This is a genomic window from Streptomyces luteolus (assembly GCF_029968015.1).
GTDB lineage: Bacteria > Actinomycetota > Actinomycetes > Streptomycetales > Streptomycetaceae > Streptomyces > Streptomyces luteolus.
In genome coordinates this window covers 114,331-169,490 of sequence record NZ_JASCIS010000015.1, presented here as the reverse complement: position 1 = coordinate 169,490, position 55,160 = coordinate 114,331, and the positions used below count along the sequence as shown (strand labels likewise).

Below are 55,160 nucleotides of genomic sequence, written 5' to 3'. Positions count from 1 at the left end.
GCTGGTCGCCGCCGGCCTGTCCCCGAACGACGGCCTGGGCGGCATCCTCAAGGGCCTGGACTCCGTGCCGCACCTCGGCGCCGAGATCAAGGCGTCCTTCGAGGCCGAGCTCGCCGAGGGCCCCGAGCTCGCGATGGTCGACTCGGACAACGGCATCACCAACCTGCACGTCCCGTCGGACGTGATCGTGGACGCCTCCATGCCCGCGATGATCCGCACCTCCGGCCACATGTGGGGCAAGGACGGCGACGAGCACGACACCCTGGCGGTCCTGCCGGACTCCTCGTACGCCGGTGTCTACCAGGTCGTCATCGACGACTGCCGCGCCAACGGCGCCTACGACCCGTCGACCATGGGCTCGGTCCCGAACGTCGGCCTGATGGCGCAGAAGGCCGAGGAGTACGGCTCGCACGACAAGACCTTCGAGGTCCAGGCGGCCGGCACCGTCCGCCTGGTCGACACCGCGGGCACCGTCGTCCTGGAGCAGCCCGTCTCGGCCGGCGACATCTTCCGCGCCTGCCAGACCAAGGACGCGCCGATCAAGGACTGGGTCAAGCTCGCCGTGACCCGCGCCCGCGCCACCGGCGACCCGGCCGTGTTCTGGCTGGACGAGACCCGCGCCCACGACGCCCAGCTGATCGGGAAGGTCAACCAGTACCTCACGGAGCACGACACCGAGGGGCTGGAGATCAAGATCCTGGCGCCGGTCGACGCCACCCGCTTCTCCCTGGAGCGCATCCGCCGCGGCGAGAACACCATCTCCGTCACCGGCAACGTCCTGCGTGACTACCTCACCGACCTGTTCCCGATCCTGGAGCTGGGCACCAGCGCCAAGATGCTCTCCGTGGTCCCGCTGATGAACGGCGGCGGCCTCTTCGAGACGGGTGCCGGCGGCTCCGCCCCGAAGCACGTGCAGCAGCTGGTCCGGGAGAACTACCTGCGCTGGGACAGCCTCGGCGAGTTCCTCGCCCTCGCGGTCTCCTTCGAGCACCTCGCGCAGACCACGGGCAACGCCCGCGCGCAGATCCTGGCCGACACCCTGGACCGCGCCACGGCCACGTTCCTGAACGAGAACAGGTCCCCGGCCCGCAAGCTCGGCAGCATCGACAACCGCGGCAGCCACTTCTACCTGTCCCTGTACTGGGCGCAGGAGCTGGCCAAGCAGACCGAGGACGCCGCGCTCGCCGAGGCGTTCGCGGAGCTCGCCAAGAGCCTCACGGAGCAGGAGCAGACGATCGTCGACGAGCTCCTCGCCGTGCAGGGCTCCCCGGCGGACATCGGCGGGTACTTCCAGCCCGACGTGCAGAAGGCCTCGGCGGTCATGCGCCCCTCGGCCACCTTCAACCAGGCCCTGGACACCCTCGCCTGATCGAGGCCCGCTCCACCGCTGACGGGTACGCCCCGACCGGACACTTCCGGCCGGGGCGTACCCGTTTCCGCGTACGACATGGGCCGCGCGGCCGGGATTTCCTACGGTGGCGGCATGCCGTTCCCGATGAGCCGCACACCGTGGAGCTCATAGAGCACCGTGGAGCTCGTACAGGTATGAATGCGGACCCTCGCACCGGCAGGTGTCGTGCCGCCCTCGGTCGCCCCCCTCGGCCGTACCGCCGAGGCCGGGCCCGCACCACCGTCCTCGTTGCACCGCGTGTGTGCGTACGGGCCCGTGACCTCAGGGGGTGTGGTCGTCCGACTCGCTCAGAGTCCGAACTCCTGCGGCGACACGTTGAGGGCCGCGCACGCCTCCCGCAGCACCTGCTGCTCGGCCGGGGCGACAAAGCCGTCCGCGCCCGCCACGACGAAGCCGGTCTGCACGACAGCCCTGGCCTCCGTCGGCTTCTTCGCCGCCTTGGCGATCTCCTGCATGACCTCGGCCTTGCCCTGCTGGAAGTTGAACGACAGCTGGTCGACATGCTTGTTGAAGCGCTGCCGCAGCTGCTCCGGCGGGAAGTTCTGCAGCACGTCGTTCTGCAGGATCAGGGACTCGATCTGCTGCCGCTCGGCCGGGTCCACCGAGCCGTCGGCGGCCGCGACCAGGGCGCACATGGCCATGCTCGCGTCCCGGTACGCACCGCTCTTCAGCTCCGTCTTCAGGGACGTGAGCTGGGTCTTGAGCATGCCGACGAGCTGGGCTTTCGACCCTCCGCCGCTCGACCCGGAGCCCGGAACCGGCCCGGCCCCCGGCTGACCGTGCCCGTGTCCCTGTCCCTGTCCCTGTCCCTGTACGTGGCCGCCGGAGCCGCGTGCTCCCTGTGCCTGCTGCTGCAGACCCTTGGCCTGGTCCTTGATCCGGTCCCACATCGCCATCCGTGCCACCTCGGCTAGCCGTTCACTGGTACGTGCGCTCACACGACGCATCGCTTTGCCAACGCCTTACCTTTCCGTGAAGTTCCTTCCGGGGCAAACACGTTGGGTCCGGGCACACGTTGGGTCCGGGCAGGTGGGCGCGGGGTGCTGCGGCCCTGCTAGAGTCCCGTCGGCAGTTGAGCCTTCTCGGCGCGGATCCCGATCCGCCGAGGAGGCTTTTTTGCGTTCATCCACCGGAACTTCCCGGCAAGCCCCCGAGAGCGGAGAGCCCTGTCATGAGCCGACCGACGAACACCCTTACCGAGTCCAGCACTTGGCGCCTCGGCGGTGAGCTGCCCGTCCACCGCATCGGCCTCGGCGCGATGCGGCTCACCGGCACCGCACCCTTCGACGGCGGCGTGCCGCGCGACCGGGAGCAGTCGATCGCCGTGCTCCGGAGGGCCGTCGACCTCGGCGTGAACCACATCGACACGGCCGCCTTCTACTTCTCCGCGACGCGCTCCGCGAACGAACTGATCAACCGGGCCCTCGCGCCGTACTCGGACGATCTGGTCATCGCGACCAAGGTGTGGCCGGGCCGTGACCCCTCGGGCGCCTGGTGGTGGGCGACACCGGCACAGCTGCGCGGCCAGGTCGAGGAGAACCTGCGCCAGCTCGGCCGCGACCATCTGGACGTGGTGAACCTGCGGGTGCCTCCGAGCCGGCGGAACGGCTCGATCGCCGAGCACTTCGGCGCGCTGGCCGACCTCCGTGACGCCGGGCTGATCCGCCACCTCGGCGTCTCCAACGTGACGTCCGCGCAACTCGCCGAGGCCCTGGACATCGCACCCGTCGCCTGCGTCCAGAACCCCTTCGGGATCGGGGCGTCGAGCGAGGACCGGGCCCTCCTCGAACACTGCGGACAGCTCGGCATCGCCTTCGTTCCCTTCTACGCGATCGCGGGGTCAGCGGGCGACGCGGGGGCGGCCGCCGAGGAGAGCGCGGAGGTCCTGGCCGTCGCCCGCGCGCACGGCGCGTCCGCCGCGCAGGTCCGGCTGGCCTGGACCCTGCGCCAGGGCCCGCACGTCCTGGCGATTCCCGGCACCGGCGACCCGGACCACCTCGAGCAGAACACGGCAGCCGCCGAACTGCGCCTGTCGGACACGGAGTCGGCCCGCCTGACCGATGCGGCACGGCAGCGACCGGCCGGGGGCTAGGCCGCGTCCGTAAAGTTCCGCCTGCCGTAAAGTCCCGCCTGCCCGTAAGTTCCGCCTCCCCGTGGGGTCCCGCCTCCCCGCGACGGGCGGACGACGGGGCTCTACGGACACGACCTAGTCCATGATCCCTATGTCCCCCTCCACTACCGTCTGAATGATCTGCGGCCGGTCCCACAGGGCCAGGATCTCGTTGGCCAGGGCCACCGTGGACAGCACCTCCTGGTTCCCGTGCGCGGTGATCGCCGCCGCCGACAGGCCACGCGGGACCGCCCCCGCGTCGAGCAGTACGCGCCAGTCCTGCGGGGAGAGTTCCAGGTACTCCAGGCCCTTGAGCCCGGCTATCTCCAACGGGTCGGCGAGCGTGCCCGGGTACGCGACGAGCGTGCGAAGCCGGGGCAGGCCGAGCACCGGGGCGAGGCTCAGCGGCTCGGCCTCCCAGACGCCGATGGACAGCACCTCTAGCCCGGGGTGGGCGGCGGCCTCGACGCCGGGCAGGCTCCTTCGGTTGACGTGTGCCACGGCCGGCGGCCCGTCGGGGCCCGTGCCGCCGCTCGGCCCGCTCTCCCGGCCGAGGACCAGGTCGGTGAGCGAGTCGGCGATCAGCTCCGCACCGATGTTGAACTCGTGGCTGAGCATCACGATCTGCCCGACGTGCCCGCGCGGGCCGGGCGTGAGGTCCACCGCGAGCCGGTCCCCGCCGCCGTTGTCGCCGAAGACGATCCAGCCCGGCGAGCCGACCAGGCCCTGCACCGCGTCCTCGTCCCGGGTGATGACCGCCTCCTTCGCCGCGAACCGCCAACTGGTCGTCCGCGAGGCCGCGTTCGCGACGTACACCTCGTCCAGCGGGAAGAGCTCGCAGCCCACCGACCGGTACGCGCGCTCCGCCGCATCCTCGTCCTCGCCCCAGTCCTCCCACTGTCCACGCGTCACGCGATAGAGCGCCTTCAGCTCCTCCGGCAGAGGGGCGCCGAGCCGGGCCTCCGCCGCCGCGACCTCCGCGTCCGTGGCGCCGACGGCACCCGGCGGCATCCGGTCACGCAGGGTCCGTTCCAGGAGCGCCGGGTCGGCGGAAGGGGCGGGGCCCGACTCCCGCACCGGCTCAGGCAGTCGGCGCCAGGGCTCCGGAACCGCGCCCTCCACCAACAGCAGGGCCCCCGGATGCGCGCCGCCGATCCCGGACTCCACGGCCGGGCTCCGCCCGAGCAGGCGCAGCGTCACCGGTCCGGCCGCCGAGAACTCGGCCGTGAACGTGACGTCGTCGACCCCCGCGGCCGACAGCGCCCGCCGCACCGGCTCGACCGCCTCCGCCTGCTCGCGTATCCCCACGTCCCGCGCCGCCCGGTCCGAACGCGGGACGTCCTCGCGTGACGGCAGGCTCCAACCGGCCTGCCCGATACGGCCCGACGCGTACGAGGGTGTGCCGTCGCGCCCCGGTGCGCGCCAGACCCGCAGCAGGCGAAGCAGCGGCTCCCACGTCGAGAAGGCGTGCACCGAGGACGAGTTGACGTTCCGATCAGTCATGCCCCCGACCGTACGTGCCACCACTGACAACGAGCCCGCACCCGCCCCGCGACCGGGCTCAGGCCCCGGGCTTGCGCCCCCACGCCGAGATCATCGGCGATGTCGCCAGGTCGAGGTCGCCCGCCGCGACGTGGGCCAGGTGGGACTCGATCTCCGCCCGCGTCGCGAGCCCCTTGGCGACCAGCTGGTCCCGTACCTGCTCCACCGTGGCGCGTTCGAGCTCCGCGCAGGCCGGCCCGGTGACCGGGAAGTACGCGTCGGCCCGCACCTCGGTCAGCCCCGCCCCGCGCAACAGGCGCGGCAGCCGCCGCCCGTACGAGAGGTCCGCGCCGCGCTCGGTGAGGAGGGCGCGGAAGCCGTGCTTCAGCTTGTTGGCGAGGCGCTACTCCGGGCCCGACTCGTCGGGGCAGACGAGCGGCTGGAGCGCTGGATCGGCGTCCTCAAGCAGCAGCACTCCGCCGGGCCGCAGGGAGTCCACCAGGACGCGCAACGCCCGCTCGCGGTCGGCGACATGAACCAGGACGAGGCGGGCGTGGACGAGGTCGAAGGGGCCGGGCGGCGGCTCGTCGGCGACGACGTCGTGCCGGCGGACCTCGACCTGCGGGGCGCTGACCGCGCGCGTCCACGACGTGTCGATGTCGGTGGCCAGCACGTACCCGTAGGGCCCGACCCGCTCGGCGAGTCCGCGTACGACGGAAGGACCACCGGCCCCCACCTCCCAGCAGCGCCAGCCCGCCGTGACGCCGATGGTGTCGAAGTGGCGGAAGGTGGAGGCGTCGAAGAGGCTCGCAAGGGCGTCGAAGCGCTCGCCCGCCTCGGACTGCCGGTTGTCGAGGAGATAGCCGTCGCCGGGGTGCTGCGTCATGCCCCGATCATGCGCCAAGGACCGAAGGCTCGGCCGCAGCGGCTGCCTCAGTCGTCGGCGGCCACCAGGAGGGCGAGGGTGCCCAGGTGGCGGTCGATCAGCACCAGTTCATGGAACTCGATGTGGATCGGGCCGTAGTCGTGGTGGGCGTTCTCAGGGAGGGGGCCGAGTGCGTACCGGCTCGTCGCCTGGCGGATCGGGGTGTAGACCGCCTCGTGAAGCCTCGCGTCCAGATCTGGGGGAAGCGGGACGCCGCTGGTGGCCCACGTGTGAATCGTGCCGGTCGCGCTCGGCTCGTCGACGGCCGCGTACGTGCCGGGGGTGATCCGATCCACCCACCACTGGCCATGGCGGGGTTCGAGCGAGACGCCGGCTCCGTCGTAGGTGTCCCGGAACTCCGGGTGGGCGATCAAGGCGGTCAGCACGTCCTGATCGGTCGGTGAGCCGGGCGGCAGGTGGAATCGCTTGATGTGCACCCATCGGTATCCGTGGCCCCGCCCGTCCGGGAAGTCGAAGTCCTTGAAGTTGATGAAGGGGCTGTCCCAGTGGGTGAGCGCATGGTGCATACCGATCAGGATCACAGACGGCCCGGAATCGACCTCCCGTGGCCCCGCCCGCCGTATCGCTTTGCATAAAACTTCGAAGCTACGTATAGTCATGCCATCACCGAGGAGGATCCGATGGCAGTACGTGCGGCAGTCGCAGGGGCGAGTGGATACGCGGGTGGGGAGCTGTTGCGTCTGCTGATCGGGCACCCGGACGTGGAGATCGGCGCCCTGACCGGGCACTCCAACGCCGGGCAGCACCTCGGCGCGCTCCAGCCGCATCTGCTGCCGCTCGCCGACCGCGTCCTCGAACCGACCACCGCCGACGTGCTCTCCGGCCACGATGTCGTGTTTCTCGCGCTGCCGCACGGCCAGTCCGCCGCCGTCGCCGAGCAGCTCGGCCCCGACGTCCTGGTGATCGACATGGGCGCCGACTTCCGGCTGCAGAACTCCGCGGACTGGGAGACCTTCTACGGCTCCGAGCACGCCGGCACCTGGCCGTACGGACTGCCCGAGCTGCCCGGCGCCCGCGCCGCGCTCGGCGGTACGAAGCGGATCGCCGTGCCGGGCTGCTACCCGACGGCCGTCTCGCTCGCCCTTGCCCCCGCGTACGCCGCCGGACTCGTCGAGGACGAAGCGGTGATCGTCGCCGCGACCGGCACCTCCGGCGCGGGCAAGGCGCTCAAGCCGCATCTGCTCGGCTCCGAGGTCATGGGCTCCATGTCGCCGTACGGCGTGGGCGGCGGGCACCGGCACACCCCCGAGATGATCCAGAACCTCAGCGCGGCCGCCGGGCGGAGGGTCTCCGTGTCCTTCACGCCGACGCTCGCCCCGATGTCCCGCGGCATCCTCGCCACCTGCAGCGCCAAGGCCGCGCCCGGCGTGACTGCGGAGGCGGTGCGCGCCGCGTACGAGAAGGCGTACGCGGACGAGCCGTTCGTGCACCTGCTGCCCGAGGGGCAGTGGCCCGCGACCGCCTCCGTCTACGGCTCGAACGCCGTGCAGTTGCAGATCGCGTACGACGCGAGCGCGGGCCGCGTCATCGTGATCAGCGCCATCGACAACCTGACCAAGGGCACCGCGGGCGGCGCGGTGCAGAGCATGAACATCGCCCTGGGCCTGGACGAGGCCACTGGGCTCTCTTCGATCGGAGTCGCACCGTGAGTGTCACCGCCGCCAAGGGCTTCACCGCCTCCGGCATCGCAGCAGGCATCAAGGAGAACGGGAACCCCGACCTGGCCCTCGTGGTCAACAACGGACCCCGCCTCGCCGCCGCGGGCGTCTTCACCTCCAACCGCGTCAAGGCCGCCCCGGTCCTGTGGTCGGAGCAGGTGCTCAAGGGCGGCCAGGTGCAGGCCGTGGTCCTCAACTCCGGTGGTGCCAACGCCTGTACGGGCCCGAAGGGCTTCCAGGACACGCACGCCACCGCCGAGAAGGTCGCCGAGGTGCTCGACCTGAACGCGGGTGAGGTGGCCGTCGCGTCCACCGGTCTCATCGGGGTGACGCTGCCGATGGACAAGCTGCTCCCGGGCGTGGAGAGCGCCGCCGCGCAGCTGTCCGAGCACGGCGGCGAGAAGGCCGCCATCGCCATCAAGACCACCGACACCGTGCACAAGACCGCGGTCGCCACCAGCGAGGCCGGCTGGACCGTCGGCGGCATGGCGAAGGGCGCGGGCATGCTCGCCCCCGGCCTCGCCACCATGCTGGTCGTCCTCACCACGGACGCCGACGTGGACACCGCACACCTCGACAAGGCCCTGCGCTCCGCGACCCGTACGACCTTCGACCGGGTCGACTCCGACGGCTGCATGTCGACCAACGACACCGTGCTGCTTCTCGCCTCCGGCGCGTCCGAAGTCGCCCCGGACCAGGGCGAGTTCGCCGAGGCCGTCAGGTCCGTCTGCGCCGACCTGGCGCGGCAGCTGATCGGGGACGCCGAGGGCGCGAGCAAGGACATCCGGATCGAGGTCGTCAACGCGGCGAGCGAGGACGACGCCGTCGAGGTGGGCCGCTCCATCGCCCGCAACAACCTCCTCAAGTGCGCCATCCACGGCGAGGACCCCAACTGGGGCCGGGTGCTCTCCGCGATCGGCACCACCTCCGCCGCCTTCGACCCGAACCAGCTGAACGTCGCCATCAACGGCGTCTGGGTCTGCAAGGAAGGCTCGGTCGGCGAGGACCGCGACCTGGTCGACATGCGCTACCGCGAGGTCGCCATCACCGCCGACCTGGCCGCGGGCGGCGCCGAGCCGGTGGTGATCTGGGCCAACGACCTGACCGCCGAGTACGTGCACGAGAACAGCGCCTACTCCTCCTGACGCCCATTCCTCCTGACGCCCATTCCTCCTGAACACCCGGGGACCCCGAGCCGATGAGCACTCGTAAACACACCGCACTGCCCAAGGCGCAGATCCTCGTCGAGGCGCTGCCCTGGCTGACCCGGCACCGCGGCAAGACCGTCGTCATCAAGTTCGGCGGGAACGCCATGGTGGACGAGGAGTTGAAGGCCGCGTTCGCCCAGGACGTGGTGTTCCTGCACCACGCCGGACTCAGGCCGGTCGTGGTGCACGGCGGCGGCCCGCAGATCAGCAAGGCACTCGACCGGCACGGCATCGTCAGCGAGTTCAAGGCGGGCCTGCGCGTCACCACCGAGGACGCCATGGACGTCGTACGCATGGTGCTCGCCGGACAGGTGCAGCGCGAGCTCGTCGGGCTGCTCAACCAGCACGGCCCGCTCGCCGTGGGCCTCACCGGCGAGGACGCGCACACGATCACCGCGACCAAGCACCAGCCGCGGATCGAGGGCGAGTTGGTGGACATCGGAAGGGTCGGCGAGATCACCGAGATCGACACGGGCGCCATCGAGGCGCTCCTGGAGGACGGCCGCATCCCGGTCGTCTCCTCCATCGCCCGCTCCGAGGACGACCACCATGTCTACAACGTCAATGCCGATACGGCGGCCGCGGCACTCGCTGCCGCCCTTGGCGCCGAGACCCTCATGGTCCTCACCGACGTCGAGGGCCTCTACGAGGACTGGCCGCACAGCGACGAGGTGATCAGCCGCCTCTCCGCCGCCCAACTGGAGAAGCTTCTGCCGGAGTTGAGCTCCGGCATGGTGCCGAAGATGGAGGGCTGCCTGCACGCCGTCCGCAACGGCGTGCACACGGCCCGCGTGATCGACGGGAGGGTCCAGCACTCGATCCTCCTGGAGATCTTCACAGACGAAGGAATCGGCACGATGGTCGTGCCCGACGAGCCCGAAGGGGGAGCGCAGTGACCGGCGGCAGCAACCAGGAGTACGCCCAGCGCTGGCAGGACGCGCTGATGGACAACTACGGCACCCCGCGGATGCCGCTGGTGCGCGGCGAGGGCCTGAAGGTCTGGGACGCGGACGGCACCGAGTACGTCGACTTCGTCGGCGGCATCGCCGTCAACGCCCTCGGCCACGCCCATCCCGCGGTGGTCCGCGCGGTCAGCGACCAGGTGGCGACGCTCGGCCAGATCTCCAACTTCTTCATCGCGGAGCCGACCGTCGCCCTCGCCGAGAAGCTCCTCCACCACTTCGGCCGCACGGGCCGGGTGCTGTTCTGCAACTCGGGCGCGGAGGCGATCGAGGCGGCCTTCAAGATGGGCCGCCTGACCGGGCGTTCGCACATGGTCGCCACCGAGGGCGGCTTCCACGGCCGTACGATGGGTGCGCTCGCGCTCACCGGCCAGCCCGCCAAGCAGCAGCCCTTCGTGCCGCTGCCGGGCGACGTCACGCACGTCCCGTACGGGGATGCCGAGGCGCTGCGGGCGGCCGTCACCGAGGACACCGCGCTCGTCGTGATCGAGCCGATCCAGGGCGAGAACGGCGTGGTCGTGCCCCCGGCCGGCTACCTGAAGGCGGCCCGCGAGATCACCTCCGCGACCGGCACCCTGCTCGTCCTCGACGAGGTGCAGACCGGCATCGGGCGGACCGGCCACTGGTTCGAGTACCAGGCCCACGAGGGCGTCCAGCCCGACATCGTGACGCTCGCCAAGGGCCTCGGCGGGGGCCTGCCGATCGGCGCGACCGTCGCGTTCGGCGCCGCCGCCGACCTCCTCAAGCCCGGCCAGCACGGCACGACGTTCGGCGGCAACCCGGTGGCCTGCGCGGCCGGAGTCGCCGTACTCGACACGATCGCGGCGGACGGGCTGCTCGACAACGTCAAGCGGCAGGGGGAGCGGCTGCGGGACGGGATCGAGGGTCTCGGTCATGGACTTGTCAGCCATGTCCGGGGCGCGGGGCTGCTCCTGGGTATCGTGCTCACCGAGCCGCTCGCACCCCGGGTGCAGCAGGCCGCCCAGGACGCCGGTTACCTGGTGAACGCCCCCGCGCCCGACGTGGTCCGCCTGATGCCCGCGCTGACCCTCACGGACGCCGAGACGGAAGCGTTCCTCCAGGCTCTGCCCGGCATCCTCGACCGGGCGGCGGGCGCGGCCGACGGGGACGGACGATCCGGAGAATGAGACGACGATGAGCCTGCGCGACAACGAGCCCGGTGCGGAGGGCGGCCCCGCCGTCCCGCAGACCCGCACGGCCCGGCACCGCCGGATCGTGGACATCCTCAACCGTCAACCGGTGCGCTCCCAGAGCCAGTTGGCGAAACTGCTCGCGGACGACGGCCTGTCCGTCACGCAGGCCACGCTCTCCCGCGACCTGGACGAGCTCAACGCGGTCAAGATCCGCAACAACGAGGGCGACCTGATCTACGCGGTGCCCAGCGAGGGCGGCTTCCGCACCCCGCGCGCCCCGCTCGGGGAGTCCGCGAAGGAGGAGCGGATGCGCCGCCTCTCCGGCGAGCTGCTGATCTCCGCGGAGGCCTCGGCCAACCTGGTCGTCCTGCGCACCCCGCCGGGCGCCGCGCAGTTCCTCGCCTCGGCCATCGACCAGGCCGAACTGCACGACATCCTCGGCACGATCGCCGGTGACGACACGCTGATGCTGATCAGCCGCGAACCGGACGGCGGCCAGGCCCTCGCGGACCACCTGCTGTCCCTGGCCCAGAACGCGCGCTGAGCAGCCCTCCTTACGTACGACGAAGGCCCCCGCGGCAACTCGCCGCGGGGGCCTTCCTTTCCCCGCGTACCCTCACGCCTTGCGCGAGCGGCGGGCCATCCACGCGGCGACCACCGCGCCGGACACGTTGTGCCAGACCGAGAACACCGCGGCGGGCAGGGCCGCGAGCGGGCTGAAGTGGGCCGTGGCGAGGGAGGCGGCGAGACCGGAGTTCTGCAGGCCGACCTCGAAGGCGAGCGCCCGGCTCGCGGGCTGCCCGAGCCGGGCCAGCTTGCCGACCGCGTAACCGAGGGTCAGGCCGAGGCCGTTGTGCAGGACGACGGCGAGGAGGACCACGGCGGCGGCCGACTTGATGGCGGTGGCGCTGCCCGCCACGACGACGGCGACGATCACCGAGATGGTGAGCGCGGAGAGCCACGGCAGGGCGCCGAGGAAGCGGTCCACGTACCGGCCCGCGAGCAGGCGTACGGCGAGGCCCGCGAGGACGGGCAGCAGCACGGTCTTCAGGATGTCGGTGGTCATCGCGCCCGCGTCGATGGGCAGGAACGTGCCCGCGAGCAGCAGCGTCAGGGCGGGCGTCAGGAGTGGCGCGAGCAGGGTCGAGACGCTGGTGACCGAGACGGAGAGCGCGACATCGCCACGGGCCAGGTAGGTCACCACGTTGGACGCGGTGCCGCCCGGCGCGCAGCCCACGAGGATGACACCGGCGGCGAGTTGGGGAGGCAGCGAGAGCGCGTGCGCGATCAGCCAGCCGAGGCTCGGCATCACGAGGTACTGCGCGGCGAGCCCGAGCAGCACCACCCAGGGCCGCTTGGCGACGCCCTTGAAGTCGAGCGGCGTCATCGTCAGGCCCATGCAGAACATCACGATGCCGAGCAGATACGGCACGGACGCCTTCCAGTCCGTGAAGGCGCCGGGTATCAGCAGGCCGAGCGCGCCGGCGGCGAGCACGAGCACCGGGAAGACGGTGACGGCACGGCGGGCGGTCCGGTCCTCCGACGCGGTCGTGCTGGGGTTCGTCTGTTCGGTTTCCACGCGAGGATGCAACGCGCTGTCGGACGGGCACCGCAATGCCGTCTCGGTATGTGGTCGCTACAGCCAGTCGCTCAGGCGCGGCTCGGCGGCAGCGGAAGCGGCACCCCCGGCAGTCCGTCCATGCTCTGGGCGATCGTCCGCTTCTCGAAGTACGCGCTCAGCGTGGCGTCGTCCTCGCGGGCGAACCGCCTGGCGTGCAGATCGCGGTCCTCGTCGTACGTCATGAAGGGCACGCCGTAACCGCAGCTGTCGCGGATGTGCTCGGCGGTGACGACGACGATCGCGCGCAGCCCGTGCAGGGCCGGGTCGATGTCCGGGAAGCGGGCCAGGAGTTCGGGGAAGCGCGGGTCGTCGCGGAAGACGGGCTCGCCGCGGCCGTGCACGCGGACGATGTTCGGCGGGCCCTGGAAGGCGCACCACATGAGCGTGATACGGCCGTTCTCGCGCAGGTGCGCGACGGTCTCGGCGTGGCTCCCGGCGAAGTCCAGATACGCCACGCGCTGCTCGTCGAGGACCGCGAAGGAGCCGGAGAGGCCCTTGGGGGAGAGGTTGATCGTGCCGCTCTCGTCGAGCGGCGCGGTGGCCGTGAAGAACACCGGCTGCGCCTCGATGAAGGTACGCAGCCTGCCGTCTATGCGCTCGTAGGTCTTTCCCATGCCCTGGATTATCGACGAAAAGTTATTCGTTTGTCTAACAAATTCTGCCGACGGGCAGGCAGATTGACGAAACATACGGTCCACTGCATACTCATGCATACACGTCCTGTCGCAGAGCAGTAGCGTGAGCGTGTGCCGCCCATCACCCACCCCGAGGAGCAGAGCAGTGAGCAGCAACAGCGGTGACGTACGGCTGTGGGGCGGTCGTTTCGCCGACGGGCCCGCCGAGGCCCTGGCGAAACTCTCCGCGTCCGTGCACTTCGACTGGCGCCTCGCCCCGTACGACATCGCGGGCTCCCGGGCCCACGCGCGCGTGCTGCACAAGGCGGGCCTGCTGACGGCGGACGAGCTGGAGCGGATGATCGCCGGGCTCGACCTGCTCGAACAGGACGTCGCCAGTGGTGAGTTCACCGGCACCATCGCCGACGAGGACGTGCACACCGCCCTGGAGCGCGGCCTCCTGGAGCGGCTCGGCCCGGACCTCGGCGGCAAGCTGCGCGCCGGCCGGTCCCGAAACGACCAGGTCGCCACGCTCTTCCGGATGTACCTGCGCGACCACGCCCGGATCATCGGCGGACTGATCGCCGAGCTCCAGGAGGCCCTCGTCGGCCTGGCCGAGGCCCACCCGGACGTCGCCATGCCGGGGCGCACACACCTCCAGCACGCCCAGCCGGTGCTCTTCGCCCACCATGTCCTCGCGCACGTCCAGTCCCTGTCCCGGGACGCCGAGCGGCTGCGTCAGTGGGACGACCGGACGGCGGTCTCCCCCTACGGTTCGGGCGCGCTCGCCGGCTCCTCGCTCGGCCTCGACCCGGAGGCCGTCGCGCAGGACCTGGGCTTCGAGCACGGCAGCGCGGGCAACTCCATCGACGGCACGGCCTCGCGTGACTTCGTCGCCGAGTTCGCCTTCATCGCCGCGATGATCGGCGTGAACCTCTCCCGGATCGCCGAGGAGATCATCCTCTGGAACACGAAGGAGTTCTCCTTCGTCACGCTCCACGACGCCTTCTCCACCGGCTCGTCGATCATGCCGCAGAAGAAGAACCCGGACATCGCCGAGCTGGCGCGCGGCAAGTCCGGCCGCCTCATCGGCAACCTGACCGGCCTGCTCGCGACCCTCAAGGCGCTCCCGCTCGCGTACAACCGCGACCTCCAGGAGGACAAGGAGCCGGTCTTCGACTCCTGCGACCAACTGGAGGTCCTGCTCCCGGCGTTCACCGGCATGATGGCCACGCTCACGGTCAACCGGGAGCGGATGGAGGAGCTCGCCCCGGCCGGCTTCTCGCTCGCCACCGACATCGCCGAGTGGCTGGTCAAGCAGGGCGTGCCGTTCCGCGTCGCGCACGAGGTCGCGGGCGAGTGCGTCAAGGAGTGCGAGCAGCACGGCATCGAGCTCGACCAGCTCACCGACGAGCAGTTCGCGAAGATCTCCGAGCACCTCACGCCCGAGGTGCGCACGGTCCTGAACGTGCCGGGCGCCCTCGCCTCGCGCTCCGGCCGCGGCGGCACCGCGCCCTCGGCGGTCGCCGTCCAGCTCGCCGAGGTCAAGGCCGACCTCGCGGTCCAGCAGGCCTGGGCCACCGCCAAGCACTGATCGCGTTCCTACAGCGCCGCCGCCCAGTCAGCGAGCGCGTCGAAGTCCGCCCGGGCGAGCCCGCAGCGGGGATCGACGCGCAGCAACAGGGCGGCGGCGAGGTGGTTCCGCTCCACATACGCGTGGTCGTGCTCCGTGATGTCGTCGTCGACCCAGGCGAACGGCCGCCCGGCCGCGTACTCAAGCACGTAGCTCGTCTTCCAGAAGGTCCCGCGCGGGGATGCGCAGTGCAGCGCGGGCCAGTCGACGAACGGCAGCTCGGGCAGCCCGAGCCGGTGCCCGACCCGCGCGCTCCCCTCCCTCTCCCCGGCCGTCGCCCACACCAGCTCGTACTGCTCGGTCAGGATGAGCAGCTCGCCTCCCTGCTCGGGCCGCAGCGGAACGTCGACGTCGATGAGCAGTAAGGGTCTCGTCATGCGCACAGCCTTCCCCTTCTCCCACTCGTGAGGCGTGTTCTCCCACTCGTGAGGCGTGGAATGATCAGGTGAGACATTTGTGTCTCACTTGGGGTACGGTTGTCTCATGACAGTCGACCGCACCCAGGTGCTCCGCTCCGCCGCCGCCCTGCTCTCCCGGAAGTCGACGGCGACCATGGACGAGGTCGCCCGCGCCGCAGGCATCGGCCGCGCCACCCTGCACCGGCACTTCGCCGGGCGGGAAGCGCTGGTCAGGGCCTTGGAGGAGATGGGCATCCAGGAGCTGGAGGCCGCCATCGACGCGGCGGCGCTCGACGAGGGGCAGGCCGACGACGCCGTACGACGGCTCGTCGCCGAAGTGGAGCCCCTCGGCCCGCTCCTGTCCTTCCTCGTCGGCGAGAACCAGCTCTTCGAGGGCGACCAGCAGAACGAGGGCTGGGCCCGGCTCGACGCCCGCGTCTCCCGCCTCTTCCGGCGCGGACAGGAACAGGGCGTCTTCCGGATCGACCTGACCCCGGCCTGGCTCACCGAGGCGTTCTACGGACTCGTGGGCGCGGGCGCCTGGGCCGTCCAGGACGGACGGCTCGCGGCCAAGGAATTCCAGTACATGATCGTCGAGTTGCTGCTCGGCGGCGCCCGGCGGAGCGTGGAGAAATGACCAGCACAGCGCAGCGTGTGACGAAGGAGCAGGAGGGGCGTCACCCGGGCCGCTGGCTCGCCCTCGCCGTGCTCGTCCTGGCCGTCCTGCTCGTCGCGGTGGACGCGACCGTACTCGGCCTCGCCACCCCGTTCCTCAGCGAGGACCTCAAGCCGTCCGGCACCCAGCTGCTCTGGATCGGTGACGTCTACTCGTTCGTGATCGCCGGTCTGCTCGTCTCCATGGGCAGCCTCGGCGACCGCATCGGCCGCAAGAAGCTGCTGCTCACGGGCGCGGTCGCGTTCGGCGCGGTCTCGGTGCTCAACGCGTACGCCACCACGCCCGAGATGATGATCCTGGCCCGCGCGCTGCTCGGTGTCGCGGGTGCGACGCTGATGCCGTCGACCCTCGCGCTGATCCGGAACATCTTCCACGACCCCAAGGAGCGCAGCGTCGCCGTCGGCATCTGGGGCGCCGCCGCCTCGGCCGGCGCCGCGGTCGGTCCGCTCGTCGGCGGCACCCTGCTCAACCACTTCTGGTGGGGCTCGGTCTTCCTGATCAACCTGCCGGTGATGGCGGTCCTGGTGCTCGTCGGCATCAAGCTGCTGCCCGAGTCGCGCGACCCGCACCCGGGCCCGTGGGACCTGCTCAGCGTCGTGCTCTCCCTGGTGGGCATGGTCGCGGTGGTGTACGCCGTGAAGGAGGCGGCCGTGCACGGATTCCGCTGGGACATCGCGGTCGCCGCGGTGGTGGGCGTTGTCGGCCTGATCTGGTTCGCCCGGCGGCAGTTGACGCTCAAGTCGCCGCTGCTCGACATGCGGCTCTTCCAGCACCGCGGCTTCTCCGGGGCCGTCCTCGCCGACCTGCTGACCATCCTCGGCCTCGCCGGCCTGGTCTTCTTCCTCTCCCAGTTCCTGCAACTGGTGCAGATGCGCTCACCGTTGGGCGCCGGGCTCATCGAACTGCCCGCGGCCCTCGGCGCGGTGGGCACGGGGCTCGTCGCGGGCCTCGTCGCCCGGCGGACCTCGGTCCGGCTCACCGTGTCGGCCGGGCTCGCGGCGGTCGGCCTGGCGCTCGCCGCGTGCACGGCCCTCGACGCGCACACCCCCGTTGTCCTGATGTGCGTCGCGCTGTTCCTCGGCGGCGCGGGCGCCGGCCTCGCCTTCACGGTGACCGCCGACGTCATCCTCTCCAGCGTCCCCAAGGAGCAGGCGGGCGCGGCATCCGCGGTCTCCGAGACGGCGTACGAACTGGGCTCGGCCCTCGGCATCGCCCTGCTCGGCTCGGTCGTCACCGGTATCTACCGCGGCTTCACGGTCCCCGAGGGCGTACCGGCCCAGGCGGTCACCGCGGCCCAGGACTCGCTCGGCGGAGCGGTCGAGGTGGTGAACCAACTGCCCGCGGAACAGGGCGCGAAGCTGCTCGCGTCGGCACAGGCGTCGTTCACGACGGGCTTCGAGACGGCGGCGGGCGTCGCGGCGGCGGTGCTGTTCGCCACGGCGGTGGCGGCGTGGTTCATGCTCAAGGGGCAGCGGCTCGAAGACGGGCTGGAGCACTAGCAAGGTGAACGGGGCCGGGCTCACCCCCAGGGGCTCCGCCCCGGCCCCCGCTCCTCAAACGCCGGAGGGGCTGACAGGAAACGCCGGAGGGGCTGATTTTCAGGCGGCCTTCGCCTTGGTCGCGTACATGTCCACGTACTCCTGACCGGACAGCGCCATGACCTCGGCCATGACGGAGTCCGTCACGGCCCGCAGCACATAGCGGTCACGGTCCATGCCCTCGTACCGCGAGAACTCCATCGCCTCGCCGAAGCGGACCGTGACCCGGCCCGGGCGCGGCAGGCCCGCGCCGCCCGGCTGCAGCTTGTCCGTGCCGATCATCGCGAACGGCACCACCGGGGCGCCGGTCATCAGGGTCAGCCGGGCGATGCCGGTGCGGCCGCGGTACAGGCGGCCGTCGGGGGAGCGGGTGCCCTCCGGGTAGATGCCGAAGATACGGCCCTGCTCCAGGACACGGTGGCCGGTCATCAGCGCCGCGACACCGCCGCGGCCGCCGTCCCGGTCCACCGGGATCATGCCGACGCCGGTGAAGAACCACGCCATCAGGCGGCCCTTGAGGCTCTTGCCCGTGACGTACTCGTCCTTGCCGATGAAGAACACCTGCCGGTCGCAGACGAGCGGCAGGATCATCGAGTCGATGAACGTCAGGTGGTTGCCCGCGAGGATCACGGGGCCGTCGCCCGGAATGTTTACCGCGCCCTCCACCCGTGGACGGAACATCAGGCGCATGACCGGTCCGAGCACTGCCTTGATGAACGCGAAGCGGGACAACGGTTCCTCCGGTGTCAAGGGTCTGGCAAGGGGCGACTGTGCAGGTGAGGACGATACTCGCGGACACGTCCGGAATGCACACCGGGGTTCATCCACTGGATACGCACTGTTGATCCATGTTGGCTCTCCGTTGGCCGTTCCTTGGTGCCAGGGGCTCCCTTCCGCCATCTGACGGGCCCTAACATCGGCCAGTCAGCCGACAGGCGCGTGCACACCACGAGCGCGAGGAGCGCATATGAGCCACGGAGAGCAGGGCCGGCAGGGTCAGCGGGACATGGCGGGGGAGCGGTCGGGCGCGGGCGGACCCGGCAGGCGTTCCCTGCTCGGCGCGGCGGTGCTCGGCGCGGGCGGAGCCGCGTTCGGCCTGGCCGGCACGGCGAGAGCCGACGACGGCGGGAGCGGTTCGGGGCGCCGTGGCGTCGCCTCGCTGCCGGTGCCGACGGTCGTCGCGCACCGCGGCGCCAGCGGGTACCGGCCCGAGCACACCCTCGGCTCGTACCAACTCGCCCTCGACATGGGCGCGCACGTCATCGAGCAGGACCTGGTGCCCACCAAGGACGGCCATCTCGTATGCCGTCACGAGAACGACATCACCGGCACGACCGATGTCGCCGACCACCCCGAGTTCGCCGCCCGCAAGGCCACGAAGTCCGTCGACGGGAAGTCCCTGACCGGCTGGTTCACGGAGGACTTCACGCTCGCCGAGCTGAAGACGCTGCGCGCGAAGGAGCGCATCCCGAAGAACCGCCAGGAGAACACGGTCTACGACGGCCACTGGGAGGTGCCCACGCTCGAAGAGGTGCTGCGCTGGGCCGAGAAGGAGGGGCGTCGGCGGGGCCGTCCGGTCTGGCTGCACATCGAGACCAAGCACCCCACGTACTTCCGCAAGCTCGGCCTCGGCCTGGAGGAGCCGCTCGCGAAGCTGCTCCGCAGGTACGGGCGGCACAAGAAGCACTCCCCGAACTTCGTCCAGTCATTCGAGCCGAGCAGCATGCAGCGGATGAGCAGGCTCATCGACGGGCCGCGCGTGGTGCTGCTCTCCAGCGCGTCCAGCCGCCCCTGGGACTTCGTGGAGTCGGGCGACCCGCGCACCGTCGCCGACCTGGTCAAGCCCGAGGGCCTGAAGTGGATCGCCTCGTACGCCCAGGGCATCGGGCCCACGCTCGACCTGGTCATCCCGCGCGACAAGGAGGGCCGCCTCACCGAGCCCACGACCCTGGTCCGGGACGCCCACGCGGAGGACCTGCTCCTCCACCCGTACACGATGCGCAACGAGAACACCTTCCTCCCGCTGGACTTCCGCAAGGGCACGGACCCCAACGCGTACGGGGACGTCTTCGGCGCGCTCAAGACGTACTTCGCCACGGGCATCGACGGAATCTTCTCCGACAACCCGGACACGGCGCTGCTCGCGGCGGAGGACTTCCGCGGGGATTAGGGGGCGGGTGCGTAAGGCGGGGCAACCACCGTGCCCTGCACCTCTGTTGGGGGCGACGGCGGTCGAGGGTCGCGAGCCGCCCGTCGCGTCAAGCGCGGAGGGCCGCGGACCGCTGCGGGTGACTCCGGCCCGCTCCGGAAACTCCGCGCCGGGGCGGGCGCGTCACCACCGGCATGATCCACAACTGCGCAGAACACCTGGTGACCGCACTGCGCCCGCTGCTCGTCGCCGAAGTGGCCGCCGAGGCGCCGGTCGTCGGGGTCGACCCCGACGATCTGGAACAGGCCGTGTGGGTAAGGCTGTTGGAACACCTCGACCGGATCGGCCCACCTGCCGATCCGGAGCGGTGGCTGCGGGAGAGCGTCCACGCGGAGGCCTGCCGCGAGGAGTGGGCCGGCGCACGGGAACGGTGCTACGGCGGCGATCCGGCCCCCACGGCGCACACCTGCCCCGAACGCGCTCTCCTCAGGGCCGAGCGCCGCCGACTCCTCCGGGACGCCGTGCGGCGGTTGCCTGCCCGGTGCGCCACGCTGGTCGACGCGCTGCTGTCGCCTCGCGATCTGACGTACCGGGAAATCGCGGGGGAGTTGGGCATCTCTCAGGGCAGCGTGGGTCCGGAACGCGCCCGCTGCCTGGAACGCCTCCGCATGCTGCTGGCGGTGGAGGACTTCGGCGTCTAGCCGGGAGACGCACCCCCCCGGCGGCCCTCGCCGCACCAGTCGGCGAGGCAGCCGTGGCCGGCCCCTGCGGCTGCCGTGGCCCGGGAGTGCGGGTCGGGCCGGTGGGGTGGCCGACGCAGACCGTCACCCCGTACCGCGAAATCCCAGGGAAGTTGACTATCTCACAAGGCAGTTTGGGGCTGGAGCGTTCCCGGGGCCTGGGATGCGTGGGCAGAATGCTCGCGGAGGTTGCGGCACCCGGACTGTTGGGGAAAGGTGCGAGCAAGGGCAACCGGCGGACAGGTGAGCGGGAGGCGTGCGCATATGGGCATGAGCGTGACCATCTCAGCGGCGGAGACTCAGGACGCCGAGCAGATTCTGAAACTGCAGTACCTCTGCTACCAGAGCGAGGCGGAGCTGTACGGCGACTACTCCATCGAGCCGCTCACCCAGCCCCTCGACTCGCTGCGTGCCGAACTGGACGCCGGCTGCGTCCTGGTGGCCCGGCTCGGCACGGAGGTCGTCGCCTCGGTGCGCGGCGGGGTCGACGCCGACGGCACGGCCCGGATCGACAAGCTGATCGTGCACCCGCGGATGCAGCGCCACGGCCTCGGCGGCCGGCTCCTGCTCGCGATCGAGGAGCGCCTCACCCTCGCGGGCGCCGTCAAGAGCTTCCAGCTGTTCACGGGCCACCGCAGCGAGAACAACCTGCAGCTCTACCGCAAGCACGGCTACGCCCCCGTCGGCACCCGGCAGGTGAACGAGCGCCTCACGCTCGTGACCCTCGCCAAGGAGGCCACCGACCCGGCGGCCTACGCCACCAGCGCCTGAGGCACGCGGACGCCGTGAGCTGTCGAGGGCCGGCGCCTTCGACAGCTCAGACCGCCGCCCGTACCTCCGTACGAGACCTGCGCAGCCAGAACAGCGCCGTCACCGGCAGCAGCACCGGGATGAACAGATAGCCCATCCCGAAGTCCGACCACACCGTGGCGTCCGGGAAGGCCGACGGCTCGACCAGCGTCCAGGCCCCGACCACGACCACACCCACCAGCTCGGCCGCGCAGCACGCGAGCGCCGCCCGCCGGGCCGTCTCGCCGCCGCGCACCAGGGTGTACGTGATGAACGCGTAGACCAGCGCCGCGAGCAGCGACAGCGAGTACGCGAGCGGCGCCCGGTCGAACTCCGTGGAGATCTGGTAGACCGAGCGCGACAGCGCGCCGACCACCATCACCCCGTACAGCCAGACCAGCAGCAGCCCCGGGCCCTTGATGAGCCGTGTGCGTTCCGCGGCCATCTCAGCCACCCCAGATGTCGTAGAGCCGAACCTGCAGCACCGCCAGGACCACGCCGGCCGCCGCGACCGTGATCGAACCCCAGCGGGTGCGCTCGGCCAGCGAGAGGAAACCCGCCGCCGGGACGCACGCGGCGCAGCCGATCAGATACGCCACGAAGATCGTCGTGCCCTGCTCCGGCTCCTGGCCGCGCGCCAACTGCACGACACCCACGACGAGTTGGACCACGGCGAGCAGGGTCACCACGGCCATGCCGATGAAGTGCCAGTCCTTGGTGGGCTGGTCGCGGAACGCCGCGAACCCGCACCACGCGGCGAGCAGCAGGGCGGCCACAGCGGTCGCGACCGTCAGGGCGATGAGCATGCCGAGACCCTATTACGGGACGAAAGTCCCCCCGCGCCCGGCCCTGGGTCCCACGCCGGGGGCCGGGGGTCCGGTAAGCGGCGCGGGGCGTTCCGCTTACGCTCGGAGCCATGAACATCCAGGCCGAGGCCCTCCTCTTCGACAACGACGGAACGCTGATCTCCTCCATGGAGTCGGTCTACCGCTGCTGGCGCCGCTGGGCCGAGGAGTACGGGATCTCCGCGGCCGACTTCGAGCGGGTCGAGCTCCACGGCCGCCCCGCCGTCGAGATCATCGCCGAGCTGCTGCCCGAGGAGCGGATACCGGGCGCCCTGAAGCGGATCGAGCAGCTGGAGGTCGAGGACGTGGCCGGCGGCGTGGTGCTGCTCCCCGGCAGCAAGGAACTCCTCGCCTCGCTGCCCCGCGACCGCTGGGCCGTCGTCACCTCCGCCACCCGCCCGCTCGCCGAGGCCCGGCTGCACGAGGTCGGCGTCGACTTCCCCGCGATGGTCGCCGCCGACGACATCACCCGCGGCAAGCCCGACCCCGAGCCCTTTCTGCTCGCCGCCGAGAAGCTGGGCGTCGACCCGGCCCGCTGCGTGGTCTTCGAGGACGCGCCCGCCGGACTTCAGTCGGGCCGCGCGGCCGGTATGACGACCGTGGCGTTGACCACAACCCACACCGCCGAAGAGCTCTCCGCCGACGTCGTCGTGGCCGACCTCTCGGCGGTGTCCGCGCAGGCCGTCGAGGGTGGCGTCGAGATCGTCACCGCCGGCTGAGGCCCCTCGCGCGCTGTCCCGGACAGCGGACCGATCCGGTCCGCTATTCGGACAGCCGTGATCGGCTCGTACGCCTGTCTGCTTTACTGGTCCGCATGACCACGACGAGCTACCGCACCCCTGCGACCGAGGCGATCACGACGCCCGGTGCTCGTTGTATGTGTCGAATGTGCGCCTTCTGAGGGCCCCCGCATCCCCGCCTCGCGCCCCGAAGCGAGCCCGCGAGCCGTGTCCGCGCACCATCCCCGAGCGGAACGAGCCCCGCCCCGCGCACGCGTACTCCCCGGTTCCTCCGTGCCCCGTACGAGAGTGCCCCGTACGAGAACCGTGCCCGGCTTCCGAAGAAGAATGCCCCGTGCCCGGCGCGCACCCCGCGCCCGCACTCGACAGTGACGGAAACCCCAGTGATCACCACTTCCGGCCTGACCAAGGTCTACCGCTCACGCGGTCGCGAAGTAACCGCTCTCGACGGCGTCGATCTGCACGTGCGCGAGGGGGAGGTGTACGGCGTCATCGGCCAGTCCGGCGCCGGCAAGTCCTCGCTGATCCGCTGCGTCAACCTCCTCGAACGCCCCACCTCCGGCACCGTGACGGTGGACGGCGTCGACCTCACCGCCCTCGCCGGCCGCGGCCAGCGCGCGAGCAAGGAACTGCGCCAGGCACGCAGCCGCATCGGCATGGTCTTCCAGCACTTCAACCTGCTGTCCTCGCGGACCGTGCAGGACAACGTCGAGCTGCCCCTGGAGATCCTCGGCATCAGCGGCCGAGAGCGCTCCCGCAAGGCCCTCGAACTCCTCGACCTCGTCGGCCTCTCCGACAAGGCCAGGAGCTACCCGGCCCAGCTCTCCGGCGGCCAGAAGCAGCGCGTCGGCATCGCCCGCGCCCTGGCCGGCGACCCGAAGGTGCTGCTCTCCGACGAGGCCACCAGCGCCCTCGACCCGGAGACCACCCGCTCGATCCTCCAGCTCCTGCGCGACCTCAACCAGCAGCTCGGCCTGACCGTCCTGCTCATCACGCACGAGATGGACGTCGTCAAGACCGTCTGCGACTCGGCCGCCCTGATGGAGCGCGGGCAGATCGTCGAGTCCGGCACGGTCGGCGAACTCCTCGCCACCCCCGGCTCCGAGCTGGCCGCGGCCCTCTTCCCGGTCAGCGGCGAGGCCTCCGGCGACGACCGCACCGTCGTCGACCTCACCTTCCACGGTGAGACGGCGACCGAGCCGGTCATCTCGCAGCTCTCCCGTACGTACAACATCGACATCTCGATCCTGGGTGCCGCGATGGACACCGTCGGCGGCAGGCAGGTCGGCCGGATGCGCATCGAACTGCCCGGCCGCTTCGAGGAGAACGTCGTGCCCATCGGGTTCCTGCGCGAGCAGGGGCTTCAGGTGGACGTGGCAGACGTGGCAGACGTGGCCGGACGCGCGGAGCTCGCCTCGGGCGAACCGCGGCTCGTGAAGGAAGGTGTCGCCAAGTGACCTGGTCGGAGATGCAGCCCCTGCTGGAGCAGGCCTGTCTGGACACCCTGTCCATGGTGGGCTGGTCCACGCTCATCGCCGTCGTCGGCGGACTGCCGCTCGGTGTGCTCCTCGTCCTCACGGACAAGGGCGGCCTGCTGCAGAACACCTTCGTGAACAAGGTCATCGGGCAGGTCGTGAACATCGCCCGCTCGATGCCCTTCATCATCCTGATGGTCGCCCTGATGGGCTTCACGCGCGCCGTCGTCGGCACCACCATCGGTGTCGAGGCCGCGATCGTGCCGCTCGCCGTCGGCGCCATCCCGTTCTTCGCGCGCCTCGTCGAGACGGCCGTACGCGAGGTCGACCACGGGCTCGTCGAGGCCGTGCAGTCGATGGGCGGCAACACCTGGACCGTCGTACGCAAGGTCCTCGTGCCTGAGTCGCTGCCCTCGCTGATCTCGGCGACCACCACGACGATCGTCGCCCTCATCGGCTACTCGGCCATGGCCGGCACGGTCGGCGCGGGCGGCCTCGGCGACATCGCCATCCGCTACGGCTACCAGCGCTTCGAGTCCAGCCTGATGTGGATCACCGTCGCGGTCCTCGCCGTCGTCATCTCGCTCATCCAGTTCGCCGGTGACAGCGGCGCCCGGGTTCTGCACCGCCGTGCGGGCAAGGGCGGCGAACCGCTCCGCTTCCGCGCCTTCACCGGCCTGCTGCCGGGCGGCCCGGCCACCTCAGAGGCGACCGCGACCGCCGGATCCCCGGCCAAGTCCGGCTGACACCTTCCTGCTTCCCGTCTTCCCCGTTGCCACCGACGGGGCGTACCACCCATGGAGAAAGGCACTTTTCGTGCGTAACACCACCAAGATCACCGCAGCTGTCCTCACCACCGGCGCCCTCACCCTCGGTCTGACCGCCTGCGGCGGCGGGGACGAGAAGGCCAAGGCCTCCGACCCGCTGATCGTCGCCGCGACCCCCGTGCCGCACGCCGAGATCCTGAACTACATCAAGGACAACCTGGCGGAGAAGGAAGGCCTCAAGCTGGAGGTCAAGGAGTTCACGGACTACGTCCAGCCGAACCAGGCCACCGAGGACGGCTCCGTCGGCGCCAACTACTTCCAGACCCAGCCGTACCTCGAGGACTTCAACAAGAAGAACGGCACGCACCTCGCGTCCGTCGCCACCGTCCACCTGGAGCCGCTCGGCCTCTACTCCGAGAAGCTCAAGAAGGCCGACGACCTGAAGAAGGGCGCCACCATCGCCCTTCCCAACGACGCCGACAACGAGAGCCGCGCCCTGCGCTTCCTCGCCGCCAATGACCTCATCACCCTGAAGAAGGGCGCCGAGGCCACCGCCACCCCGCAGGACATCGCGAAGAACCCGAAGGACCTCCAGTTCAAGGAGGTCGAGGCGGCGCAGACCCCGCGCTCCCTGAAGGACGTCGACGCCGCGGTCATCAACGGCAACTACGCCATCGGCGCCGACCTCAAGCCGGCCAAGGACGCGCTGTTCCTGGAGACCACCAAGGGCAACGACTACAACAACGTCCTCGCCGTGAAGGAAGGCGACGAGAAGGACCCGCGCGTGCAGAAGCTCGCCAAGCTCCTCACGTCGCCCGAGGTGAAGAAGTTCATCGAGGACAAGTACGCCGGCTCCGTCCTGCCCTCCTTCTGAGCATCTGAAGCAGAGAGCACACAGCCGTCATGCGCAACCGCACCCTGCCCGCAGCCGTCGTCGCCGGAGCCCTCGCGCTCGGCCTGACGGCCTGCGGCACCGGCGGCTCGGGCTCCGGCTCCGGCTCCGACGACAAGAGCGGCCCGCTCGTCGTCGGGGCCACCCCGACCCCGGCCGGCGAAGTCCTCACGTACGTACAGCAGAAGCTGGCGAAGAAGGCCGGACTCGACCTGGAGATCAAGGAGTTCACGGACTACGTCCTGCCGAACACCGCGCTCCAGGACGGCACCCTCGGCGCCAACCTGTACCAGCACAAGCCCTACCTGGACGACTTCAACGCGTCCAAGGGCACCACCCTGAGCGCGGTCACCGAGGTGTACCTGCCGCCCATGGGCCTCTACTCCGAGAAGGTCAAGAGCCCCGGCGAGCTGAAGAAGGGCGCCACGATCGCCCTTCCCAACGACACCACCAACGAGGGCCGGGCGCTCGAACTGCTCGCCTCCGAGGGGCTGATCGAGCTCAAGAAGGACGCGGGCGCCGACGCGAGCCCCGAGGACGTCGCGAAGAACCCCAAGGGCCTCACCTTCAAGGAGATCGAACCGGCCCAGCTGCCGCGCTCGTTGAAGGACGTCGACGCGGCGGTCATCAACAACAACTACGCGCTCGACGCCGGGCTCAGCCCCAAGAAGGACGCCATCCTTCTGGAGTCGGTCAAGGGCAATCCGTACAACAACGTCCTCGCCGTCAAGAAGGGTGACGAGGACGACCCGAGGGTCAAGAAGCTGGCGAAACTGCTGACTTCGCCCGAGGTGAAGAAGTTCATCGAGGAGAAGTACCAGGGCTCGGTCCTGCCGGTCACCGAAAACTGAACGGCAACGGATCCGCCGGACACCGGTACCTGACAAACCCTCACGTACCACGGGGCCCGCACCTGCCAAGGTGCGGGCCCCGTCGTGCGGTTCGGTGGGTGCATGCTGCATGCTGGGCACTTCGGCAGCAGAACAGCAGTGGTTCGGCAGCAGGCCGGCAGTGGTTCGGCGGCAGACCAGTAGTGACGGAGCGGCACGATGACGACGGCCAACTCGATGTTCCCGGACATCTCCATCAGCACGGAACGCCTCGTGCTGCGCCCGTTCGAGGAAGCGGACGTCGACGGCCTCACCGAGATGATGAACGACGAGAACGTCGTCGCCTGGACCACCGCACCCCAGCCGTACACCGAGGCCGACGCCCGCGCCTGGGTCACCGAACTCGCCCCCGCCGAGCGCACCGAGGGCCGCGGCATCGTCTTCGCCGTCACCGAGTTCCTCACCCAGCGCCTCGTCGGCATCGTGCACCTGCAGCACACCGACTGGCGGGTCCGCGCCAGCGAGATCGCGTACGTCGTCGCCCCCTGGGCCCGCGGCGAGGGGTACGCGTCGGAGGCCGCGCTCGCCGTCACCCAGTGGCTCTTCCGCGACCAGGCCTTCGAGCGCCTCGAACTGCGCACCGCCGCCGACAACGTCGCGTCCCAGCAGGTCGCCCAGAAGATCGGCTGCATCAGCGAGGGCATCCTGCGCGGCGCCTGCATAGCGCGTACGAGAGACGAGGACGGCGGCGGCTGGAGCGACAGCCGCACCGACCAGATCGTCTGGAGCCTTCTGCCCGAGGACCTCGACGGCATCGCCGACCAGCTGGCCGAGGCCTCCGGATACACCGCCTTCTCCGAGTGGAACTGAGCCGCCGCGGGCCGCAGTGAGCGCCCGCCGCCCGGGCCCGGCCCTCCCCGGATCCACCAGGTACGCTCACCAGGCCCGCCCCGTACCCGCACGACCGGCGGCCGCCCACTGACGACCTGCGAGAACCCCCAGGAGACTGACGACGATGGCCGACCGGGTCACGGTGATCGGCTGGGACGGCTCGCCCCTGACGGACGCGGCACGCTCCGCACTCGGCGCCGCGACGCTCGTGGCGGGCGCCGCCCACCACCTGGCGCTGCCCGAAGTGCCCGCCCGCGCCGAGCGCATCCGGCTCGGCAGCGTCTCGCTCGCCGCCCGCCGCATCGCCGCCCACCGCGGCACCGCCGTCGTCCTCGCGGACGGCGACCCCGGCTTCTTCGGCGTCGTACGCACCCTGCGCGCCCCCGAACACGGCCTTGAGGTCGAGGTCGTACCCGCCGTCTCCTCCGTCGCCCAGGCCTTCGCCCGCGCCGGCATGCCCTGGGACGACGCCCAGATCGTCGTCGCCCAGAGCCGCACCCTGCGCCGCGCGGTCAATGTGTGCCGCGCCCACACCAAGGTCGCCGTGCTCACCTCACCGGGCGCGGGACCCGCCGAGCTCGCCCTGCTGCTGCAGGGAGTGCACCGCACCTTCGTGGTCTGCGAGGAGCTCGGCACCGACCGCGAACGCGTCTCCGTGCTCACCTCCGACAAGGCCGCCGACGTCTCCTGGCGCGACCCCAACGTCGTCATCGTCATCGGCGGACCCGTCGGCCAGGAGCACGCCTGGATCGCCGGCCGCGACCCCGCCGCCCGCCCCCGCGGCTGGGCCCTGCCCGCGGGCGCCTATGGCGAGGACGGGCTCGACGAGGGCGAGAACGACCGCCTCCGCGCGGCCCAACTCGCCCGCCTGGGACCGCGCGTGGGCGACCTCGTCTGGGACATCGGCTCCGGCAGCGGCGCCTTCGCCGTCGAGGCCGCCCGGTTCGGCGCCGCCGTCATCGCCGTCGACCGGGACATCGCCGCCTGCGCCCAGACCGACCGCAACGCCCGCCGCTTCGGCGTCCCGCTGCAGATCCTCCGCGGCTCGGCCCCGCACGTACTGGAGGACCTGCCCGAGCCCGATGTCGTACGCGTGGGGGGTGGCGGCGCCGCCGTGGTCTCCGCCGTCGCCGACCGCAGGCCCGAACGGATCGTCACCCACGCCTCCACGCGCGACGAGGCCGAGTTGATCGGCCGCGACCTCACCGAGCACGGGTACGTCGTGGAGTGCGCGCTCCTGCAGACCGTCGAACTCGATACGCGCGCCTGGACGGAACGCGAACGCGCGGTCGCCTTCCTGATCTGCGGCGAGTTGGAAGCACGCGGCGAGTCGCCCCGCTGACGAGGGCACCGGGTGGTATCGCGCCCCGTGACCTTGCGACCCCGCCGCGCGCGGTAGGCTGGCCGATCGTTGTACCGCTCCCGGACGTTCGTCGGTTCGTACGTCAATGTCCGGTAGACGTGCCCGGTTTGAGGCGTGTGTGGTACGGCGTGGATCGGAGGACGCGCGACGTGGCGTAGTCCACAGCGGGCCGTGGCGGATCTTGGCGACACGGCGGTGGTCCGACCGCGAGAATGCCTGTGGCGCCTCTGCGCCAAGGGTGGGTACGCGGCCGTTCCGTGCCGCGCGGCGCGCACGCTCGTTCTTGTCCATGGGCGGTTGCCGCCGCCACGGGCGAGCCGGCCGAAGGAGAACGACCGATGGGCGAGGGGTACGCATGACCGACACCGGCCAGGTTCCGGGCGAGGGACTGCCTTCGAGCGCGGGCGCGGTGGACCAGGCGGGCGTTGCCGCACCCGGCGCGTACACCTACCTCGACCCCGCCGGCACCACCACCGAGGACGACGACCTGCTCTTCATGCCGGGCGCCCAGGGCGCCTGGACCGAGGGCCAGCCCGGCTACGCGCCGCAGGCCGCGGGCTTCGACCAGCCTCGGACTCCGGGGTACGAACAGGCCGCGGCTCCGGCCGAGTCGATCCCGTACGAGCAGGCTCCGCAGGTGATGGGCGGACAGCAGCCCTCGCAGTCGCCGCAGTCGCCGCAGTCGCCGCACGAGCAGCAGGCCGTGGCGGTGGACGCGCAGCATCGTGCGCCGGACGCTCAGGACGTTGCGCACCAGGCCGTTCCGCAGGAGGCGGCGGCTCCGGAGGCCGAGGCGCAGGCGCCCGGTCCGCATGAGATGTCCGGCCGCGACAGCGGTTCGGTGAACCTCGCGGACGTACGGGTGCCCGGCCCCGCCTCCTCGCAGCACGGCGGTACGCATGGCGGACAGCAGCCCGCTTCGGCGCAGTCCAACGGCCACGGTCGGCGCCCGCTGCACCTGGGCCCGCCCGCCCCGGCCGCCACCACGAGCCCGGTCCGCTCCCTCGCCGACCGCGGCCCGGCCACCGCCACTCCGCCGCACCCGGTGCGGGTGCGGGACTCCGGGCAGACCCTCGCCGGTCCCGAGTACTTGGACGTGCCGCGCGCCGAGAACGGTGTGCCGCAGGAGCCGCAGCTCGGGGAGATCCCGCTCCAGGGCGCCATGCCGTGGTCCCCGCAGCCTCCGCAGGTCCCGCAGTCTCCGCAGGTCCCGCAGCCTTCGGAGGTCCCGCAGTCTCTGGAGGTCCCGCAGGCCTCGCACGACGGCGGGGCGCCGCTGCCGGGTGCGGACGGACCCGTTCCGGGTGCAGAAACGGTCGTCCCGGAGGCTGCCCCGGTGGCCCCGGTCGGCCCGCAGGTGACCTCAACCGGGCCTGGCGAGCTGCCGGTTGAGGCCCAGCCGGTCGGCGAGTTCGTGCCGGTGGAGGGCTCCATCCCGTCCACCCCGCACCTCGCCCCGACCCCGCCGCAGCCGCTGCGGATCCCGCAGGAGGAGTACCCGGAGCGGGCTGCGGACGAGGCCCCGGAGCAGCCCGAGCCCGTACAGCAGGAGCAGGAGGCCTCTCAGGTCCCCGCGCCCCGCGACGGCGAGAACGCGGCGCCGGATGCCGCCGCCACCCCCCAGCACGTGCACGAAGCGGAAGCCGAGACAGAGATCAAGACCGAGCCCGCCACCGAGTCCACGGCCGTCGAACAGCCCGCACCCGCCCCGGAAGCGGAAGCCGCAGCGCCCGCCGAGGCGGTGCCCGCTGCCGAGGCCCCGGCCGAGCAGCCCGCCCCCCAGGCCCCCGAGCCGGAGGCTGAACCCGCCCCTGAGCAGCAGACGCAGCCCGTACCGCAGGCGCAGCCCGTACCGGAGGCGCAGCCCCTCGCCGCCGAACCGCAGCCCGAGGCCGCACCCGAGCCCGAGCCCGAGCAGGCCCCCGCCCCCGAGCCCGTCCAGCTGACCGAAGCGCCCGAGGCCACGGACATCAACGAACTCGTCGAGGTCACCGAGGCCGACGACGCCGTCGCTGAGCCCGTACCCGCGGAAGCCCCGGAGGCAGAGGCCACCGAACCGGCGCCAGTGGCCGTGGCCGCGGCCGAGGAAATCCACCCGACCGAGCAGACCGAGCAGACCGAGCAGTCCGCGGAGGGCGAGCAGACCGCGGAGGGCGAGCAGGGCGAAGAGGCCGAAGAGGCCGAAGCCGCCGCTGAGGGGAGCACCCCCGCCCCGGAGGCGCCCTCCGCCGAGATCCCCGCGGCCGCCCCCGCTCCCGCCTACGACGACGCCGAGCGCGAGGCCGTCCTGCGCGTGATGCGTGAGCGGCGCGACATCCGCAACGGCTTCCGCAGCGACCCGATCCCGCACGACGTGCTGCTCCGCGTCCTGGAGGCCGCCCACACGGCGCCGTCCGTCGGCCACTCGCAGCCCTGGGACTTCGTCGTCATCCGCTCCGCCGAAACGCGGCGCACGATGCACGAACTGGCCATGCGGCAGAAGGACGCGTACGCGAAGTCGCTCCCCAAGGGCCGGGCCAAGCAGTTCAAGGAACTGAAGATCGAGGCCATCCTCGACACCCCGGTGAACATCGTCGTCACCGCCGACCCCACCCGCGGCGGCCGCCACACCCTCGGCCGGCACACCCAGCCGCAGATGGCCCCGTATTCCTCCGCGCTCGCCGTCGAGAACCTGTGGCTCGCGGCCCGCGCCGAGGGCCTCGGCGTCGGCTGGGTCAGCTTCTTCGACGAGCGCGAGATGGTCCGTACGCTCGGGCTGCCCGAACACCTCGAAGTCGTCGCGTACTTGTGCGTCGGATACGTCGACGAGTTCCCGGACGAGCCCGAGTTGATGCAGGCCGGCTGGTCCAAGCGCCGCCCGCTGTCCTGGGTCGTGCACGAGGAGACGTACGGCCGCCGCGCCCTGCCCGGCGAGGAGCCGCACGACCTGCTCGCCGAGACCGTCGCCAACATCCGCCCCCTCGACGCCAAGGCGCTCGGTGAGGCGTGGGAGCGGCAGAAGCGGATGACGAAGCCCGCGGGCGCCCTCGGCATGCTGGAGATCATCTCCGCGCAGCTGGCCGGGCTCTCCCGGATGTGCCCGCCGCCCATCCCGGAGCCCGCAGCGGTGGCGATCTTCGCGGGTGACCACGGCGTGCACGCCCAGGGCGTCACCCCCTGGCCGCAGGAGGTCACCGGCCAGATGGTGGCCAACTTCCTCGGCGGCGGCGCGGTCTGCAACGCGTTCGCCAACCAGGTGGGCGCCGAGGTCTGCATCGTCGACGTGGGCGTCGCCTCCGACCTGCCCGCGACGCCCGGCCTGCTGCCGCGCAAGGTCCGCGCCGGCACCGCCGACATGACGACGGGCCCCGCGCTCACCCGCGAGGAGGTCAAGGAGGCCATCGAGGTCGGTATCGACACCGCCCGCGACCTCGTGGCCGCCGGCAACAAGGCACTGCTCACCGGCGAGATGGGCATCGCCAACACCACCGCGTCCGCCGCCCTGATCTCCGTGTTCACGGGCGCCGACCCGGCCGAGGTGACCGGCCGCGGCACCGGCGTCAACGACGAGACGCTGGCCCGCAAGACCGATGTCGTACGCCGGGCCCTGGAGCTGCACCAGCCCGATCCGGCCGACCCGATCGGCGTCCTCGCGGCTGTCGGCGGCCTCGAACACGCGGCCATGGTCGGGCTGTTGCTGGGCGGCGCCTCGCTGCGCACCCCGGTGATCCTCGACGGTGTGAGCGCCGGTGCGGCCGCCCTGGTCGCCCGCGCCGTCGCGCCCGAGGTCCTCGCCGCCTGCATCGCCGGTCACCGCAGCGCCGAGCCCGGCCATGTCGCGGCCCTCAACAAGCTGGGCCTGCGCCCGCTCGTCGACCTCGACCTGCGCCTCGGCGAGGGCACCGGCGCGCTGCTCGCGCTCCCGGTGGTCCAGTCGGCGGCCCGCGCCATGCACGAGGTGGCTACGTTCGACTCGGCGGGCGTCACCGAGAAGTAAAGCCGTTGGAATTCAGCCCCGCCCGCAAATTCAGCCCCTCCGGCGTTTGAGGAGCGGGGGTCCGGGGGCTGGCCCCCGAAGCGCCGCAGGCTTTCGGGGAAGGGGCGGGGAGGGGGAAAGAACCCCCCGCCCCCACCGAGCCGTAGAGTGAACGCACCAGAAGATCCGCATGTCAAAGCTCCGCTCCACCGTCGCAGCGAAGCGCAGCGCCCCGCACGAGGAGCCGTACAGCACATGGCTGAACACCCCGCCTACCCCGTAGGACTCCGCCTCTCCGGCCGCCGCGTGGTCGTACTCGGCGGCGGCTCGGTCGCCCAGCGCCGCCTCCCGGCCCTGATCGCTGCGGGCGCCGACGTCCACCTCGTGTCGCCGTCCGCGACGCCCTCGGTCGAGGCGATGGCCGACTCCGGCGAGATCACCTGGCACCGCAGGACCTACGCGGCGGGCGACCTCGCCGACACCTGGTACGCCCTGATCGCCACCAGCGACCACGCCGCCAACGAGGCCGCGTCCGCGGAGGGCGAGGCGGGCCGCGTCTGGTGCGTACGCTCCGACGACGCCACCGCCGCCACCGCCTGGACCCCGGCGACGGGCCACTCCGACGGCGTCACCGTGGCCGTCCTCGGCGACTCCCCGGACCCGCGCCGCACCGCCGCCATCCGCGACACCGTCGTCGAGGGTCTGCGCGACGGCACGCTCGTCGCCCCGCACCACCGTCCGCAGACCCCGAGCGTCGCCCTCGTCGGCGGCGGGCCCGGCGACCCGGACCTGATCACGGTCCGCGGCCGCCGCCTGCTCGCCCAGGCCGACGTTGTCATCGCCGACCGGCTCGGCCCGCGCGACCTCCTCAACGAACTCCCGCCGCACGTCGAGGTGATCGACGCGGCGAAGATCCCGTACGGCCGGTTCATGGCGCAGGAGGCGATCAACAACGCGCTGATCGAGCACGCCAAGGCCGGCAAGTCCGTCGTACGTCTGAAGGGCGGCGACCCGTTCGTGTTCGGGCGCGGCATGGAGGAGGCGCAGGCGCTGGCCGAGGCGGGCATCGCCTGCACCGTCGTGCCGGGCATCTCCAGCTCCATCAGCGTGCCGGGCGCGGCGGGCATCCCGGTCACGCACCGCGGCGTCGCGCACGAGTTCACCGTGGTCAGCGGGCACGTGGCGCCCGACGACGAGCGTTCCCTGGTCGACTGGGCGGCGCTCGCCCGGCTGCGCGGCACCCTCGTCGTCCTGATGGGAGTCGACAAGATCGGCAAGATCGCCGAGGCCCTGATCGCCAACGGCCGCGCCCCCGAGACCCCCGTCGCCCTCGTCCAGGAGGGCACGACCGCGACCCAGCGCCGCGTCGACGCCACCCTGGCCACGGTCGGCGCGAGGGTCACCGCCGAGGACGTGCGCCCGCCCGCGGTCATCGTGATCGGCGAGGTCGTGGGCGTCGGTGTCTCGTCGAAGCCCGAGGCATGACGCACCCGGCACCTCTGCGACCATCGAACCGTAACCTCGGGTAACTCTCTTCTCCCGAGCCGTTGGCACCACCCCTTGGACAAGGCAGTATCACCCTGTGGCTGATCTCATCACCGTCGACGACCCCGACGACCCGCGCCTGAGCGACTACATCGGCCTGACCGACGTGGAGCTGCGCCGCCGACGCGAACCCGTCGAGGGCCTCTTCATCGCCGAGGGCGAGAAGGTCATCCGGCGCGCCCGGCACGCCGGTTACGAGATGCGCTCCATGCTGCTCTCGTCCAAGTGGGTCGACGTGATGCGCGACGTCATCGACGAGGTACCGGCGCCCGTGTACGCGGTCAGCCCGGACCTCGCCGAGCGCGTCACCGGCTACCACGTGCACCGCGGCGCCCTCGCCTCGATGCAGCGCAAGCCGCTGCCGACCGCCGCCGAACTCCTCGCCGGCGCACGGCGCGTGGCCGTCATGGAGGCGGTCAACGACCACACCAACATCGGCGCGATCTTCCGCAGCGCCGCCGCCCTCGGCATCGACGCGGTCCTGCTCTCCCCGGACTGCGCCGACCCGCTGTACCGCCGCTCCGTCAAGGTCTCGATGGGCGCGGTCTTCTCGGTCCCGTACGCACGGCTCGAAGCCTGGCCGAAGAGCCTGGAGTCCGTCCGCGAGGCGGGCTTCAAGCTGCTCGCCCTCACCCCGGACGAGAAGGCCTCGACCCTCGACGACCTGGCCCCGCACCGCATGGACCGGGTGGCCCTGATGCTCGGCGCGGAGGGCGACGGCCTCTCCACCCAGGCCCTGGTCGCCGCCGACGAATGGGTCCGCATCCCGATGGCCCACGACGTCGACTCCCTCAACGTGGGCGCGGCGGCGGCGGTCGCGTTCTACGCGGTGACGACGGGCCGACCCGAGAACTGAGGCCCCTGGGCCCGTCTCCCTGATCTTCGCGGATCTGGGGGAGGAGCCGTGAGCTTGGGGGAGGGTGCATCGGCGCGCGCGGGATCGCCCTCGTGCTGGACTTACTTGGGTGATTCGGGCGTGCGGCGAGATCCGTGCCAGGCGTCCCCGGACGACCGGCTCACCGACCACAAGAGCGCCGCTGACCTCGACGGATACGTCTGGGGCGTGAACTGCCACAGCCTGTACCCCGGCGCGCGCCTGCTTCCCGAGTCGGAGGTCACACGCCGCTGGTCGCAGGCGCTGGGGATCGACTTCCACGAGGTGTGCATCGAGACCGACGCCCACCGGATCACGCTGCTCTTCTCGCAGCTGCAGGTGACCGAAGTCCCGGTCGGATACGCCCCGTTCGTCACGGACCAGCGTCCCGCAAAGATCGGGGAGACGGGCCTAGCGGCCTGACCCTACGGCCGCGGCACGCTCCGTCGGGGCTCCGGGCTTCACCCGCTGCGGGACGCCGTCCCGTGCACCCGGACCGTCCTGGAGGGAGAGCCGCGGCAACCCCTGCGCGGGCCCCTGGCAGCCCTGTGCCGCCGCGATGCCCAGGGCGACCAGGAGCGTCACGACCACGAACACGATCAGCCGCTGCCGCAGCAGCCGCGGGTTGGCGGGGCCGCGGCGCCCGGTCCCCGTGGTGCGCGGCGGCGCCGTACGCCCGCCGTTGCTGCGCGGCGCGGGCCTGCTCCCGGACCGCGCACCCGTCCGCGAGGGCGCCGGGCCCCGGCCCGCGCGCGAACCGTTGGTCCGGGACGGCGGGGGAGTGGTGGGCGCCCGCCGGGTGCGCTGCGCGGCGTGGTCGGCGGCGCGGTCCGGGCGCTGCTGCTCGGCCAGCCGACCGGAGGTACGCTCCGCGGGCCGCTCGCCCGGACGGTCGGCGGAGCGGCGCGGCGCGGGCGGACGCGCGTCCACGGCACCGAGCCCCTGCACCTCCCGGGCCGCGATCTCCTTGAGCCGCAGCGAGAGTTGCAGCGTGCTCGGCCGCTCCTCCGGATCCTTCGCGAGGCAGGCCCGCACCAGCGGAGCAAGCGCGTCCGGCACCCCGGCCAGCTGCGCCTCCTCATGCACCACGCGGTACAGCATCACCTCGGAACTGCCGTGCCCGAAGGGCGAGTCACCCATCGCCGCGTACGCGAGCGTCGCCCCCAGCGAGAACACGTCCGTCGCCGGGGTCACCGCGGCCCCGCGCACCTGCTCGGGCGCGAGGAAGCCGGGCGAGCCGACGGCCGTGCCCACATGGGTGAGCGTGGAGGCCCCCGTCGCCCAGGCGATGCCGAAGTCGATGATCCGCGGGCCCTTGGGCGAGAGCAGGATGTTCGACGGCTTGAGGTCCCGGTGGACGACCCCCGCCTCGTGCACCGCGACCAGGCCCTCGGAGAGCGCGGAGCCCACGGCCGCCACCTCGGCGGCGGTCAACGGGCCTTCCTCCGCGACCTTGTCGTGCAGCGAGGGCCCCGGTACGTACTGCGTCGCGAACCACGGGCGGTCCGCCTCCAGGTCGGCGGCGACCAGACGGGCCGTACAGCCGCCCCTGATCCGGCGCGCGGCGGACACCTCGCGCGCGAACCGCGACCGGAACTCCTGGTCCTCGGCCAGATCGGGCCGGATCACCTTCAGGGCGACCCGCTGGCCGCGCCGGTCGGAGCCGAGGTAGACGACGCCCATGCCGCCCGCGCCGAGCCGCCGGTGCAGCCGGAACGAGCCGACGACACGCGGATCCTCGCGCCGGAGCCGCATCATCGCCATCCGAATCCCTGCCGCCTCGTCGCCCTGTTGCCCTGACCAATTGACGTGCCACAGCTTACGTTTCCGCGCCCGCGTGCGCTCATAGGCCGCGCCTTCGCGGCCGGGTCGATTGTCAGTGCCGGATGGGAAAATCGAAGCGTGGTCAGGAGAGTTGGCCGCCGGGGTAGTTGGACCCCCGGCGGACCTCAACGCACCGTCGCACAAGGGGGATTGACGCCATGAAGGGTGACCGGGTCGAGATAGTGGTGGACGCCGGCGACACGACAAGGACGTACGAGGTGGTGGCCGCCCGGGCCGGCCGCCGGGTGGAGACCAGCGTCCGCAGGGGAGTGGTGGAAGTGAGCGAAGTCACGCGCAACGGCACCGCGGTGCGCACGGCCCGCTTCATGGCGGCCCGCGTTCTCGCCCTCGTCGAGCAACCCGTCCCGCGCGAGCACGGATCCGAGACCGAAGGCGGCCGCCCCCTCCGTGAAGCCCCCAGGCCCTAGGGTCCCTGGGGTCCCTGGGGTCCCTAGGGGGCGTCTCCCCCATCTCCACCCAGGGGAGTACGAATCACGTCTCCGGGTCATCCTGCGGGAGGCCCGCCAATCGGTACGAGGGCATGACGCCACGGCCCGCGCCCGCCCCTAGATTTGAGGTCAAGCGGCGGGTGCAGCACTCGTCCCCCGAGGTCAAGCACCCGCCGCTGTCAGAGACGACAGGAGAGGGACCATGGCGGACACGGCAGCGCGGACAGTCCTCCGCACGCAGGGACGCAGGGCTTACGCCGCGTTCGGCGGCCGCCGTTCCGGCACCCGTCACCCCTTGGTGGCGACGGCCATGGTGCTTCCCCTGGCGGCCCTGCTCGTAGTCGTCTTCGGCGGCTGGGAAGCAGTGGTCACACAAGCGTCGTCCGTGGGCGTGATGCTGGGGCGCTGAGCGGCACCCCAGGCCCGGAAGAGCGGTCCGGGCGGGGACATCCGGCCATGAAACCCCGTGGGGACGGGGGTGCGGCGGACGGCACCGAAATGCCCGCGCAGCTGGGGAGCTGCGCGGGCATTTTCCTGTCCGGGGACAGGGGCGAGCTGCCCGGACGTCGGCGTAGGCTCGCTGGTCGGCGCGCTCGACCGCGTCGCGCCAGGGCAGACCACAGGGGGATCCGTGAGCACTTCCGTCACGCGGGCGCTGACCGCCACCGCCAGAACGGCGGCCCACGGCCCGTACGCGGAGTGCACCTGCCCCGCCGCCATCCCCACGGTCCTCGCCGACCGCGACGACGGCACCGTCGTACGCCACGGCACGACGGTCGCGAAGGCGCACGCCCGGGACGCCGACCGCACCCAGCTCGCCACCCGCCTCGCCGTCGCCGCCCACCCCGCCCTGTCCGGCGTACTGCTCGCCCCGCTCGACCTCCCCGCCACCGAACTCGACGGCCGCCCGGTCACGTTCTGGCCGTACGGCACCCCCGTCGACCCCGACGCCCCGCGGTCCGCGCCCTGGGAGGAGGTCGGCACACTCCTCGCCCGCCTGCACGCCACCCCCGTCGAGGCGCTGCCCGGCCCGCTCCCGGTGATGCGCGGCCCGCACAAGGCCGCCCTGGCCGTGTCCCGGATGCGCCGCGCCCACCCGCCCGAGCCGGTCGCGGCCGTCGTCGAACGCGCCTGGTCCGCCCTGCCGCCCTGGGCCCGCGCCGAGTCCGCCCCGCCGGGACCGGTCCACCTCTGCCACGGCGACCTGCACCTCGGCCAACTCGTCCGGCACCCGGGCCCGCACGGCCGCTGGCTCCTCATCGACGTGGACGACCTGGGCCTCGGCAACCCGGCCTGGGACCTGGCCCGTCCCGCGGCCTGGTACGCAGCCGGACTGCTCGCCCCCGAGGAATGGCTGCGCTTCATCGGCGCCTACGCGGCGGCTGCGGGCCCGGCCGTCCCCTCCGGGACGGACCCCTGGCCCGTACTCGACGTCCCCGCGCGTGCCCTCACCGTCCAGACCGCCGCCGTCGCCGTGGCCAAGGCGACCGCCGCACGCCGCGCTCTCGACGAGATAGAGCTGGCCCTCCTTGACGCCTGCGACCGAATGGCCGCCGTCCCGCCGGAGTTGCCCGCCGAGGCCGCCAAGTAGGGTTTCCACCAAGGCAACCGGGCACCGGTCCCGGTGAAGCAGTCCCGACCGGCGAGGAGTTGAGCCGACGATGCATTGTCCCAAGTGCCGTGCACCCATGCAGACGTACAACCGCAACGGCGTCCAGATAGAGCAGTGCAACGGCTGCCGGGGGATCTTCCTCGACTACGGCGAGCTGGAGGCCCTGACCCGCCTGGAGTCGCAGTGGGCCCAGCAGGCCCCGCCCGCCGCCCCGCCGGCCGCCCCGGCACCCGCCCCGCAGGCCTACCCCGCCGCGCAGCCCCCGGCCTGGGGCGCCCCGCACCCGGGCCACGGCCACCACGGCCACTACCGGCAGAAGAGCTTCGGCCGGATGCTGTTCTCGTCCTGACGCAGGGGTGGGGCTCGGGCACACCGCCCGAGCCCGGCGCGCCCTGGCACCCGTACACACACGAAGAAGCCCCCGACCAGAAGGCCGGGGGCTTCAACCACGTGGACGATACTGGGATTGAACCAGTGACCTCTTCCGTGTCAGGGAAGCGCTCTCCCGCTGAGCTAATCGTCCTCGGGACCATGAACCCGCAGGTCATGGGCGTTGCGTGCGCGATACTGGGATTGAACCAGTGACCTCTTCCGTGTCAGGGAAGCGCTCTCCCGCTGAGCTAATCGCGCGGGAGCCCGTGCAGCGTACCGGAGTACGGGAACGGGCAGTGGACGATACTGGGATTGAACCAGTGACCTCTTCCGTGTCAGGGAAGCGCTCTCCCGCTGAGCTAATCGTCCTTGGAGGTGGAGACGGGATTTGAACCCGTGTAGACGGCTTTGCAGGCCGTTGCCTCGCCTCTCGGCCACTCCACCAGGAGCGTGGGAGTTCGGGAAGATCCCCCACATCCTGAGCGGACGACCAGGTTCGAACTGGCGACCTCAACCTTGGCAAGGTTGCGCTCTACCAACTGAGCTACGTCCGCTTGTTCTCCGAGGCGCTTGGCGCGTCCCGGCGACGTGTTGAACTCTAGCGGATTCCGGGCCAGGTACAAAAATGCGTTTGCGCAGCGTGCTGCGCTGCCACCCCGGCCCGGGGCGGTCCGCGGCACGCCGCCATAGACTCGCAGCCGTGCACAACGCCCCGTCGACCTTCTCCCCGATGGCACGTTTCGGCAGCCTAGTGGCCACCGATCTGCGTGATGTCACCAGCGACCCCACGGCCCTCGACTCCTCCGGCTTCTGGGCCGTGACCGCGGACTTCGAGGGGCGCCTCGTCTGCGCCCGCTTCGACCGCGTACGCGAGGAACCCGTGCCGCTGCCCGAGCCCGGCCGCTGGCACGGCCCGGCCGCCGGCGACTGGACGACATCGCTCGACCGCGCCGCGTACACGGCGGGCGTACGCCGCATCCGCGAGCACATCGCGGCCGGCGAGGTCTACCAGGCCAACCTCTGCCGCGTGCTCTCCGCGCCACTCCCGCAAGACGCCGACGTGGACGCCCTCACCGCCCTGCTCGCCCGCGGCAACCCCGCCCCGTACGCGGGCACGATCCGCATACCCGGGCACGGCGTGGAGATAGCCACAGCCTCGCCCGAACTCTTCCTGCGCAGGCGCGGGAAGATCGTCGAGTCGGGGCCGATCAAGGGCACCGGGCGGACCGAGGCCGATCTGCTCGACAAGGACCACGCCGAGAACGTGATGATCGTCGACCTGGTCCGCAACGACCTGGGACGGGTCTGCGCCACCGGCTCCGTGACCGTCCCCGAACTCTGCGTCGTCGAGAAGCACCCCGGCCTCGTGCACCTGGTCTCCACGGTCCGCGGAGAGATCGCCGAGGGCGCCGGCTGGGCGGAGCTGCTCGCCGCGGCCTTCCCGCCCGGCTCCGTCACCGGGGCCCCCAAGTCCAGCGCGCTGCGGATCATCGACGCATTGGAGACCGCGCCCCGAGGCCCGTACTGCGGCGGCATCGGCTGGGTCGACGCGGATCGCGGCACCGGAGAACTGGCCGTCGGCATCCGCACCTTCTGGGCCGACCGCGCCGACGGCGTGCTCCGCTTCGGCACCGGCGCCGGCATCACCTGGGGCTCCGACCCCGAGCGGGAGTGGCGGGAGACCGAGCTCAAGGCGGCCCGACTGCTCGCGGTAGCGTCGGGGACCTACGACGCACTGGGAGGAAGCCTCACGTGAAGATCTGGCTGGACGGCGGGCTGCAGGAGCTCGACACGGCACGGGTGTCGGTCCTCGACCACGGACTGACCGTGGGCGACGGCGTCTTCGAGACGCTCAAGGCCACCGAGGGACGGGCCTTCGCGCTCACCCGCCACCTCGACCGCCTCGCCCGCTCCGCACGCGGCCTCGGCCTGCCCGAGCCCGACCTGGACGAGGTGCGCCGCGCCTGCGCCGCCGTCCTTGAGGCCAACCCGATGCCGCTCGGCCGACTGCGGATCACCTACACCGGAGGCCTCTCGCCGCTCGGCTCCGACCGGGGCGACCAGGGCCAGACGCTCGTCGTGGCGCTCGGCGAGACCACCCGCCGCCCGGACAGCACCGCGGTGCTCACCGTGCCCTGGACGCGCAACGAACGCGGCGCGCTCACCGGCCTGAAGACCACCTCGTACGCGGAGAACGTGGTCGCACTCGCGCGGGCGCACGAAGCGGGTGCCAGCGAGGCGCTGTTCGCGAACACCGTGGGGCAGCTCTGCGAGGGCACCGGCTCCAACGTCTTCGTCGTGCTCGACGGCGAGATCCACACCCCGCCGGTCGCCTCCGGCTGCCTCGCCGGGATCACGCGTGCCCTGGCCGTCGAGTGGACCGGCGCCCGCGAGAGCGCCCTGCCGCTCGACGTGCTCGACCGCGCCGACGAGGTGTTCCTGACGTCCACGCTCCGTGACGTCCAGGCCGTCCACCGCGTCGACGACCGTCAACTCCCGGGCGCCCCGGGCCCGGTGACCGCCAAGGCCATGCGGATCTTCGACGAGCGTTCGGGCGCCGATCTCGACCCGTGAGCGGACCCGCCGCGTCCCAAATCGGATGACGAAGAGCCCGGCAGCGGGTAGAAACCCCGTGATGACCACGACCCTGCGGCCGACCGGGCCGATTCAGCGCGATACGGACGGAGTGCGTTCCCGCACCTACCAGGTGTGTGTGAACAGCCGCCCCGTCGGCACCACCGAGATCGCCACGCACGCCGTCTTCGGCCCCACCGTGGGCCACCTCCGGCACCTCGCGATCGACGAGCCGGACCGGCGCCGCGGCCGCGGCACGGTCGCCGCGCTCGCCGCCGAGGAGGTGCTGCGCGGCTGGGGCTGCACCCGTGTCGAGGCGGCGGTCCCGGCCGCGGCCCCGGCCGCCCTGAGCCTCGCCACGGCCCTCGGGTACGTGGAGCGCAACCGCCGCATGGCCAAGCCGATCCCCGCCGCGGGACCGCCCGGACTCCCGCCGGGCAGCACGGCACGGCCGATGTCCGACACCGAGTACGTGCCGTGGCTGGCCCACGCCAAGGCCTCGTACGCGCGCACCTGGATCGACCGGGGCGTCCCCGAGGACCAGGCCCGCGCCAAGTCGGACGACGACCACGCCCGCCTCCTGCCGGACGGCCCGGCCACGCCCGGCATGCTCCTGTTCGTCTTCGCGCACGAGGGCGTGGACGTCGGCACACTGTGGCTGGCACTGCAGGACGACGGCGCGTTCGTCTTCGACGTCGAGGTGTACGAGCGGCACCGCGGGCACGGTCACGGCCGCTCCCTGATGCTCCTCGCCGAGCGCGAGGCCGCCCGCGCGGGCGCGACCACCATCGGCCTGAACGTCTTCGCGGGCAACACCCCGGCCCTGCGCCTGTACGAGTCGCTCGACTACCAGCCGCTCTCGTACTACCTCTACAAACCCCTGCTCTGACGCGGTGGGCGGCGGTGATCCGGGGCGGTCCGGGTCAGTCGGCGAGCAGCCGGTCGACGATCTCCTCGATCCGCTCCCGCAGCCCGTCCTGGCTCTTCCCGCCGTCGAGCCGCTCGCCGTCGACGACGTACGTGGGGGTGCCGGTGACGCCGATCGCCTTGCCCTCGGCCTGGTCGGCGTCGACGATCAGGATGTGCCGGCCGTCGATCAGCGCGGTGTCCAACTCCTCGGCGTCCAGGCCGATTTCGCGGGCCACGTCGATGAGCAGCGCCTCGCCCTTGCGGTCGAACTCCTCGACGCGGGCGAGCACGGCCTCCACGTACGGCCAGGACTGGCCCTGCTCGGCGGCCTCCTCGGCGGCCTGGGCGGCGGCGAAGGCGTGCTTGTGCTTCTCCAGCGGGAAGTGCCGCAGCCGCAGTTCGAGCCGGTCGCCGTAGCGGGCGCGCAGGGCGCGGACGTCGTCGAGGGCGGAGCGGCAGTCGGGGCACTGGAGCTCGCACCAGAGGTCGAGGACGGGGCGGGCGGCGGGTTCGAGGGGAGTTTCGAGGGGAGAGGAGTCGCTCATGGGGACAGTCTCACAGGAGTGCCGCAAGGCCCCCAAACCCGGACCTGACCCCGACCCGACCCGGACCTTCGGAGGAGGCGGACCCCGAGATCACCCTGAGGTCCGGCCGGACCGTGGCCCCGAGATCTCCCTGAGGTCCGGCCGGATCGTGGCCCCGAGGGCCCCGACCGGTGCACGATGGAGGGAGGACGTGACCCCGAGGCCCCCGCTGGAGGACCGGATGCTTGCCGAGACCATCTGCTCCGCCGTGTCCGCGGCAGGCTTGGGCATCGCCGCGATCACCGCGTACCGCAAGCGATTCCTGACCGCGACCCGCATCGCGGCGTACTCGCTCGTCCCGATCGGCCTGGTCCTGACCGGGGCCGTGGAATGGGTCTCCGACCTGGTCTTCAAGCCGAGCACCTGGATCGGCGTCGGACTGCTCGGGCTCGCCTGGGCGCTGTTCATGACGACCCGCGCGGTGGAGCGCCGCAGAGCCGTACGCGCCACCCAGGAGGACGCCGTGGCTCCGCAGGCCTCCGCCCCCTCCCTCGGCGCGGGCCGTACGGCGGCGACGCCCACCCCGAAGCGCGACGAGAAGACGTCCGCCCCGAAGCGCAAGGAGAAGCATCCCAAGGCCGGATCCGCCGCACCGGCGGAGGACTTCTCGGACATCGAAGCGATTCTGAAGAAGCACGGCATCTGAGAGCCGCCGCGAAAGACCACGTGATCCGGCGAACTCCCGCTCCAGCCGGGCGTGTTGATCCTGCCCCCGCCATGCCCTGCGCCATCATCGCCGCGAGATGCAGGAAACACCCCGGGGCCAGGTCCCCGCACCCACGTCCGAGCCGCGAGGCTGTCTCTTCGCGCTCTCCCAGCCGCCCCTGATGATCTTCCTCGGGGTGATCGGCTGCCTCCTCCTCGCGGCGGCGATGCACGACCTCTACTTCTTGTGAATCCCTGCCGCCGGTTTCTTGTGAGTCCCTGCCGCCGGAGGCCTCTCAGCCCGCCGCGGCCTCCTTGCGCCGGGCCCGGTACGCGGCGACGTGCAGCCGGTTGCCGCAGGTCCGGCTGTCGCAGTAGCGGCGGGAGCGGTTGCGGGACAGGTCGACGAAGGTGTGCCGGCAGTCCGGCGCCTCGCACCGGCGCAGCCGCTCCTGCTCCCCGGCGACGATGAAGAAGGCGAGCGCCATCCCGCCGTCGGCGGCGAGGTGGTCGGCGACGGAGGCGCCGGGCGCGAAGTAGTGCACGTGCCAGTCGTAGCCGTCGTGGTCGGTCAGCCGCGGGGTGGTACCCGCCGCGGCGACCAGCTCGTTGACGGTCCGCGCCGCCGCACGTGCGTCGGCCGCCTCGAAGATCTCGCCGAACCGGGCGCGCACGCCCCGGACCGCCGCCAGGTCGTCCTCGGTCAGCCGCCCGACGTCGCTGATGGCGTGCGCGCGTACGAAGGTGTCGAGGGCCGCGATGTCCGGGAGGCCGTCGGGGCTGTCGTCCTCCGGCGATGAGTTCACCAGAGCGCACACCGCGTCGAGTGCGCACCGGGTGTCGTGGGTGATCAGCACGAATCGCTCCCTGGCCTTGGGTCGGGCCGACGCCCGCTGATGCTGGCCGATGCTAGCGGCTCGACTCGAACACATCGGCGCCGCAGCTGCGGGCGAACCCACGGCGACGGCGCCGAACACTGCCGTTATGCGGTTGTCGAGGCCCGCGCCGTCTCCCCGAGTCGGACGGCTACGGGCTGCTTTGTTGTCGGGCCTCGTCAGCTCTCGGCGAGGATGTGGGAGAGCTCCGTGTCGAGGTCGAAGTGGCGGTGTTCGGTGCCTGGCGGCACCGCGGCGTCCGTTCGCTTCAGGAAGGACTCCAGGGCCCGCGCCGGGGCCTCGAGCAGAGCCTCGCCCTCCGGGGAGCTCAGGGCGATGCAGACGACGCCCTGACCGTGACTGCGGGACGGCCAGACACGGACGTCGCCGGTGCCCGTGGGCCGGTGCAGGCCCTCCGCGAGAAGGTCGCGGGCGAAGACCCACTCGACCGTCTCTTCGGCTCCGGTGTGGAAGGTGGCGTGCACGGCGTAGGGATCGGCCGTGTCATACCGCAGTCCTGCGGGTACAGGGAGTGAGGACTCGCTCGACACAACGAGGCGCAGGTGCAGCTCGCAGCTGACCGTGGTGTTCATAAGCGCCAGGGCCTTTCGCTCAGTGTGCGCTCGGGGATTCGCACGTCGGCGAAATCGACATGCCACCTACGGTGCCGTTGTAAACCCCTCTGAGGGATTTGAGAGGCTTTCGGTAGCTCGTACAGCCGTCGGGTCGTTCGTTCATACGTCCATTCCGGTGACGCGTTCCTGTCCGGTAATGTCTGGCTGTATGAATACGGGGAGTGACGAGCGCAGCGAGGTGGAGTCGGCTGTCGAGCCGGCCGCCGCGCAGGACGAGCAGGGGCTCGGGTCCAAGGCGCCGAAGTTCATCAAGAGTCGTCGTGCGCTGCACCTGAGCTGGCAGGTCGGCGTGTTCATCGTGGGCCTGGCCGTCGTGGTCGCGGGCATCATCATGCTGCCGCTGCCGGGGCCCGGCTGGGTCGTGATCTTCTGCGGCATGGCGATCTGGGCGACGGAGTTCGTCTGGGCGCAGCTGGTCCTGCGCTGGACCAAGCGCAAGGTGACGGAGGCGGCACAGCGCGCACTCGACCCCAAGGTGCGCCGGCGGAACATCATCCTGACGTCGATCGGCCTCGTGATCGTCGGCGTCCTGCTCGGGATCTACGTCTGGCAGTTCGGCATCGTCATGCCGTGGAAGATCGACCAGTGATCGACCAGTGATCGACCAGTGATCGATCAGTGACGGAGTTCCTCGCAGGCGTGGTCCAGGGCCCGTCTGAAGTGCGGTAATGTTCTCCGTGCGCCCGGGCGATTAGCTCAGTGGGAGAGCGCTTCGTTCACACCGAAGAGGTCACTGGTTCGAACCCAGTATCGCCCACCCGGCCGAAGGTCCGTGAGACATCCCGTCTCACGGACCTTCGTCGTTCCCGCCTCTCGCGGTGGCGGTCAGTGCATGCGCCCCAGGGCGTCCCGCAGCCGTCGGGCGTCGCGCAGGCGCTGTTCGTACGTGGCGCCCACGCCGAGGAGCAGCAGCCCGGCCAGGGCCGGGGGCAGCCAGCGGGGGAGTGCGCCGACGACCTGGACCACGTACGGGGCGAGCTCGTGCGTCGCGACCAGGGCGAGCACCGTGCCGCCGAGGGCCAGCGGGGCCTGGAGGCGGTGGTGGGCGCCGACCAGGGTGAGCGCCAGGGCGGCGAGCCCGAGCAGCAGCGGGCGCAGCCAGTGCGGGTCGGACCAGGCGGCGATCAGGCTCGGCAGCAGCGTGGCGGCCAGGCCCGGTCCGTACGTGGTCCAGGAGGACGCCTCACGGTCCCTGCGGCTGTGCAGGAACCCGACGGCGAGGGCCAGGGCCGTCACCGGCAGCGTGTACGCCTCAGGGGCCGTGACGTCCCAGGCGGCCAGGCGCACCCAGCAGGCCGCGGCGAACAGGGCGCCCGCGGCGTACGACACCGGGCGGCGGTCGGGGCGCAGGGCCGTGGCCGCCGCGATCACACCGGTCAGGGCGAGGGTCAGCGCCAGGCTGGGGGCGTGGCCGACGGAGAGCGCGATGGCCAGGCCGGCCGCCGCGGCGCCCGCGATCTCCAGGGGTACGGCGACGCGGAGCGTGCGCAGCCGGGCGGCGAGCAGGGTGGTCGCGACGGGCACCGCGAGGACTACGAGTGCCGTGCGGTGCGGCGGCAGGTCGAGGGCGGCCGGTGCGGCGACGGTCAGGGCGGTGGCCCAGAGCGTCGCGGCGCAGGCGAGGACCGCCCGGCGGGCGCCGTCGGTGTGCAGTGCGGCCGCGACCGCGCAGCCGGCGAGCAGCACCGTGAGCACCACGAACGTCGCGGGCTGCGTGGCGAGGGACAGCAGGGCCGCGCCCGCCGCCGAGGTGAGGCCGCAGCCGAGGAGGACCCACGCGAGGTGCGGCCGCGCCGCCCGTGCCAGTGCGGTGGCTCCGTACAGGGACGCGAGGGCGAGTGCGGTGTGCGTGCCGAGGGCGGCCGCGTAAGGGAGTTGGAGGGACAGGGGGAGGGCGGTGAGCGCGGACCAGAGGAGGACCGGGGCGGCGCAGGCGGCCGTGGCGCTCCAGGCGCGCCGGGGCTCGTCGGCCCGTATCAGGCGGTGCGCGGTCCACGCGGTGGCGGCGAGCGCGAGCAGCGTCACCGGGACCGCCGGGCCCGCGGTGACCGGAGCGTCCAGGTGCGCGAGCCGCGGCGTGCCCGCCCACGTCCGGTCCGCCCAGCGCGCGAGGCCCGCGACGGAGAGGAGCAGGTTCGGCAGCGTCCACAGCAGCGCCACGCCGACGGGCACCGCGGCGGCCCCGGCCAGGCCGCGGCGTACGGGGAGCGGAAGCCCGGTGCGTACGACGGTCAACAGGGCGATGCCGCACAGGAGATGGGCCGGGACCGTCCACGTGTCGGGGACGGCCGTGCGCAGGACGCCGCCGGTGGCGAGGACAGTGGCGAGGCCCGCGACGGCGGCGCAGGCCGTGGACAGGGGAGCGTGCGGTGTGCGCAGGGCCGCGCCCAGGGCGATCGCCGCGGCCGCGAGCAGCAGCGCGCCCGCACGTGCGGCCTCGGCGGGGTCGGCGGCCGTCCAGGACAGACCCGTCGCCGTCGTCAGGGCGATGAGGCCGAGGAGCGCGGCGCCGCCGCCGGCCGTGCCGCGGACGGACATCCGCTTGACCCGCAGGGCGAGGACCGTGTCGGCGGCGACCGTGGCGAGCAGGGCCACGGTCAGGGTGTGCGCTCCCGCGTCCGCCGCCAACGCGCCCAGGAACAGCGGGAGTTGGGCGGCCACGACGGCGGCGGGGAGTGGCGTGTGCAGCCGGGGCAGTGCCGTTCCGTACGCGGCCCAGACGGCGGCGAGTACGGCCGAGGCGATCGCCGTGTAGGCCGCGCCGTCCGCGTCCGGCACGGCGACGCGGTGCAGGGCGTACACGTCGAGCACCGTCAGGACCAGGCCGAGCGCGGCCACCGCCTCGGCCGTCGCGGTGAGACCGCGGCGCTGCAGCGGGACGGGCACGCCGAGCGCGGCCAGCGTGACCGCACCGAGCACGGCCGAGCGGCCTCCGATGCCCATGTGACCCCAGCTGACCAGCGTGAACGCCAGCGCCGCGACGGTCAGCAGGAGGCCGCCGAGGACCAGCAGGACGTTCTGGACGCTCGGCGGGGACGACTCGGCGCGCGGGCGCGGCCCCCAGGCAGGCGGCGGACCGGAGGCGGGCGGCGGACCGGCGGACCGCACGGGCGTCGGAGGCCGCTGCTCGGCCAGGACCGAGACCAGCCAGGCCCGGCGGGCCAGCAACTGGGTCCGGCGCGCGTCCAGTTGGGCCAGCTCGTGGTCCAGGACGCGCAGCTCTTCGGCCGGGGGCGGAAAGGTGCTCATGGCTGCAGTGTGGTCCGGGTCACGGCGCCCGGCATGGGTGTACGTACTCAGTTCCGGCTGAGTACGTGCCCGGCGTCCCGCAGACTCGGGGCATGGACTGGTGCCACTACCGCTTCCGCAGCGTCTGGAACGTGCCCGCGCGCCCCGAAGCGGTTTTCGCGGTGCTCGAGAACGCCGAGGAGTACCCGCGGTGGTGGCGGCAGGTGCGCGAGGTCGTCCCGATCGACGACCGCAGCGGCCGCGCCCGGTTCCGCTCCACGCTGCCGTACGACCTCCGCGTCACCGCCCGCGAACAGCGCCGCGACCCCGCCGCCGGAGTCCTGGAGATCCGCATGACCGGCGATCTGGACGGCTGGGCGCGCTGGACCCTGACCCCGGCCGGCGGCGGCACCCGCGTGCTCTACGAGCAGGAGGTCGACGTGCGCCGTCCGTTGCTGCGGCGCTTCGCCGTACCGGGCCGGCCGGTGTTCCTGCTCAACCACGCGCTGATGATGCGCTCGGGACGGCGCGGACTGATCGGGCATCTCGGTACGACCTGACGGCGGGGCGCCCTGCGTTCGCCGTCAGGTCGGTGGCCGGACCGGTTTGATCGGCGTCCGGATCCGGTTTGGAGGAGGGGTGCCCGGGCCTGTATGGTTCAGTGCGTTCCCGGGCGATTAGCTCAGTGGGAGAGCGCTTCGTTCACACCGAAGAGGTCACTGGTTCGAACCCAGTATCGCCCACCGGGAAAGACCGGTCCGTCGCAGACGGGCCGGTCTTTTTTGTGCGCGCCGAGCCGCCGTTCTTTCGCGTACGACGCCAGGGTTTCCTTCTCGTACGCGGCCTGGCTCTCGTACGACTCTCAGGCCGCGGCCGGGAGTTCCGGGCGCAGCGGCCAGGCCGGGTCGACCGCCTCCGGGGTGCCGTTGCGCGTGAACCACGCCTGCAGGCCGCGCGCCTGGGCCGCGTGCCACACCGCCTGCAGGGCGTGCAGCTCGGCCGCCGAGAGGCGTTCGAGCCGGGCCGCGAAACGGCGCCCCACTGCGCGTACGACCTCCAGGGAGGCGAGTGCGTCGGCCGCCGCGTCGTGGGCGTCCGCCAGCTCCACCTCGTACTGCGCGCACAAGTCGGTGAGGGTGCGGCGGCCCTTGCGGTAGCGGTCCAGGTGCTTGTCCAGGACCCGGGGGTCGAGGACGCACATCGGGCGGCTCCCGAGGTAGTGCGAGAGCGACGACGCGCGGTGGCGGCGCAGCTCGCGGTCCAGGAGCGTCAGGTCGAACGGTGCGTTCATCACGACCAACGGCCGCCCGGCGGCCGTCAGATCGGCCAGCTCCCGGCCTATCTCCTCCATCACCGGCGCGGGCCAGCGGCCGTTGCGGTGCAGGTGATCTTCCGTCAGGCCGTGTATCCGCGCGGCCTCTTCGGGGATCGGCACGCCCGGGTCGACCAGCCAGCGCGTCGCCCGCGCCCGGCCTCCCGGCGTGTCCTGGACGACGATCGCGGCCGACACGATGCGGTCGCTCTCCACGTCCACGCCCGTGGTCTCGGTGTCGAATGCGGCAAGTGGTCCCTCGTACCAGCACGTCATGGCGATGCAACTCCCTGTGTCCGCAGGGCAGTTCCGGTTGCGGCCCGGCCGCCGCCGGTGGTGCCCCGAGTCCTCGCGCCCCGCCTGCCTGCCCGAACTGGTGATACCCGGGCTGTTTGCCCGATACGCCCAGCGGTGACAACACAGGTGACGGGCCGGTGAGTTGGGCGGTCCGGGGGTGTGTGACGCGCACTCCGCTCCGGCGTACGCGACGTACGCGCCCCGACGCTCCTCGACAACACCCCGTCCCGGAAGGCCCGTTCGCCATGGCGCTCGCGCAGCCCGAACAGGGTGGGCTGCTGCCTCAGCGGATCGCACCGCTGCGCGGCACGCTCGCCACCACCGCCTGCATGGAGACCCTCCAGGTGGGCTATCTGCACGCCGTGGCGGCAGCGGCGGGCTGTTCGCTCTCGCAGCCCTTTCCGGACAACGGCATCGACTGGCACGTCAGCCACAGCGCCCCCGGGCACACGGTCGACGACGAAGTCACCATCAAGGTCCAGCTCAAGTGCACGTACCAGCTCGCGCCCAACCCCCCGGGCCCCGCCTTCTCCTTCACGCTCGACAACCCGCACCTGGAGAAGCTGGCCCGGACCCCGGTCTCGGTGCACAAGATCCTCGTCGTGATGATCGTGCCGCGCTCCCGCGACGACTGGCTGCGCGCCGGGCACGACCGGCTCGACCTGCGGCACTGCTGCTACTGGACCAACCTGGCCGGGCACCCCGTGCGGGGGCGGCACAGGACGACGGTGCGGATCCCGACCTCGCGGATATTCGACGACCGGGCCCTCTGCGAGATCATGACGCGCGTCGGGACGGGAGGGAGACCCTGATGCACCGCCCGATCGACGAACCCCCACGCCTGGTGGGCAGCGCCCTGCCCGACCCGGACGCCGCGCATGTCGACCCCGGCGTCCTCGGCGCCCTCCTCGACCGGCACGGCTGGCGGCGACGCGGTGGCGCGGCCGGCCGGTACGCCCGCTGGACCCCGCCCGACGGCACCTCCGGCACCAGCCTCCTGGTCCCCGAGAGCCGGGCCTTCCCCGACAGCGACGACCTGCTCGGCGAGGCCCTGCTCGCGCTCGCCCGCAGCGCCGCACCGTCCGCGCGCGCCGTGCTCGTCGGGCTCGCGGTGCCCAGCGACGAGCTGACCTGGACCCGTGACGTACCGCCAGGGCCCGCGGGTGCCGCCGCCTGGGGCGTCGAGGAGCAGCTGCGGAACTCCGTGCGCCAGGTGCTGCTCGCCGGGGCGCTTGCCGTGCGGGACCGGGCCGGTTACTACGGCGCGCGGCACCGCAGGGCGGCCGCCGCCTCGCTCGGCCACGTCCTGGTGGGGCCCGTGCACGGCGGCCGCCGCCTCACCGCGTTCGTGCCCGCCGCCACCGGCAGGCCCCTCGCGGTGCGGCTGCACCACGCGCTGGCCGCGGCCCGCGAGGCCGTCGACTACCGCCGGGCCACCGGCGGCATGGAGGCCTTCGACACCGCCGTCGAGGCGGGCGTCAGCCACGAGCTGACCGAGGCCCTGGTGAGCCTGGTACGCGGTACGGAGGGAGCCTGCGTCGACCTCGCGTGGGCGCCCGCGGCCGGGGTGCCCGAGGGGTGCGCGGCACGGCCCGAGTCCGTCGAGTTCTCGCCCGGCGACCTTCCGGTGCTGCGCGAGGCCTCCGTGCGGTACCGCACCGCCGAGCCCTCGCTGCCCGTCCGGATCACCGGGACCGTCGTACGGATGCGCCGGGCCGGGCCGCGCGGGAGCGGCACCGTACGGCTGCGGGTGATCGAGGGCGCGGACGTCCCGCACGTGCGGATGAGCCTCGACGAGGAGGCGTACCGGATCGCGGGGCACGCGCATCTGGTGGGGCTGCCGGTGCGGGTGCACGGCCGGCTGGAGAGCCGCGGGGGCTTTCGCCGGCTGACCGGGGCTTCGGACGTGGTGCCGGTGCAGGTGGACGAGGCGGAGCGGGACCGGATGCTGAAGTCGCTGCAGGAGAACATCGACTTCTTCGAGGAGGCGTGCGGCGGGGAGTAACAATCAGCCTGTCCGGCGCTTGAGGACGAGCCCGGAGGGCGATGGACGGTGCCCGAATCGACGGTGTGGGTCGTCCCACGGGAGGCCGCCCCCGTAACCGTTTCGCGAAGGGCTCCGTCGGCTCGGTACGATTCCCATTGCGTCGCGATGCGTCAGCGGCGCAATCCCCCTTCAGGCAGGAGAGACCGGTGTCAGACGTCCGTGTGATCATCCAACGCGATTCCGAGCGGGAAGAGCGCGTGGTGACGACGGGCACTACGGCCGCCGATCTCTTCCCCGGTGAGCGCACCGTCGTCGCCGCGCGCGTGGCCGGCGAGCTGAAGGACCTCGCGTACGCCGTGCAGGACGGCGAGGAGGTCGAGCCCGTCGAGATCTCCTCCGAGGACGGCCTGGGCATCCTGCGGCACTCCACCGCACATGTGATGGCGCAGGCCGTGCAGGAGCTGTTCCCGGAGGCCAAGCTGGGCATCGGCCCGCCGGTCAAGGACGGCTTCTACTACGACTTCGACGTCGCCGAGCCGTTCACTCCCGAGGACCTCAAGCGCATCGAGAAGAAGATGCAGGAGATCCAGAAGCGCGGCCAGCGGTTCTCCCGCCGCGTCGTCTCCGACGACGACGCCCGCGAGGAGCTCGCCGACGAGCCGTACAAGCTGGAGCTCATCGGCATCAAGGGCTCCGCCTCGCACGACGACGGCGCGGACGTCGAGGTGGGCGGCGGCGAGCTGACCATCTACGACAACCTCGACGCCAAGACCGGTGAGCTCTGCTGGAAGGACCTCTGCCGCGGTCCGCACCTGCCGACGACCCGCAACATCCCCGCCTTCAAGCTGATGCGGAACGCGGCGGCGTACTGGCGCGGCAGCGAGAAGAACCCGATGCTGCAGCGCATCTACGGCACCGCCTGGCCGTCGAAGGACGAGCTGAAGGCGCACCTGGAGTTCCTCGCCGAGGCCGAGAAGCGCGACCACCGCCGCCTCGGCAACGAGCTCGACCTGTTCTCCATCCCCGAGCAGATCGGCTCCGGCCTCGCGGTCTTCCACCCCAAGGGCGGCATCGTCCGCCGCGTCATGGAGGACTACTCGCGCCGCCGGCACGAGGAGGAGGGGTACGAGTTCGTCTACACCCCGCACGCCACGAAGGGGAAGCTCTTCGAGACCTCGGGCCACCTGGACTGGTACGCCGACGGCATGTACCCGCCCATGCAGCTCGACGAGGGCGTGGACTACTACCTCAAGCCCATGAACTGCCCGATGCACAACCTGATCTTCGACGCGCGCGGCCGTTCGTACCGTGAACTGCCGCTCCGCCTCTTCGAGTTCGGCACCGTGTACCGGTACGAGAAGTCCGGTGTCGTGCACGGCCTGACCCGCGCGCGTGGCTTCACGCAGGACGACGCGCACATCTACTGCACCCGCGAGCAGATGGCGGACGAGCTCGACAAGACGCTCACCTTCGTCCTCGGCCTGCTCCGCGACTACGGCCTGAACGACTTCTACCTGGAGCTGTCCACCAAGGACCCGGAGAAGTACGTCGGCTCGGACGAGGCCTGGGCGGAGGCCACCGAGGTGCTCGCGCAGGTCGCCGAGAAGCAGGGCCTCCCGCTCGTCCCGGACCCGGGCGGCGCCGCGTTCTACGGCCCGAAGATCTCCGTCCAGGCCAAGGACGCGATCGGCCGGACCTGGCAGATGTCGACCGTGCAGCTGGACTTCAACCTGCCGGAGCGCTTCGACCTGGAGTACACCGGTCCGGACGGCACCAAGCAGCGCCCGGTCATGATCCACCGCGCGCTGTTCGGCTCCATCGAGCGGTTCTTCGCGGTGCTCCTCGAGCACTACGCGGGCGCCTTCCCGGCGTGGCTCGCGCCCGTGCAGGCCACCGGCATCCCGATCGGTGACGCGCACGTCGAGTACCTGCACGAGTTCGCCGCCAAGGCGAGGAAGCAGGGCCTTCGGGTCGAGGTGGACTCCTCCTCCGACCGCATGCAGAAGAAGATCCGCAACGCACAGAAGTCCAAGGTGCCGTTCATGGTCATCGCCGGTGACGAGGACATGGCCGCCGGTGCCGTCTCCTTCCGGTACCGCGACGGCTCGCAGGAGAACGGCATTCCCGTCGACGAGGCCATCGCGAAGATCGCGAAGGTCGTCGAGGAGCGGGCTCAGGTCTGAATCCCCGGGGTTCAGGCCTGAACGCCTGACGCCCGGTTCGCTCCAGGGCCTCGGCGCGCGCTACCGCGTGTGCCGAGGCCGTCCGCTTGCCGTCCGCTTGCCGTCCGCTTTCCGTCCGCTTGCGGACGGCCTCGGACCCGGCAGCGCATCCGGCACCGGCCACGCCATATGCTGCACATCATGACGAGTGACCCGGAGCAGCAGAACGGAGTGGGGACGCAGGACGCGTTCCAGCGCCTGTGGACGCCCCACCGGATGGCGTACATCCAGGGTGAGAACAAGCCGACCGGCCCTGGAGCCGGAGACGGCTGTCCGTTCTGCTCGATCCCCGAGATGTCCGACGAGGACGGCTTGATCGTCGCACGCGGTAACCATGTGTTCGCGGTGCTCAATCTGTACCCGTACAAC

General features: G+C 71.9%; 54 protein-coding genes, 7 tRNA genes and 1 pseudogene (2 of these 62 only partly in view). 41 read left to right on the top strand and 21 right to left on the bottom strand.

What is annotated here, in order from left to right:
• On the top strand, positions 1–1,369 hold the 3' portion of the coding sequence (locus QIT00_RS17290) for an NADP-dependent isocitrate dehydrogenase (protein WP_282536167.1). It extends 854 nt beyond the left edge of the window; only the last 1,369 of its 2,223 coding nucleotides appear in the window; its start codon lies beyond the left edge, outside the window; the stop codon is at positions 1,367–1,369.
• A gap of 329 nt (positions 1,370–1,698) precedes the next feature.
• Here QIT00_RS17290 and QIT00_RS17285 read toward each other — a convergent pair whose 3' ends face one another.
• Complete coding sequence (locus QIT00_RS17285; protein ID WP_282536188.1) at positions 1,699–2,307, bottom strand: tellurite resistance TerB family protein; 609 nt, start codon at positions 2,305–2,307, stop codon at positions 1,699–1,701.
• Positions 2,308–2,582: 275 nt separating this feature from the next.
• Here QIT00_RS17285 and QIT00_RS17280 point away from each other — a divergent pair, with 275 nt between their 5' ends.
• Entirely contained in the window at positions 2,583–3,503 is a 921-nt protein-coding gene (locus QIT00_RS17280) for an aldo/keto reductase (protein ID WP_282536166.1), read from the top strand.
• 114 nt (positions 3,504–3,617) lie between these two features.
• Here the strand turns inward: QIT00_RS17280 and QIT00_RS17275 are convergent, their stop codons facing one another.
• The 3 genes and pseudogenes from QIT00_RS17275 to QIT00_RS17265 form a co-directional block, all read right to left on the bottom strand.
• Positions 3,618–5,024 (bottom strand): SMI1/KNR4 family protein, encoded by a 1,407-nt coding sequence (locus QIT00_RS17275; protein WP_282536165.1) that lies wholly within the window; start codon positions 5,022–5,024, stop codon positions 3,618–3,620.
• A gap of 58 nt (positions 5,025–5,082) precedes the next feature.
• A pseudogene (locus QIT00_RS17270) lies at positions 5,083–5,889 on the bottom strand (methyltransferase).
• 47 nt (positions 5,890–5,936) lie between these two features.
• Positions 5,937–6,455 carry a hypothetical protein gene (locus tag QIT00_RS17265; RefSeq protein WP_282536164.1) on the bottom strand — a complete coding sequence of 173 codons (519 nt, stop codon included), beginning with the start codon at positions 6,453–6,455 and terminating at the stop codon, positions 5,937–5,939.
• Positions 6,456–6,569: 114 nt separating this feature from the next.
• Between QIT00_RS17265 and argC the strand changes: the two genes are divergently transcribed.
• Genes argC through QIT00_RS17240 form a run of 5 tightly spaced genes read left to right on the top strand, consistent with a single transcriptional unit; the run spans position 6,570 to position 11,475 of the window.
• Positions 6,570–7,598 (top strand): N-acetyl-gamma-glutamyl-phosphate reductase, encoded by a 1,029-nt coding sequence (argC, locus tag QIT00_RS17260; RefSeq protein ID WP_282536163.1) that lies wholly within the window; start codon positions 6,570–6,572, stop codon positions 7,596–7,598.
• Complete coding sequence (gene argJ, locus QIT00_RS17255) at positions 7,595–8,752, top strand: bifunctional glutamate N-acetyltransferase/amino-acid acetyltransferase ArgJ (protein ID WP_282536162.1); 1,158 nt, start codon at positions 7,595–7,597, stop codon at positions 8,750–8,752. The genes argC and argJ overlap by 4 nt, the downstream gene beginning before the upstream one ends.
• 53 nt (positions 8,753–8,805) lie before the next feature.
• Positions 8,806–9,711, top strand: a complete 906-nt coding sequence (gene argB, locus QIT00_RS17250; protein WP_282536161.1) for an acetylglutamate kinase — start codon at positions 8,806–8,808, stop codon at positions 9,709–9,711.
• Entirely contained in the window at positions 9,708–10,925 is a 1,218-nt protein-coding gene (locus QIT00_RS17245; protein WP_282536160.1) for an acetylornithine transaminase, read from the top strand. The genes argB and QIT00_RS17245 overlap by 4 nt, the downstream gene beginning before the upstream one ends.
• Positions 10,926–10,932: 7 nt before the next feature.
• On the top strand, positions 10,933–11,475 hold the full coding sequence (locus QIT00_RS17240; RefSeq protein ID WP_282536159.1) for an arginine repressor: 543 nt from the start codon (positions 10,933–10,935) through the stop codon (positions 11,473–11,475).
• A gap of 72 nt (positions 11,476–11,547) precedes the next feature.
• Here QIT00_RS17240 and QIT00_RS17235 read toward each other — a convergent pair whose 3' ends face one another.
• Positions 11,548–12,510: a bile acid:sodium symporter family protein gene (locus QIT00_RS17235; RefSeq protein ID WP_282536158.1), complete on the bottom strand. Its 963-nt coding sequence runs from the start codon at positions 12,508–12,510 to the stop codon at positions 11,548–11,550.
• A gap of 71 nt (positions 12,511–12,581) precedes the next feature.
• The gene (locus QIT00_RS17230) at positions 12,582–13,166 is read right to left on the bottom strand and encodes a pyridoxamine 5'-phosphate oxidase family protein (protein ID WP_282536157.1); all 585 of its coding nucleotides are present in this window, start codon (positions 13,164–13,166) and stop codon (positions 12,582–12,584) included.
• A 166-nt stretch (positions 13,167–13,332) separates the two neighbouring features.
• Between QIT00_RS17230 and argH the strand changes: the two genes are divergently transcribed.
• The gene (gene argH / locus QIT00_RS17225) at positions 13,333–14,760 is read left to right on the top strand and encodes an argininosuccinate lyase (RefSeq protein ID WP_282536156.1); all 1,428 of its coding nucleotides are present in this window, start codon (positions 13,333–13,335) and stop codon (positions 14,758–14,760) included.
• An 8-nt stretch (positions 14,761–14,768) separates the two neighbouring features.
• Here the strand turns inward: argH and QIT00_RS17220 are convergent, their stop codons facing one another.
• The gene (locus QIT00_RS17220; RefSeq protein ID WP_282536155.1) at positions 14,769–15,176 is read right to left on the bottom strand and encodes a hypothetical protein; all 408 of its coding nucleotides are present in this window, start codon (positions 15,174–15,176) and stop codon (positions 14,769–14,771) included.
• A gap of 106 nt (positions 15,177–15,282) precedes the next feature.
• Here QIT00_RS17220 and QIT00_RS17215 point away from each other — a divergent pair, with 106 nt between their 5' ends.
• Together QIT00_RS17215 and QIT00_RS17210 are read left to right on the top strand one after the other, a co-directional pair.
• A complete protein-coding gene (locus QIT00_RS17215) occupies positions 15,283–15,834 on the top strand; it encodes a TetR/AcrR family transcriptional regulator (protein ID WP_282536154.1) in 552 nt (183 codons plus the stop codon).
• Positions 15,831–17,372, top strand: coding sequence for an MFS transporter (locus tag QIT00_RS17210; protein WP_282536153.1), 1,542 nt, complete (start codon positions 15,831–15,833; stop codon positions 17,370–17,372). The genes QIT00_RS17215 and QIT00_RS17210 overlap by 4 nt, the downstream gene beginning before the upstream one ends.
• A 99-nt stretch (positions 17,373–17,471) precedes the next feature.
• Here the strand turns inward: QIT00_RS17210 and QIT00_RS17205 are convergent, their stop codons facing one another.
• Entirely contained in the window at positions 17,472–18,143 is a 672-nt protein-coding gene (locus QIT00_RS17205; RefSeq protein ID WP_282536152.1) for a lysophospholipid acyltransferase family protein, read from the bottom strand.
• A gap of 274 nt (positions 18,144–18,417) precedes the next feature.
• On the opposite strand from QIT00_RS17205, the gene QIT00_RS17200 reads away from it, so the two are divergent.
• The 3 genes from QIT00_RS17200 (at position 18,418) to QIT00_RS17190 (ending at position 21,071) form a co-directional block, all read left to right on the top strand.
• Positions 18,418–19,581, top strand: coding sequence for a glycerophosphodiester phosphodiesterase (locus tag QIT00_RS17200; protein ID WP_282536187.1), 1,164 nt, complete (start codon positions 18,418–18,420; stop codon positions 19,579–19,581).
• Between the two features lie 173 nt (positions 19,582–19,754).
• Positions 19,755–20,261: a sigma-70 family RNA polymerase sigma factor gene (locus QIT00_RS17195; RefSeq protein ID WP_282536151.1), complete on the top strand. Its 507-nt coding sequence runs from the start codon at positions 19,755–19,757 to the stop codon at positions 20,259–20,261.
• Positions 20,262–20,564: 303 nt separating this feature from the next.
• A complete protein-coding gene (locus QIT00_RS17190; RefSeq protein ID WP_282536150.1) occupies positions 20,565–21,071 on the top strand; it encodes a GNAT family N-acetyltransferase in 507 nt (168 codons plus the stop codon).
• Between the two features lie 46 nt (positions 21,072–21,117).
• Here QIT00_RS17190 and QIT00_RS17185 read toward each other — a convergent pair whose 3' ends face one another.
• Both QIT00_RS17185 and QIT00_RS17180 read right to left on the bottom strand, forming a co-directional pair.
• A complete protein-coding gene (locus tag QIT00_RS17185; protein ID WP_282536186.1) occupies positions 21,118–21,534 on the bottom strand; it encodes a hypothetical protein in 417 nt (138 codons plus the stop codon).
• A gap of 1 nt (position 21,535) precedes the next feature.
• Positions 21,536–21,895 (bottom strand): hypothetical protein, encoded by a 360-nt coding sequence (locus QIT00_RS17180; protein WP_282536149.1) that lies wholly within the window; start codon positions 21,893–21,895, stop codon positions 21,536–21,538.
• A 110-nt stretch (positions 21,896–22,005) separates the two neighbouring features.
• Here QIT00_RS17180 and QIT00_RS17175 point away from each other — a divergent pair, with 110 nt between their 5' ends.
• From QIT00_RS17175 to QIT00_RS17125, 11 genes are all read left to right on the top strand, one after another.
• The gene (locus QIT00_RS17175; RefSeq protein ID WP_282536148.1) at positions 22,006–22,653 is read left to right on the top strand and encodes an HAD-IA family hydrolase; all 648 of its coding nucleotides are present in this window, start codon (positions 22,006–22,008) and stop codon (positions 22,651–22,653) included.
• Positions 22,654–23,057: 404 nt separating this feature from the next.
• Positions 23,058–24,131: a methionine ABC transporter ATP-binding protein gene (locus QIT00_RS17170; RefSeq protein ID WP_282536147.1), complete on the top strand. Its 1,074-nt coding sequence runs from the start codon at positions 23,058–23,060 to the stop codon at positions 24,129–24,131.
• Entirely contained in the window at positions 24,128–24,895 is a 768-nt protein-coding gene (locus QIT00_RS17165; protein WP_282536146.1) for a methionine ABC transporter permease, read from the top strand. Before QIT00_RS17170 ends, QIT00_RS17165 begins: the two co-directional genes overlap by 4 nt.
• Positions 24,896–24,965: 70 nt before the next feature.
• Positions 24,966–25,790, top strand: coding sequence for a MetQ/NlpA family ABC transporter substrate-binding protein (locus tag QIT00_RS17160; protein ID WP_282536145.1), 825 nt, complete (start codon positions 24,966–24,968; stop codon positions 25,788–25,790).
• Positions 25,791–25,819: 29 nt separating this feature from the next.
• The gene (locus tag QIT00_RS17155; RefSeq protein WP_282536144.1) at positions 25,820–26,659 is read left to right on the top strand and encodes a MetQ/NlpA family ABC transporter substrate-binding protein; all 840 of its coding nucleotides are present in this window, start codon (positions 25,820–25,822) and stop codon (positions 26,657–26,659) included.
• Between the two features lie 198 nt (positions 26,660–26,857).
• Entirely contained in the window at positions 26,858–27,508 is a 651-nt protein-coding gene (locus tag QIT00_RS17150) for a GNAT family N-acetyltransferase (protein ID WP_282536143.1), read from the top strand.
• 145 nt (positions 27,509–27,653) lie between these two features.
• Positions 27,654–28,871, top strand: coding sequence for a precorrin-6y C5,15-methyltransferase (decarboxylating) subunit CbiE (gene cbiE / locus QIT00_RS17145; protein ID WP_282536142.1), 1,218 nt, complete (start codon positions 27,654–27,656; stop codon positions 28,869–28,871).
• Positions 28,872–29,247: 376 nt separating this feature from the next.
• Positions 29,248–32,868 (top strand): nicotinate-nucleotide--dimethylbenzimidazole phosphoribosyltransferase, encoded by a 3,621-nt coding sequence (gene cobT, locus QIT00_RS17140; RefSeq protein ID WP_282536141.1) that lies wholly within the window; start codon positions 29,248–29,250, stop codon positions 32,866–32,868.
• Between the two features lie 234 nt (positions 32,869–33,102).
• Complete coding sequence (gene cobA, locus QIT00_RS17135; RefSeq protein ID WP_282536140.1) at positions 33,103–34,332, top strand: uroporphyrinogen-III C-methyltransferase; 1,230 nt, start codon at positions 33,103–33,105, stop codon at positions 34,330–34,332.
• A gap of 97 nt (positions 34,333–34,429) precedes the next feature.
• Entirely contained in the window at positions 34,430–35,248 is an 819-nt protein-coding gene (locus tag QIT00_RS17130) for a TrmH family RNA methyltransferase (RefSeq protein WP_282536139.1), read from the top strand.
• Positions 35,249–35,353: 105 nt separating this feature from the next.
• Positions 35,354–35,689 (top strand): YxiG-like protein, encoded by a 336-nt coding sequence (locus tag QIT00_RS17125; RefSeq protein ID WP_456316486.1) that lies wholly within the window; start codon positions 35,354–35,356, stop codon positions 35,687–35,689.
• Here the strand turns inward: QIT00_RS17125 and QIT00_RS17120 are convergent.
• On the bottom strand, positions 35,678–37,036 hold the full coding sequence (locus QIT00_RS17120; protein ID WP_282536185.1) for a serine/threonine-protein kinase: 1,359 nt from the start codon (positions 37,034–37,036) through the stop codon (positions 35,678–35,680). The two genes, QIT00_RS17125 and QIT00_RS17120, sit on opposite strands and share 12 nt — an antisense overlap.
• Positions 37,037–37,248: 212 nt before the next feature.
• On the opposite strand from QIT00_RS17120, the gene QIT00_RS17115 reads away from it, so the two are divergent.
• The 4 genes from QIT00_RS17115 (at position 37,249) to QIT00_RS17100 (ending at position 39,500) form a co-directional block, all read left to right on the top strand.
• Positions 37,249–37,518: a hypothetical protein gene (locus tag QIT00_RS17115; RefSeq protein ID WP_282536137.1), complete on the top strand. Its 270-nt coding sequence runs from the start codon at positions 37,249–37,251 to the stop codon at positions 37,516–37,518.
• Positions 37,519–37,741: 223 nt separating this feature from the next.
• Positions 37,742–37,948, top strand: coding sequence for a hypothetical protein (locus QIT00_RS17110; RefSeq protein WP_282536136.1), 207 nt, complete (start codon positions 37,742–37,744; stop codon positions 37,946–37,948).
• A 222-nt stretch (positions 37,949–38,170) separates the two neighbouring features.
• Entirely contained in the window at positions 38,171–39,130 is a 960-nt protein-coding gene (locus tag QIT00_RS17105; protein ID WP_282536135.1) for a phosphotransferase, read from the top strand.
• Positions 39,131–39,200: 70 nt separating this feature from the next.
• A complete protein-coding gene (locus QIT00_RS17100; protein WP_282536134.1) occupies positions 39,201–39,500 on the top strand; it encodes a TFIIB-type zinc ribbon-containing protein in 300 nt (99 codons plus the stop codon).
• Positions 39,501–39,602: 102 nt separating this feature from the next.
• Here the strand turns inward: QIT00_RS17100 and QIT00_RS17095 are convergent.
• The 5 genes from QIT00_RS17095 to QIT00_RS17075 all read right to left on the bottom strand — a co-directional run bounded on the left by QIT00_RS17095 (position 39,603) and on the right by QIT00_RS17075 (position 40,077).
• Positions 39,603–39,674 (bottom strand) — tRNA-Val (locus tag QIT00_RS17095).
• 35 nt (positions 39,675–39,709) lie between these two features.
• A tRNA-Val gene (locus QIT00_RS17090) sits at positions 39,710–39,781 on the bottom strand.
• Positions 39,782–39,820: 39 nt separating this feature from the next.
• Positions 39,821–39,892 (bottom strand) — tRNA-Val (locus QIT00_RS17085).
• 1 nt (position 39,893) lies between these two features.
• Positions 39,894–39,967, bottom strand: a tRNA-Cys gene (locus QIT00_RS17080).
• Between the two features lie 37 nt (positions 39,968–40,004).
• Positions 40,005–40,077: transfer RNA gene (locus tag QIT00_RS17075), tRNA-Gly, on the bottom strand.
• Positions 40,078–40,253: 176 nt separating this feature from the next.
• On the opposite strand from QIT00_RS17075, the gene QIT00_RS17070 reads away from it, so the two are divergent.
• The 3 genes from QIT00_RS17070 to QIT00_RS17060 all read left to right on the top strand — a co-directional run bounded on the left by QIT00_RS17070 (position 40,254) and on the right by QIT00_RS17060 (position 42,986).
• Complete coding sequence (locus QIT00_RS17070) at positions 40,254–41,279, top strand: chorismate-binding protein (protein WP_282536184.1); 1,026 nt, start codon at positions 40,254–40,256, stop codon at positions 41,277–41,279.
• The gene (locus tag QIT00_RS17065; protein WP_282536133.1) at positions 41,276–42,097 is read left to right on the top strand and encodes an aminotransferase class IV; all 822 of its coding nucleotides are present in this window, start codon (positions 41,276–41,278) and stop codon (positions 42,095–42,097) included. The genes QIT00_RS17070 and QIT00_RS17065 overlap by 4 nt, the downstream gene beginning before the upstream one ends.
• A 61-nt stretch (positions 42,098–42,158) precedes the next feature.
• The gene (locus QIT00_RS17060) at positions 42,159–42,986 is read left to right on the top strand and encodes a GNAT family N-acetyltransferase (protein WP_282536132.1); all 828 of its coding nucleotides are present in this window, start codon (positions 42,159–42,161) and stop codon (positions 42,984–42,986) included.
• Positions 42,987–43,020: 34 nt separating this feature from the next.
• Here the strand turns inward: QIT00_RS17060 and QIT00_RS17055 are convergent, their stop codons facing one another.
• The gene (locus tag QIT00_RS17055) at positions 43,021–43,551 is read right to left on the bottom strand and encodes a DsbA family protein (RefSeq protein WP_282536131.1); all 531 of its coding nucleotides are present in this window, start codon (positions 43,549–43,551) and stop codon (positions 43,021–43,023) included.
• A gap of 220 nt (positions 43,552–43,771) precedes the next feature.
• On the opposite strand from QIT00_RS17055, the gene QIT00_RS17050 reads away from it, so the two are divergent.
• The gene (locus tag QIT00_RS17050) at positions 43,772–44,236 is read left to right on the top strand and encodes a hypothetical protein (RefSeq protein WP_282536183.1); all 465 of its coding nucleotides are present in this window, start codon (positions 43,772–43,774) and stop codon (positions 44,234–44,236) included.
• A 97-nt stretch (positions 44,237–44,333) separates the two neighbouring features.
• On the top strand, positions 44,334–44,486 hold the full coding sequence (locus tag QIT00_RS17045) for a hypothetical protein (protein WP_282536130.1): 153 nt from the start codon (positions 44,334–44,336) through the stop codon (positions 44,484–44,486).
• 45 nt (positions 44,487–44,531) lie between these two features.
• Here QIT00_RS17045 and QIT00_RS17040 read toward each other — a convergent pair whose 3' ends face one another.
• Complete coding sequence (locus QIT00_RS17040) at positions 44,532–45,092, bottom strand: CGNR zinc finger domain-containing protein (protein ID WP_282536129.1); 561 nt, start codon at positions 45,090–45,092, stop codon at positions 44,532–44,534.
• 197 nt (positions 45,093–45,289) lie between these two features.
• Positions 45,290–45,703, bottom strand: coding sequence for an SsgA family sporulation/cell division regulator (locus tag QIT00_RS17035; RefSeq protein ID WP_003959770.1), 414 nt, complete (start codon positions 45,701–45,703; stop codon positions 45,290–45,292).
• Positions 45,704–45,893: 190 nt separating this feature from the next.
• On the opposite strand from QIT00_RS17035, the gene QIT00_RS17030 reads away from it, so the two are divergent.
• Both QIT00_RS17030 and QIT00_RS17025 read left to right on the top strand, forming a co-directional pair.
• Entirely contained in the window at positions 45,894–46,334 is a 441-nt protein-coding gene (locus QIT00_RS17030; protein ID WP_282536128.1) for a TIGR02611 family protein, read from the top strand.
• 96 nt (positions 46,335–46,430) lie between these two features.
• Positions 46,431–46,502 (top strand) — tRNA-Val (locus QIT00_RS17025).
• Between the two features lie 68 nt (positions 46,503–46,570).
• On the opposite strand, the gene QIT00_RS17020 is transcribed toward QIT00_RS17025, so the two are convergent.
• Positions 46,571–48,994, bottom strand: a complete 2,424-nt coding sequence (locus QIT00_RS17020; RefSeq protein WP_282536127.1) for an SCO7613 C-terminal domain-containing membrane protein — start codon at positions 48,992–48,994, stop codon at positions 46,571–46,573.
• Positions 48,995–49,086: 92 nt separating this feature from the next.
• On the opposite strand from QIT00_RS17020, the gene QIT00_RS17015 reads away from it, so the two are divergent.
• Together QIT00_RS17015 and QIT00_RS17010 are read left to right on the top strand one after the other, a co-directional pair.
• Positions 49,087–49,533: an SRPBCC family protein gene (locus QIT00_RS17015; RefSeq protein ID WP_282536126.1), complete on the top strand. Its 447-nt coding sequence runs from the start codon at positions 49,087–49,089 to the stop codon at positions 49,531–49,533.
• Positions 49,534–49,644: 111 nt separating this feature from the next.
• Positions 49,645–49,716, top strand: a tRNA-Val gene (locus tag QIT00_RS17010).
• Between the two features lie 119 nt (positions 49,717–49,835).
• On the opposite strand, the gene QIT00_RS17005 is transcribed toward QIT00_RS17010, so the two are convergent.
• Positions 49,836–50,561: a 3'-5' exonuclease gene (locus QIT00_RS17005; protein WP_282536125.1), complete on the bottom strand. Its 726-nt coding sequence runs from the start codon at positions 50,559–50,561 to the stop codon at positions 49,836–49,838.
• Positions 50,562–50,827: 266 nt separating this feature from the next.
• Between QIT00_RS17005 and QIT00_RS17000 the strand changes: the two genes are divergently transcribed.
• The 4 genes from QIT00_RS17000 to QIT00_RS16985 all read left to right on the top strand — a co-directional run.
• A complete protein-coding gene (locus QIT00_RS17000) occupies positions 50,828–51,394 on the top strand; it encodes a DUF4365 domain-containing protein (protein ID WP_282536124.1) in 567 nt (188 codons plus the stop codon).
• Complete coding sequence (locus QIT00_RS16995; RefSeq protein WP_408909790.1) at positions 51,391–52,587, top strand: hypothetical protein; 1,197 nt, start codon at positions 51,391–51,393, stop codon at positions 52,585–52,587. The genes QIT00_RS17000 and QIT00_RS16995 overlap by 4 nt, the downstream gene beginning before the upstream one ends.
• A gap of 188 nt (positions 52,588–52,775) precedes the next feature.
• Positions 52,776–54,752, top strand: a complete 1,977-nt coding sequence (gene thrS, locus QIT00_RS16990) for a threonine--tRNA ligase (RefSeq protein ID WP_282536122.1) — start codon at positions 52,776–52,778, stop codon at positions 54,750–54,752.
• A gap of 168 nt (positions 54,753–54,920) precedes the next feature.
• Positions 54,921–55,160: the beginning of an HIT family protein gene (locus QIT00_RS16985; protein ID WP_282536121.1), read on the top strand. Its footprint extends 321 nt past the window's final position; 240 of the gene's 561 nt are visible here — the first part of the coding sequence; it begins with the start codon at positions 54,921–54,923; the stop codon falls past the right edge of the window.

Excerpts from the sequence above, each read along its gene's own strand:
- QIT00_RS17285 (WP_282536188.1), bottom strand. The coding sequence starts at position 2,307 with ATGGCGATGTGGGACCGGATCAAGGACCAGGCCAAGGGTCTGCAGCAG.
- QIT00_RS17280 (WP_282536166.1), top strand. The coding sequence starts at position 2,583 with ATGAGCCGACCGACGAACACCCTTACCGAGTCCAGCACTTGGCGCCTC.
- QIT00_RS17275 (WP_282536165.1), bottom strand. The coding sequence starts at position 5,024 with ATGACTGATCGGAACGTCAACTCGTCCTCGGTGCACGCCTTCTCGACG.
- QIT00_RS17265 (WP_282536164.1), bottom strand. The coding sequence starts at position 6,455 with ATGCACCATGCGCTCACCCACTGGGACAGCCCCTTCATCAACTTCAAG.
- argC (WP_282536163.1), top strand. The coding sequence starts at position 6,570 with ATGGCAGTACGTGCGGCAGTCGCAGGGGCGAGTGGATACGCGGGTGGG.
- argB (WP_282536161.1), top strand. The coding sequence starts at position 8,806 with ATGAGCACTCGTAAACACACCGCACTGCCCAAGGCGCAGATCCTCGTC.
- QIT00_RS17240 (WP_282536159.1), top strand. The coding sequence starts at position 10,933 with ATGAGCCTGCGCGACAACGAGCCCGGTGCGGAGGGCGGCCCCGCCGTC.
- QIT00_RS17230 (WP_282536157.1), bottom strand. The coding sequence starts at position 13,166 with ATGGGAAAGACCTACGAGCGCATAGACGGCAGGCTGCGTACCTTCATC.
- QIT00_RS17220 (WP_282536155.1), bottom strand. The coding sequence starts at position 15,176 with ATGACGAGACCCTTACTGCTCATCGACGTCGACGTTCCGCTGCGGCCC.
- QIT00_RS17215 (WP_282536154.1), top strand. The coding sequence starts at position 15,283 with ATGACAGTCGACCGCACCCAGGTGCTCCGCTCCGCCGCCGCCCTGCTC.
- QIT00_RS17210 (WP_282536153.1), top strand. The coding sequence starts at position 15,831 with ATGACCAGCACAGCGCAGCGTGTGACGAAGGAGCAGGAGGGGCGTCAC.
- QIT00_RS17200 (WP_282536187.1), top strand. The coding sequence starts at position 18,418 with ATGGCGGGGGAGCGGTCGGGCGCGGGCGGACCCGGCAGGCGTTCCCTG.
- QIT00_RS17195 (WP_282536151.1), top strand. The coding sequence starts at position 19,755 with ATGATCCACAACTGCGCAGAACACCTGGTGACCGCACTGCGCCCGCTG.
- QIT00_RS17190 (WP_282536150.1), top strand. The coding sequence starts at position 20,565 with ATGGGCATGAGCGTGACCATCTCAGCGGCGGAGACTCAGGACGCCGAG.
- QIT00_RS17185 (WP_282536186.1), bottom strand. The coding sequence starts at position 21,534 with ATGGCCGCGGAACGCACACGGCTCATCAAGGGCCCGGGGCTGCTGCTG.
- QIT00_RS17180 (WP_282536149.1), bottom strand. The coding sequence starts at position 21,895 with ATGCTCATCGCCCTGACGGTCGCGACCGCTGTGGCCGCCCTGCTGCTC.
- QIT00_RS17175 (WP_282536148.1), top strand. The coding sequence starts at position 22,006 with ATGAACATCCAGGCCGAGGCCCTCCTCTTCGACAACGACGGAACGCTG.
- QIT00_RS17155 (WP_282536144.1), top strand. The coding sequence starts at position 25,820 with ATGCGCAACCGCACCCTGCCCGCAGCCGTCGTCGCCGGAGCCCTCGCG.
- QIT00_RS17150 (WP_282536143.1), top strand. The coding sequence starts at position 26,858 with ATGACGACGGCCAACTCGATGTTCCCGGACATCTCCATCAGCACGGAA.
- cbiE (WP_282536142.1), top strand. The coding sequence starts at position 27,654 with ATGGCCGACCGGGTCACGGTGATCGGCTGGGACGGCTCGCCCCTGACG.
- cobT (WP_282536141.1), top strand. The coding sequence starts at position 29,248 with ATGACCGACACCGGCCAGGTTCCGGGCGAGGGACTGCCTTCGAGCGCG.
- cobA (WP_282536140.1), top strand. The coding sequence starts at position 33,103 with ATGGCTGAACACCCCGCCTACCCCGTAGGACTCCGCCTCTCCGGCCGC.
- QIT00_RS17115 (WP_282536137.1), top strand. The coding sequence starts at position 37,249 with ATGAAGGGTGACCGGGTCGAGATAGTGGTGGACGCCGGCGACACGACA.
- QIT00_RS17110 (WP_282536136.1), top strand. The coding sequence starts at position 37,742 with ATGGCGGACACGGCAGCGCGGACAGTCCTCCGCACGCAGGGACGCAGG.
- QIT00_RS17100 (WP_282536134.1), top strand. The coding sequence starts at position 39,201 with ATGCATTGTCCCAAGTGCCGTGCACCCATGCAGACGTACAACCGCAAC.
- QIT00_RS17070 (WP_282536184.1), top strand. The coding sequence starts at position 40,254 with ATGGCACGTTTCGGCAGCCTAGTGGCCACCGATCTGCGTGATGTCACC.
- QIT00_RS17060 (WP_282536132.1), top strand. The coding sequence starts at position 42,159 with ATGACCACGACCCTGCGGCCGACCGGGCCGATTCAGCGCGATACGGAC.
- QIT00_RS17055 (WP_282536131.1), bottom strand. The coding sequence starts at position 43,551 with ATGAGCGACTCCTCTCCCCTCGAAACTCCCCTCGAACCCGCCGCCCGC.
- QIT00_RS17050 (WP_282536183.1), top strand. The coding sequence starts at position 43,772 with ATGCTTGCCGAGACCATCTGCTCCGCCGTGTCCGCGGCAGGCTTGGGC.
- QIT00_RS17045 (WP_282536130.1), top strand. The coding sequence starts at position 44,334 with ATGCAGGAAACACCCCGGGGCCAGGTCCCCGCACCCACGTCCGAGCCG.
- QIT00_RS17035 (WP_003959770.1), bottom strand. The coding sequence starts at position 45,703 with ATGAACACCACGGTCAGCTGCGAGCTGCACCTGCGCCTCGTTGTGTCG.
- QIT00_RS17030 (WP_282536128.1), top strand. The coding sequence starts at position 45,894 with ATGAATACGGGGAGTGACGAGCGCAGCGAGGTGGAGTCGGCTGTCGAG.
- QIT00_RS17020 (WP_282536127.1), bottom strand. The coding sequence starts at position 48,994 with ATGAGCACCTTTCCGCCCCCGGCCGAAGAGCTGCGCGTCCTGGACCAC.
- QIT00_RS17015 (WP_282536126.1), top strand. The coding sequence starts at position 49,087 with ATGGACTGGTGCCACTACCGCTTCCGCAGCGTCTGGAACGTGCCCGCG.
- QIT00_RS17005 (WP_282536125.1), bottom strand. The coding sequence starts at position 50,561 with ATGACGTGCTGGTACGAGGGACCACTTGCCGCATTCGACACCGAGACC.
- QIT00_RS17000 (WP_282536124.1), top strand. The coding sequence starts at position 50,828 with ATGGCGCTCGCGCAGCCCGAACAGGGTGGGCTGCTGCCTCAGCGGATC.